Raw genomic sequence first — 57,469 nt, forward strand, 5'->3', positions numbered from 1 at the left:
ACGCCCATTTGTGTATAAGAGACAGGCCCGGCGACGGCCACGGGCCGCCCGCCGGGCGCCGACATTCCGTTTTCTTTGGCTCCAAAAGGAGCAGGACCTACCTGTCGCGTCGATGTGGCACAGGGAGGGTGGTCTCGGTTGACAGGGGTCGAACGGGGCGTGGCGCCGTCCAGGACACGGCGCCCCGCGGCGCGGCGTCCACGGCGAAAGGGGCGGATGGCGTCGGCGCGGCCGGATCCGTCCACCAGCCGGAAATCGACCGTGACCGCGTCCGACGGGGTGCGGCTGTACGTCGAGGAGAGCGGACCGCGTGACGGCGCGGTGACCCTGGTCTTCGTGCACGGGTTCTGCATGACCGCGGACGCGTGGACCTTCCAGCGCCGCGGCCTGGGCGACCTGGGGCGCACGCTCTGCTACGACCAGCGGGCGCACGGCCGGTCCGGGCCGTCGGAGGCCGAGCACTGCACCATCGCGCAGCTCGCCGACGACCTGCGCCGGGTCCTCGACGACCGGGTTCCCACCGGGCAGGTCGTGCTCATCGGCCATTCGATGGGCGGGATGACCATCCTCGGGCTGGCCGAGGCGCATCCGGAACTGTTCGGGGAACGGATCATCGCAGTCGGTCTCCTGTCGACCAGCGCCGGCGAGCTGCCCCGACTGGCGTTCGGGCTGCCCGCGGCGGTCGGCGCCGCGGCGCGCCGGGTCCTGCCCGGGATGGCCGTCGGGATGCGCCACGCCCCGTCGCTGCTGGAGCGGGTCCGGTGGAAGGGCAGCTCGCTGTCCAGGACCCTGACGCGGCGGCTCGGGTTCGGCGCGGCCCGGGTGCCCGAACCGGTGGTCGACTCCCTCGAGACGATGGTCGCGAACACGCCGATCCCGGTGGTCGGAGCCTTCCTGCCAACCCTCCTCGATCATGACCGGCTGGCGGCGGCGGCCGCGCTGCGCGACATCCCGACCCTGCTGCTCGTCGGGGACGCGGACGTCATGACGCCGATCGAGCACAGCCGGATCCTCGCCGAGGCCCTGCCCGAGGCCGAGCTCGCGGTCGAGGAAGGCGCTGGGCACGCCGTGATCCTGGAACGCCCGGACGCGGTCAACGCCCGCCTGCGCGACCTCGTGAACCGCGCGGTGCCCGAAGGGATCCTGGCGGGACGCTGGTCCGCCCCGCCAGGCTCCGTGCGCGTCGGCTGATGGACGATCAGCCGGTGGCGGAGATGCCAGCGCGGTGCTTGGCGGTGTCGGAGTAGTGCCGGAACGCCCGGACCAGGCCGTGCTCGTCGAGGACCCACAGGTGGATCTCCTCGTCCTCGACGGTCCCGCCGCCGGGCATGGTGAACGCCACCCGGATCCGGGCGGCCACGGCGTCGTCGCCGCTGAGCAGGCCGAGGACCGCGAAGTCGTGGAACGTGTAGCCGCCGATCAGCGTGAAGAATTCCGCGACGCCGGCCCGCCCGCGCCGGGGAGCGAGGTGGGGGACGGCGGGCTCGCGGTGCGCGGACTGGTCCTTCCAGTCGGCGTCCCAGCTGACGTCGTCCGTGAGCCGCGCCAGGATCGCCGGGATGTCACCGCGGCCGAAGGCCTCGTAGATGCGGCGGATCGTCGCCTCGTGCGCCGCCCGCCGACCCGTGTCGACCCCGGTGTCCGCGTGGGTGTCGCTGTCCGCCTCGGCGGCGGTGTCCGTCTGGGCCGTCGTGGTGGTCGCTGCCATGGTGATCCTCCCGATGCGGTGCCCGGCCTGCCGCCGGGCTGTGTCCGTCGGCACCGGTGTGGGTGCCGACGGACACGGTCGCCCAGCGCGCCCTTCCCGGGCATCGGTCGATCGGCCTATCCGCGCGCCGGGGGCGTGGCGCGGCCTCGTCCCGCCCAGCCGGGCGGGACGAGAGCCCTGAGCCCTACGGGAGCAGGCGGTGTTCCATCGCGAAGATCGCCACGCCCGCGCGGGTCCGCCGCCCGGTCTTGTCGTAGATGTGCGCGAGATGGTGGCCGACGGTCCGCGCCGAGATGCCGAGCTCCGCGCCGATCTCCCGGTTGCTGAGCCCGCGGGCGGCGTGCCGCAGCACCTCGACCTCCCGTTCGGTGAGGCCGGCGGGCAGCACGGGCCGCGGCCGGGGAAGGCCGGCGGCCTCCAGGACGGCGGCGACAGCCTCCCGGTCCAGGCCGCCGGCGTCGGCCTGTGCCGTGAGCAGGTCCGCGGCCCGCGCCGCGCCGAACGCGGGCCGGTGCGCCCGCGGCTCCGTCAGCGCGGCGAGCATGTCGGCGGCGGCGAGCAGACGGGCCGCCGGCGGGAGGCCGGCGGCCGGGAAGCCGCGGTGGTAGCCACCGCCGTCGGCCCGTTCGTGGTGTGCGGCGGCGACGCCGGCCAGCGGCGCGAGCGCGGGGACCCGCTCGAGGACGCGCTGCGTCCAGTAGGTGTGCATACGGACGCGTTCCAGTTCGGCGACCCCGAGCGGCCCGGGGCGGTCCCACACCGCGCTCGACACGCCAACCCGGCCCAGGTCGTGCAGCAGCGCGGCGCAGCGCAGCTCGACGAGCGCGGCGTCGGCGAGGCCGGCGACCCGTCCGGCCGCCTCGGCCAGCGCGGCCACGTGCTCGCTGTGCCCGAGCAGCCAACGGCTCTTCAGGTCGACGACCCGGGCCAGGACCGCGCACAGCCGCGGCACCGACCCGAACGGCACCGTGGCGTGCGGCGCCGGTTCCAGCGCGAGGACCGTGGCGATCGCGTCCGGCTCGGTGAGCGCGGCGAGCGCGACGTCGGCGCCCGCGACGAACGCGGCGGCGAGCCGTGGGTCGAGGTGCCCGCCGGCGCGGCGGCGGATCTCGGCGACGGCGGCGGTGGATCCGCCGCGCGCGTGGGCGAGGACGGCCTGCTCGGCGACGTGCACGATCCGCCCGGCGAGGGAGAGCTGCTCGCCGCGACGGCCGGCGGGGATGCCAAGACCGTCCCACCGCTCGTAGACGTCGTCGAGCGCGTCGACCGCGGCCGGTTGCAGGCCGAGCCCCGGCCCGAGCGCCCGCGACGTCTCGCAGCCCGTGCTCGCCGCCCGCACCCCGACCGTCGGCATGATCTGGGTGAGTGTCTCGGCGAGCCGCGGCGCCTCCTCGGCGCCGGCCCAGGCGCCGAACACGCGCAGCTGCCCGGCGAACACCTCCGGGTCGCCCGGGTCGAGGGTCTTGAGCGCGGCCTGGAACGCGACGTCGTCCCGGAAGTAGTCGGCGTTCTCCGGCGCGAACGACGTGCAGCCCACGGAGCGCAGCAGCGCCGCCTCGAACACCACCCGGCGGGCCGGCGCGTCCGCGCCGAGCAGCTCGCCGGCGAACGTCGTCGCCACCGCGCAGGTGCGCAGGCCCTTCTCGAACTCCATCCCGGAGGCGAGGTCCGTGGTCAGGGACAGCGCGGCGAGCACCTCGGTCGTCCGGATCACCTGCACGTCCGCAGCGTATGAGCGCGCCAGGCGGAAACGTCCGACATCCGATGAGCTGGGTGTCGCACGGCGGTGCGCGACGGGCCTGGCGGGGCGCGCCCGGCGGTCGGCCATCAGCTGGAGATAACTCGCCAGTTATCCGGCGACTAGTCTCCAGCCATGCCCGCGCCGGTCAAGCATTCCGCCGACGAGATGCTGGACGCCGTCCGCGCCCTCGTGCTGACCGGCGGCCCCGCGGCCGCCTCCGCCCGCGCGGTGTGCCTGGCCACCGGCGCCTCCAGCGGCTCGGTCTACCACCGCTTCCCCCGCCGGGACGATCTCGTGGCCGCGGCGTGGCTGCGCGCCCAGGACCACTTCCTGCGGGTCTTCCTGCGCGTCGTGGACCCGCCGGGCATCGAGGCCGGCATCGAGGCCGCGGTCATGGTGCTCACCTGGAGCCGAGACCACCCCGAGGACGCGACCCTGCTGCTGCGCCACGCGCTGCGCGACCTGCTGCGCGGCGACACCTCACCCGCGCTCGCCGAACGTGCCGCGGCCAACCAGCGCACCGTCGGCGCCACGTTCGACGCCCTGGCGGCCGCCACCGGACACCCGCTCCCCGACCTGCTGCTCGCCGTGGTCGACCTGCCCCACACCGTCGCCCGCCGCACCCTGCGCGACGGCGGCGTCCCCACCGACGACGACATCAGGGCCGTGCGGCGGGCCGCCACCCTGCTGCTCACCCACCATCCGTCCGACGGCTTCCCCGCGGGTCGTCCGGAATCCTGAGCTCGTCCCGACGCGGGTGTCCGACGGAGGCGGGTATCCGACGTCGCCGGCCGAGCTCGACCGCGCTGGGCGTCACGACGTGGCCGTCCGGGGGTGGCTGGCGGCGGTAGCGGCGGTAGTCGTGCTGGCGACGGCGCTGCCGGTCGGCGACCGCGCGCTTTCGGCGTCGCCGCGGGCGGCGGCGACCCGGAACTCGTAGGTGTGGCCGGTGACCACCGAGCTCAGCTTCCAACTGTCGGCGGGTATCACCAGCGGGAGCCGTTCCCAGGCGCTCCCGGCGGTGGCGTCGCGCTGGTAGAGCCAGTAGCCGGCGGCGCCGAAGCTGTGCGGCCAGGCCACGGTCAGCCCGGCGGGGGTCGCCGTGACCGTGACCGAGCCGGGGGCGGCCGGCGCCGGGCCGGGGACATCCCCGGGTATGGCGCCGAACGCTCCGCCGACGCCGAACCGGGTCGACAGGGCCTCGGCGAAGGCCTTCGCGATCTTGTATTCGCCAACGCCGTTGGGATGCACACCGTCGTAGGTGTCGGCGGCCGGGTCGAGGGGGCCTTCGATGTCGACCAGCGAGATCGGCGAGGCCTGGGTGTTCAGGCCGTGCAGCACGGTGGCGAGCCGGTCGTTGTAGTCGTTGGTCATTCCCGGCAGGGTGGCCACGATGTCGAGCGGGGAGCGGTGTGGCACGTTCGCGATCAGAAAGCGGATGTCGGGCCTCGCCGCGCGGGCCTGGGTGACGAAGGTCCGCATGTCGTTCAGCAGGCCCGCCGGATTGTTGATCCCCCAGGCAAGGTCGTTGAAGCCGAGCTCGACCAGGAGGTAGTCCGGCTGCTGGGCCTCGACGACCCCGCGGATCGTGTCCTTGGTCTCGTGCATCGCCCGGCCCCAGCTGGCGTAGTGGGCGCTGTCGAATCTGATCCCGGGCCGGTAGGCGGCGTCGACGGCCGCCGGCGTCCGGGTTCGCGGGTAGTCGTCGGCGACGGCCGAGGGGAGCCTGTTGGTGCCGGTCCACGGGCCGACGAAGTCGACCCCGCCGCTGGCGCCCAGGTGCTGGGCCAGCCGGTAGCGCCAGGTGTAGTCGCCTTCGAGTCCCTGGCTGATCGAGTCGCCGACGACCATCAGCCGGGCGCCGCCCGCGGTCGGGTCGTCGGCGGAGGGGGAGTGGTTCGGGCCGGTGGCCGTCGCGGTGGGCTCGGCGCCGCCGACCCCGACGACGACCTCCCCGCCTGGCAGGACGTCGATGGCCGTCCAGCCGGCGGTCAGGGCCCAGGTGACGGCCGGGAGCGCCGCGGCGGCGGCCAGTGCGGCGGGCCGGAACCACCGGGCGCGTCGCGCGGGAGCGCGTCTTCTGTGTCGTCTTCTGTGTCGGCGCGGGGCAGTAGTCGACAGGTGATCCTCCGGTTGCCTCGCCGAGAAGGCCGTCGATCACCACCTGGCTGTGATCACGGCCTGGGCGCGCAAGAAGAACAGACGGGACGTCGATGAAGTAGAGAGACATCGCTACTTCAATTGGGTGAGAGTCTCGACTTAGAGACGCAACCGGTCAAGCAACCGTTGAGTCAGTGCCCGGCCGAACCGTGGAGACGCCGGACCGTGGAGACGGCGTCGGCGCGGCGGGTAGCCCGCTCGTCACCCTGGCTGGCGACGGATGGGCGCTTGGTGGCCGTTGACCGGCGCCGGTTGGCCGTCGACCCGGTGCCGCCGCGACGTCTCGTCCTGTCGCGGCGGCGACGTTGACAGTAGAACTGCCATATTGGCAGTCTTACTGTCATGACGTCAGAGTCACTGCGGGACGCCCGGTCGGCGCTCGTGCGCGACCGGGTGCTGGAGGGCGTGGCGGCGGTGCTCACCGCCGGCGACGATCTGACCTTCGCCAAGGTCGCGAAGGCCGCCGGCGTTCCGGAACGGACCGTCTACCGGCACTTCCCGACCCGGGAGGCGTTGCTGACCGCGGTGTTCGGCTGGGCGAACCGGCGCATCGGGTTCGACGGGCCGGATCCGGACGGGGCGGGGCCGGGGAGCAGGCCGGCGGCGGAACCGGTCACCGGCGCCGAGGCCGCCGACCTGGTCCGGCGGGTGTTCGCCGGCTTCGACGAGATCGCCCCGGTCGTCCGCGAGCTGCTCAGGGCGCCCGAGGGCCTGTTCGCCCGGCTGTCGGACAACGACCGGCGGCGGCGCGCCGCGCGCGGCGTGGTCGACCGGGAGGCCCCCGGGCTCGACGAGGCCAGCGCCCGGCGGGTGGCCGCCGTCGTCCAGGTGCTCACCGCCGCCGCGACCTGGCAGACGCTGCGCGACTACTGGGACGTCGACGGGGTGGAGGCCGGCGAGGCCGCCGCCCTGGCGATCCAGCTGCTGCTCGACGGGGCGCGGGCCAGGGCACAGGCCGGGCCATGACCCAGTGATCCCGACCCAGCGATCCCCCGACCACCACTTCACCAGGAGGCATGCCGTGTCCCTCGTTCAGGGCGTCAACCACGCCGCCGTCCTCACCGCGGACCTCGACCGGTTCATCGACTTCTACACCGGCGTCTTCGACCTGGAGGTCGTCTTCCGGGAGGAGACGCCGGCGTTCCGGCACGCGATCCTGCGGGCCGGTCCGACCTCGTGGCTGCACCCGGCGGAGGTTCCCGGCAACGCCCACGGCGCCGGGGTGCCCGCCATGTTCGACCGTGGCCACCTCGACCACGTCGCGCTGACCGCGGCATCGCCCGAGACCTTCGCCGTCCTGCGGGCCCGCCTGTCCGAGCGGGACGCCAGCGACGGAACGGTGGAGGACCTGGGGGCCTTCCACAGCCTCTGGTTCACCGACCCGGACGGGATGCGGGGCGAACTCACCCTGATCGTCGACCCGGGCCTGCGCGGCATCCACGCGCCACGGCCGCTGCCCCTGCCGGCCTGAGCGGATCCGCGCTCAGGCCGGCAGGCCGTCGACGGCGCCTACTGGCCGGCGGCGGACCATCGACCTGTCCGTCAGAACGCGGTCTCTGGCTCGCATAACAGCGGACAGGCCCGGAGCGGCGGGGCCGGCGCGCCGGCCGGTCGGCCGGTGCTGTCTCGGGTTTGAGGGCCTGTGTCCTCATACCTCGAGCTGAGCGGGGCTCCTCCGGCGGGCAGGCATGCTGCGCGCCGGCGAACCGCCGAAGGGCTCGTAATAGCAAAAGCGTGCCCCGGCGCGCCGCACGCGGCCTATGCGGAATTCGGGACCTCCGGCCCGGGCCGCGCGACGGGAAAGGTGCAAAAGGAACCAGATACTTCGATTGGCCGGCCGTTCCGCTGAATGTCTTCGCGTGTCGTCGTGGTTCTCGGGTGGGATGTTTGTAGAGTGGCCCAACGTGAGGGCGGCACCTTTTCGGGCGGTTCGAGGTCCGGTGCCGCCACGACTCAGCCCGCGGGGCGCGCGAATTAATCGGAGGGGTTGGCGTTGTCTGGTTCTGACCTGGTTGCGTTGATTCCACCGGGTGTACGGGCGGCTCGGCACCGCATTCGCTGGATTCCGCGCCGGCTCGGTTTCGACGTCGTCCGGTACCGGGAGGTGCCGGTGGACTTCGATGCGCGTGACGCGGCGCTGGTCCGGGCGGTGCGCCCCTACACCCTCACCAGCCCGGAACGGATCGTCGCGCTGGCCGGCGCGGTGCGGTGGATCGTCGAGGAGAAGATTCCGGGCGCGTTCGTCGAGTGCGGGGTCTGGCGCGGCGGCAGCATGATGGCGGTCGCGCGGACCCTGCTGGAGCAGGGCGTGCGCGACCGCGACCTCCACCTGTTCGACACATTCGAAGGCATGACCGAGCCGGAGCCTGAGGATCGCGACCCCGCCGGGCGGCCGGCGGCGCGGACGTTCCGGCGGATGCGCCGCCTGGACGAGACCGCGGACTGGTGCCGGGCCGGCGAGGACGACGTCCGGACCAACATGGCCGGGACCGGATATCCGTCGAAACACGTCCATCTGGTGAAGGGCCGGGTCGAGGACACCCTTCCGGCCGCCGCGCCCGAAGAGGTTGCACTTTTGCGCCTCGACACCGACTGGTACGCGTCGACGCGCCACGAACTCGTCCATCTCTGGCCGAGTCTGGTGTCGGGTGGAATATGCGTTGCCGACGACTACGGGCACTGGGCCGGGCATCGCCGTGCCATCGATGAATACCTGGAAGAGCAGGGCGTCCGCGTTTTGATGCACCGTAGCGACTATCCCGGCCGCCTGTTCGTCAAGCCCTGACATCCTCGAACGAGCCTCACGTGAACGAGCCTCATCGGACCACAAGTCCAGCCCGCCGCGTCGACCCTCCGCCGCAGGAGAAGCGCCGAACGACCGCTAATCCAGCTTCCAGCACCGGTGATCACCTATGCCGCGAGCTAGCTCATTGTGCGTCTTGAGACACATTTCTCTCTGGACCGCGTCCTGACGGACAGGTCCGCGCGGCCGGACCCGCCCTCAGCGGCGCAGGGTGGTCTCCCGCCGCATGCGCGACAGCTTCTCTGGGTTGCGCACGGCGTAGAGCCCGGTGATCAGCCCGTCGTCGATGCGGACGGCCACGACGGTGTCGATCTCGCCGTCCAGCCGGAGGATGAGCGCCGGGTAGCCGTTGACCTGTGCCGACCGCAGCGACATCTCGGCGGTGATCCTGCCCAGGCCGGCCGCCAGCAGTCGGGCCACCCTGTCGGACCCGACCACGGGGCGCAGGATGGCCTGCTTGAGGCCGCCGCCGTCGCCCATGAGGACGACGTCGGGCGCGAGGATGTCGAGCAGGCTCTGCAGGTCGCCCGTCTCGGTCGCCCGCTGGAACGCGTCGAGCGCGTGCTGGGTCTCGGCCGCGGAGACGGCCCCGCGCGGCCGGCGCGCCGCGACGTGCGCCCGTGCCCGGTGCGCGATCTGGCGGACCGCGGCCGGGCTCTTGTCGACGGCCTCGGCGATCTCGTCGTAGCCGACGTCGAACACCTCGCGCAGCACGAACACCGCCCGCTCGGTCGGCGTGAGCGTCTCCAGGACCAACAGCATCGCCATCGAGACGCTGTCGGCGAGCTCGACGTCCTCGGCCACGTCCGGCGCGGTGAGCAGCGGTTCGGGCAGCCATGGGCCGACGTAGGACTCCCGGCGGCGGCCGAGCGTGCGCAGCCGGATGAGCGCCTGGCGGGTGGTGATCCGGACCAGGTATGCGCGCTGGTCCCGCACCGTGCCGAGATCGACGCCGGCCCACCGCAGCCAGGTCTCCTGCAGGACGTCCTCGGCGTCGGCGGCCGAGCTGAGCATCTCGTAGGCGACGGTGAACAGCAGGTTGCGGTGGGCGAGGAACGCCTCGGTGGCGGGGTCCAGGTGGTCGTCGTGGCCGCTGCCCTCGCTGTGGCCGCTGCCCTCGCTGCCGTCGTCGGCCGCGGTCCGCGATGTGCCGGCCATGGGTGGCTCCTCCTCACGCTCGACTGTGCCACCCACCAGATGCCGCGAACCGCGGTCGTGTGACACCGGGACGGCAGCCGCGTCTTCTCGTCGTTACCCGAGCGGCCTGCCACCTGCCACCTGCCACCTGTCACCTGCGGCGACGGCTCGGCGGCACCATCCGCGCCGGCGCCTCGCACAGCGCGGGCGCCTGATGGTGGCGCGCGTCACGTTGCCCGAGCCGTCACAGGAAGCCGGTCGCCGGCATCTCGTGGTCGTCCAGCGCGACACCACGAGTGAGGACGACATCATGGATGCCCGCTTCAACATGTTCGACAACGAGATCGCCCTCCGGTTCGCCAAGCGGTTCGCCAACGCCAGCCTGGTGATCCACCAGTCGCCGCTGCCGGCGGCAACGCAGGAGCTGGTGTCGCTGCGCGCCAGCCAGATCAACGGCTGCGGCTGGTGCGTCGACATGCACACCAAGGAGGCCGCGGCTGCCGGCGAGACCGCGGTCCGGCTCCACCTCGTCGCCACCTGGCGCGAGTCCACCGTGTTCACCGAGGCGGAGCGGGCCGCGCTGGCGCTCGCCGAGGAGGGCACCCGGCTCGCGGACGCCCACCAGGGCGTGTCCGACGAGACCTGGGCACAGGTGCGCAAGCACTACGACGACGACCAGATCGCCGCGCTGGTCTGCCTCGTTGGGCTGATCAACGCGGCCAACCGGCTCGCCGTGATCGTGCACCAGCAGGGCGGGTCCTACGAGGCGGGCATGTTCGCCAGAATGACGAGCTGACCGTCAGGCGCATCGGCCCGGCCAGGGTCAGCTCGATCTGGGCCGGGCCGGCGCACATCTGTGGCTGTGACCAGGGCAGTGGCGGCGACGCCCGAACTGAGGTTCGGAAAGGGCGGATCGAGGATCGCGCCACGATCACGCCCCTCACCTTGCCGGCTGGCCGGGCCATGGCCGTCCTCCGGTGGAAGCGGGAATCCGTCTGAGAAGATCGGAACGTGGACTTCGGGGGACAACGCGCTGCCGACGATGGATGGGACTTCTTCGTCTCGTACACCGCGGAGGATCAGGCCTGGGCCGAGTGGATCTCTTGGCAGCTTGAGGGAGTCAACTTCCGGGTGCTTGTGCAGGCCTGGGACATGGTGGCGGGTTCGAACTGGACGACGACGATTCAGGACGGCATTCGGCGGGCGACCCGGACCGTGGCCCTTGTCTCCAATGCCTACCTGCGATCCGTCTTCGGCCAGCAGGAATGGCAGGCGACCTGGCTCTCCGATCCCGAAGGTGTTGCCAGAAGGCTCCTGCCGGTCCGGATCGAGAACTGTGCGCGGCCGGGAGTCCTCGGCCAGATGGTCGCCGTCGACCTCTTCGGCCTCGCCGCCGACGCGGCCCGCGGCCGGCTCCTGACCTCCATCCAGGGGGCAGTCAGCGGACGCGCGAAGCCCGCCGTCGAGCCGAACTTTCCGGGTTCGCTGGCGCTGCCCACGCCACCGCAGGCGCCGTCACCACGTTCGGCCCCCGCGTTCCCTGGACGTCCGGCCGACCTGCTTATGGGACGTCACCGCGACGGCGGACACGGGTTGCGAACTCGTGGGAAACGCGAGCCCGAGAAGGTTGGCGAACCGGCGCCGGCCGACCCGTCGATGTTTCGCGCGCTGCTGGTCGGCGTGAGCGAGTATGAGGATGAGCGGCTGGCGCCGCTGCCGTGGATACCCACCCTCGTCGACGACCTGGCGCGCGGTTTGGAGAAAGCCGGCTACCGCGCCGAGATTCACGACCGGTCCCGGACCGGCGCGACCGCCATCAGGGCTGCCGCGCACAGCTTCCTCACCAGCGCCACGGCCGGTGAGACGCTGCTGCTGTACTTCGCGGGATACGGCGTTCACCACGCCGGCCGTGACTTCCTGGTGCCCACAGACGCCCCTGTCGACTATCAGCCGTTCTGGGAACTGTGCGTCCCGCTTGACTGGATCAAGGCGATCTCCAGGGGCACGGCTGGCTCCGTGCTGGTCGTCGTCGACGCCGCCGTCGGCTACGACGAGACCATCGCCGAGGCCGTGACCGAGCCAGGGTGGTCGACCGGACGCCTTATCACCGCCCCGGGGACCGCGGTCGCGTATCTGTTCGGCGGATCAGGCGTCCCCGAGCCGTCCGCGACTCTGGCTCAGTCGCTCATGGGCCTGCTGTCGGACGGTCTCGTTCCCGTCGACCTCGACCAGCTTGAGCACCTGCTTCGCCACCGGCTCTCGCGTCCCCCGCGCGGCTCCGACGCGGCTGGGCAATCCGCCTGCTCGTTGCAGGTTGTGCGGCTCTGCGACCCGCGCCGGTTTCGGCCCTTTCCTGTTCCGTCGTCCGCTGACGCGGATGCGCCCGACCATGAGTGGGTTACGGCGGCGCGACGCCACGCGGCCTGGTCACTCGCGCTCGAGAGCCCGGCCGGCGAGCAGTTGCGGGACGCGACCATTGACCTGGTGGCTCGGCTGGGAGCCGAACGCGACCGGCACGGCGCGCTGCTCGCGGAAGACCCCTGGCGTGAGCCCGAGCTGGCGCTGCGGATGACCAAGCGGGTCGAGTTCCTCCTGACGAGACTGCCGCCGGAGCCCGCGCCCCTGACGATGGCCGAGGTAGCGCTCCTGGTCACGGTGCCCTTTCTGTACGAGGCGCTGTGGACCCTGCTGGTCGCGAGGGCAACGGACGTCGAGCCGACCCGGCTGGACTTCCAGGGGGCCAGCGGCGACCGGATGGCGTTCGGAGCGTTCGCCCGGCTGCATCCTCGGCTGCTGCGGCGGGCGGAGCGCGCCCGCCAGGCCGGCGACGAGGATGCCTCGGCCGCGATCGGCTGGTGGCTGCTGCACCGATGGGTCGCCAAGGCGCGGCCCGATTCCTATCTCAGCGGAACCCTGTCCGGGCTCCTGGTCACCACGGCGGTGAACCCGCTGGCCAACGACGTGTTCCGGCCCGGCCGGATCGCCGAAATCCTGAAGGCGCTGCGGTCGGAACCGGCCTTCCTGGGACGGACGGACCGACCCGGCGCGCTAGGCGACTTGGCCTTCGTCGCCGCGGCGACGCCGCAGGAGATGCCGCTGCGGGAACGTGTCGTCGGATACCTGCTCGCGATCAGCCAGCGGATGGCGATCGAGCCGGTGGCGTTGCCGGACGTCGTCGCCGAGCACCTTGGTGTGGCCGATCCACTGGATCTTGACGACCTGCGGAACACCATTCGGCGCGCCGAATGGCAGCAAAGGGGGCGCACGGCGCGGGCGCTGGCCGCCACGTGCCGTCACCAGGCCCTGCAGGTCGCCCTGGAGCGGCACGCCGCGACGCTGGATCTGTTGTTGGCCGAGGCACACCGCACGATCGCTGAGCCCACGATTCTCGCCGTGCTGCCCACCCATGCCACGGCTGACAACGTGACCGCGGAGATGGCCGGCGGCCGGCAGATGTACAGCGTCGCCGGCGCCCAGTTCCGTATGGCCGAGGACAAGGTCCAGGAGCTGCTCATGGGCGAGCAGCTGTACACCAACCGTGGGCTGGCGGTCCGCGAGCTCTACCAGAACGCGTTGGACGCGTGCCGCTATCGGCGCGCGCGGGAAGAATATCGCGAGCGCACGACGGGCGAGCGGTCAACCTGGCAGGGTCGGATTCGTGTACGGCAAGGCTTCGAGTCGGATGGCAGTCCGTACCTCGAATGCGAGGACAATGGCGTCGGGATGGGCATCAGAGAGCTGATCGAGGTCTTCGCCGAGGCCGGGACCCGGTCCGTCGACATGCCCGAGGTCGTCGAGGAGATGGCGCGCTGGAGCGAGTGCAAACCTCCAGTCGAGTTCCATCCGAACAGCCGGTTCGGCGTCGGTGTCCTGAGCTATTTCATGATCGCTGACGAGATCACGATCAACACCTGCCGGGCAGGTATCGACGGTGTGCCGGGCCGCCAGCTCCGGGTCACCATCGCGGGCCCGGGTAACCTCTTCCGAGTCCAGGACCTCGGGCCTGGACGAGCGGCGGGGACGACAGTGCGCCTACACCTGTCCCGCAGGCCCGGAGAAACACCGGTCTCGTCGGTGGATATTCTACGGCGAATTCTCTGGATCGCCGAGTTCGACACATCGGCCACCGAGGGCGCGATTTCGCTTACCTGGATGCCCGGCAAGCTTGCTGACTTCGCGCCGGTCGGGACGGACAATCCGCTGCTGGACTTCGCGATGCGGATTACGGAGCAGATCGTGGGCACCAGCCTGCCGGTGTGGTGGTGTAACGGCCAGGGCGCGATTCTCGTCGACGGGCTGTGGGTTGGCTCTACGGCATTCGGCTTCATCGTCAATCTCACCGGGGGCTTGGCCCCGGACCTCGCAGTGGATCGCAACAAGATTCGAGAATTCCCTGACGAACCCGCCATGGAGGAGCTGGTTGTCTCGGCGGTTCCGGCGCTCCTTGCGTCCGAGGCAGTTGAGATGTCCTTGGAGTGGATGGCCGCGCTCGCCGACGAACGTCCCTTGGTCGCCGACGCGGTACAGGCTGCGCTTCTTGAAGAGGACAAGCATTGGCGTGCAGCCGGAGGCGCGACCGTGCCAGTCTCGGCTGTCGGTTGTTTTTCGCTCGATGGGGAAATTCTGGAACAATCGTTCAGGTCAAGGGTAAGGCGCCGCAGAAGTCCCCGCAATTTCCCGGATTTTGTTGTGGTGGACAGGAATTCTTGCTGGCGTGCCGCCCTTCGGTCGGAAGACCCAGCTGGCGCTGCGGTTACGATGGCCTGGCCGTCGGATATGCGACTTCTTGGTCTCGAGCTCGGTGATCGTCCGCGACGTGATGTTTATCGCGATCTTGCGGATACCTTGTTCAGGTCTGGTCGACTCCGAAGGTCGCCGGCTGAAGTCGTCGAACGGCTGTGTCGGCTTCAAGTGGTGCCACCGAGCCTGAAAGGGGCGCTCATTTCGGAAATTACGGCCGCTGACATGAGGCTGTTGAGTCACGATTTCGAAGGGAAGTCGCCGATTTCAGGTGACGTGGTGTCGCTTGGACACTCGTTCGCGGCATCCCAGCAGACAGGGCGCCCACTGCGCGAGGTGGTCGATAGGTATCGTGAGATGGGTTTCACTATTCATCCGGAACCCGATCCATCGGCGTCCGTCGAGGCGCTGGACGTCGTGCTGCTTAGTCGGAACATGACTGGTGTTGCTCCCTGGCTACGGTCCACCTGGGTGACCTCGATGCATCTACGTCGGGCGGCGCTTCACACTGGTCGTTCGGTGGATGAGGTTCGTGGGAGGTTTGCCGAGCTGGGCTACCCGTCGCAGCCCGTGGGCGTTGAAAATGCGACTCATGGGGACATCGATGCCGTTATTCTTCAGGCTGAGTTCAGTGATGCTCTCCAGGCGCGGCCATTGAGCATTGGGTTCATTTACTTCGTCGCCGACGCTACCGGCCTTCGGATGGAGGAAGTGATCGGCCATTTTCGCTGTCTCGGGTTGCCGGTAGCGCGAAGTATCCGCGCCGGAAGTAGCCCGCTCGCGCAGCGCATGACAAGCGTCGAGAGGTGGGTTGGCGACCGCACATTCTTTCGGGCCGGTATCCCGGTCGGCCGGTCTGATATCGCGTGGATGGCAAAGTCGACAGGGCGAAGCCCGCAGGAGGTCGCTAGCCTCGTTAACGGCTTCGGACTCACTGCTCCGGCGTTCACATCTGGCGCGGACACCGTCTGGCGGACGCTCGACAACAAAGAGGTTCAAGAGTTCCAAAATCTGCTATTCATGGATAGAGTTTCTTTCCACGAGATAATTGGGACCGCGCACGTTCTCAATCGGCCTCCTAGGGAGATCGCGGAGGTCTTGACTCGCTTGGGGATAGCGACGCCGAAAGTTGGTGAAGTTGAACTGACCGCAAACGACGCGACTCTCCTGAGTGTCGACCTCGACGGTATTTTCCCATGGCTAGGCGGGTTGCGCTACCAAGCGAGCGGTGCCGCGCACGTTTTTGCCGCCAGCGTTCTCCTCAAACAGCGGCCAGCAGACCTTGCGGCGCGGCTCGATGCTCTCGGAGTGGCCGTGCCGGAACTGGACGGATGGAACGCCTCACCGGTTTCCCCGCCCAGTTCTCTCCTGCTCGCCAACGAAGGTGACCCAGATCGTGGCTACCTTGCCGATGGAGTGGTTCCAGCGGTGCATGTGCTTCGGGAAGCGGCAGTGAGCGGCCGGCGGCCGGTGGACTTGGCCAACGAGCTGGAGCGGCTGGGATTTGACGTCGCTCCTGTTACCGACGCCGAATTGACGCATGAGGACGATCTAACCCTTCGCATACTCCTGGAGATTCCGGAGGAGGATGACGACGAGGGTACTCGACCGGACGGGGAACTTGGCGTCGCTGCGGTGCTGGCGACGGCTCGCCTTCGAGGTCGTGAGCCGGCCGGGGTCGCCGTGCGGATCGAGGCTCTGGGCCTTCAGCTTCCGGTGAACTGCCATCGGCTCGATGGCGCGCGAGTCGGCGCGGACGACTTGGTGCTTCTCAGCTATGGGCTGGACGGGAGAGGCCCATGGCTACCCGATGGCGCGGTACCCGTAGGCCACGTACTTGCCGCCGCAGGCAGGACCGGTTCGAGTCCAGCGGCCATTGTCGAGCGCCTGACGTTGCTGGGGCTCGGAGACGTCGAACTGCCCAACTCCGCACCCAGGTCCGTAGACGCCGTTGATCTGGTGCTTGTGGCGCGTGATCTCGACGGCAACGCTCCGTGGCTGGCTGAAAGAGTCGTTCCACTCGCGCATGTGCTCCGTGCCGCGTGTGTGCTCGGGTGCGATGTCGCCGAGGTGGTCGAACGTTACGGACGGCTCGGATTCGAGGTCCCAGACGGTGTCTGGGAGATCGATGGCCAGGAGCGCAACGACATCACGGTCGCGTTCCACGGCGCCGACACCAGCCTTCAATCGCTGAACAAGGTGACGATTGCCCAGGTACTGGGCGTCGCCGAGTACTCGGGCCGTGCGCCCGCCGAGGTCGCCCGATCCCTGGCCGGGATAGGACTCCCGGTAGCGTCCCTGGGCGGCCTCGCGGATCTCCCCGCCGGCCGGCTGACACCTGTGGACGCGTTCGTGCTCAGCGCGGACCTCAACGGCCGAGGTCCCTGGCTCGGCGACCCGCCGGTGTCCCTCGCCCACATCGTCGCGGCGGCGGGACATCTGCGCCGCTCGCCTGGCGAGGTGGCGCGACAACTGGCGGGTCTGGGCTGCGTGGTTCCCCAGTTGACGACCACCGCCGAGGTTGCCGTCATCGACGGCTTCGACCGAGCGCTCATGGAACTGGTGCGAACGGAAGGCATCGGATACGCGGATCGGCCGATCTCGCGGGCGGAGGTCCTCATCGGCTCGTTCCGGTTCCGGTGGACTCCCGTCCGGATCGCGGATCGCCTCATCGACCTGGGATTTTCGGTCCCCAGCCGAGACGACCTGGCGGACCTCGCCTCCCGCCCGCCGGCCCATTCGTCCGATGACCACGCTTGAGCGGCCCGTAGAGATCACCATCGAGGCGACGAGTGCCGCCTCAGACAACGTTGGCCCGATCGACAGGCCGGGCGAGCCGCGACCCACCCACACCTCGCCGCGTCCTCGCAGACATCCGGGGGGATCCCGGACGTCCTGTTAGGCACCAGGGTCACGAAACGGTGGCGGACATGCCCCTCACGTCGGACGCGATTCCCCGTGACGTCGCGACAAGACGCACACGCGCGACCGCGCACGCCGCACCACCAGGCGAACAGGGGGCCGGGTACGGCGCGACCCCGGATCTCCGGGGAGGAGTTTCCGCCCGATCGCGCCGTCACTGGGTGGCGGCGACGTAGTCGAGGGTGCCGGAGTAGACGTCGGACGGGACGTACGGCACGTCGATCGCGTAGTCGTTGCTGATCGCGTCGCCGCCCGGGGCGCTCGGCTGGTCCTGGTCATGGACGGTCACCGCCGCGGAGTCGGACAGCGGCTGGAAGGCTCCCGATCCGGTGCCCCGGACGGACAGTCGGTCCACCGGGATCGTGCCGGAGTTCCCAGCGGCGTTCGGTGACAGGACCGGCTCGCCGGCCTGGACCGAGACCGTGTATCCGGTGGCGCTGTTCGTCGTCACCGTCATCGTGACCGCGTCGTCCCTGCTGACCGTGCTGTTCGGCTCGCCGGCGAGGGTGAAAGTGGGAGTGAGGTCCGTCAGGGTGAGGAACTGCTCCTCGACCGCCGTGGTCGCGACGCAGCCGGGTTCGACGCCCTGGCCGGTGCAGGTGCTGCCGGGTGCAGTCGAGCTCACCCGGTTGACCAGGGTCGCGCCGCCCGGCGCGGCCGGGCTGACGGTCGCGGTGAAGGTGATGACGACTCCGGCGCCGATCGGCAGGTCGCCGGTCCAGATGAGCGCCGGCGCGGTGTAGGCAAGCGCGCCGGCGCTGGCGGTGGCGTCGGCGTTGTAGGTCGCGTTCCCGAGCACCGAACTCAGGTCGTCAGTGATGACCACCCCGGTGTACGGGCTCTGCCCGGTGTTCGTCGCCGTGATCGTGTACCGGACCGTGGAGCCGACGACGGCGCTGCTCTGGTCGGCGGTCATCCCGATGGTCAGGCCCGGGACGAGGATCGTGGTGGTCGTCGCGCAGGGGGACGGCGCGCCGCCGGTGGCGCAGTTCGCGCCGGCGGTGGCGGAGGCGATCTGGTTGATCGCCGTGTGGTCGCCGCCGCCCGGCAGCGCGGTGGTCACCGAGTAGGTGACCGTCGCGACCGCCCCGACCGCGAGGTCACCGGTCCAGGTGAGCGCCTGGCCGGCGAACGAGACGGCGCCGACGTCGGCCGCGGCGTCCGCGTTGTAGGCGGCGTCGTCGAGCACGCCGGCCAGATCGTCGGTGAACGACGCCCCGGTGTACGGCGCCTCACCGGTGTTGGCGACGGTCACCGTGTAGGCGATCGGGCCGCCGGCCACCACGGTCTGCCCGTCCGCGCCGCCGGCGCCACCGCCGCCGGTGTCCGCGGTCTTCGTGATGGTCAGCGCCGGCAGGAGCACGGTGACGACGGCCGCGCAGCCGGCCGGATCGGCCGGCCCGCCGGCGCAGGAGCCTCCGAACGCGCTCGAGCGCACCACGTTGCGCAGTGTCCGGTCACCCTGGTACGGGGCGTCCACGGTCACCGAGAAGGTGATCGTCGCGCTCGCGCCGGGGGCCAGGTCACCGGTCCAGGTCAGCAACGGCTCGGCGTAGCCGACGGCGCCGCTGGAGGCCACCGCGTCGTTGTTGAACGTGGCGTCGTTGACCACCTGGGCGAGGTCGTCCTGGACGACCAGCCCGGTGTACGGCGTCTCACCGGTGTTGGTCACGACGACGGTGAAGCCGACGGTGCCGCCCGGCGTGATCGTGCTGACGTTCGCCGTGGTGGTGATGGTCAGCCCGGGCGTGAGGACGGTGACCGTGGCCGAGCAGGCGGGGTTGGTGGTGCCGTCCGGGCAGCTGCTGCCGGGCGTCGGCGATACGACCGAGATCCGGATGATCCGGTCGCCGGTGTCGGGTTGGTTCACCGTGAGCGAGGCGGAGATGACGGCGGACTGGCCGACTGGGAGATCGCCCGTCCAGGTCAGGCTGTCGACGTCGAACTGCAGGGCGCCGGAGGTCGTGACGGCGTCGCCGTTGTACGTCGCGTCGTCGAGGCCGCCCGCCAGCGTGGCGGTCACCGTGGCGCCCTGGTAGGGCACCGCCCCGGTGTTGGTGATGGTGGTGACGAACTGGAGCACGTCGCCGGGGGCCACGGCCGACGCGCTGGGTGTGGTGACGATGGTCAGCTCGGCGACCGGCACGGTCACCGAGCAGCGTGGGTCGGTGCCGCCGGCGGCGCAGTTGCTGCCGGCGACGGCAGAGCTGGCGGTGGCCGTCAGCAGGTGGTCGCCGCTGTCGGGGGTGTCGACGGTCGCCGAGTAGGTGATCGTGACCGTCGCGCCGACCGCGAGGTCGCCGGTCCAGGTCAGGGCCGGCCCCGTGACCCCGACGGTGCCGGCGGTGGCCGCGGCGTCGCCGTTGTAGGTGGCGTCGTCGAGCACGCCGGCCAGCGAGTCCGCCACGACGGCGCCCGGGAACGGGAGCTGCCCGGTGTTGGCGAGCTCGAGGGTGAACGTCACCGTGGCGCCGGGTACCGCGCTCGGCGCGCTCGTGGCGCGGGTGATCGTGAGCGCCGGGGTGAGGATCAGGACGCTCGCGGTGCAGGCGGGGTTGCCGCTGGCGGGCGGGCAGGTGCTGCCGGCGTCGGTCGAGCTGACGCTGTTGACCAGCAGCTTGTCACCGACGCTGGGGCTGTGCACCGTCAGGGTGTAGGTGATCACCGCCGCGGCGCCGACCGCGAGGTCGCCCGTCCAGGTCAGTGCCTGGTTCGCGAAGCTCAGCGTGCCGGCGGTGGCGATCGCGTCGCCGTTGTAGTCGGCGTCGTCCAGCCGCCCGCCGAACGGGTCGGTGACGACCGCACCGGTGTACGGGGTCTGGCCGGTGTTCGTGACGGTGATCGTGTATCCGACCGTGCCGCCCGGGGTGGTGAACGTCCGGTCCGCGGTCTTGACGATGGTCAGCCCCGGGACGAGGACCGGGACCGAGGCCGAGCAGGCGGGGTCGGCGGAGCCCGGCGGGCAGTTGGAGCCCGGCGCGTCGGTGAACAGTGCCATGGCCAGCAGCCCGTCACCGCTGACCGGGTCGCTGATCCGGGCGCTGCCGGTGACCGTGACGGTCTCGCCGACGCCGATGTTGCCGGTCCAGACCAGGCCGGTGGGCCCGAACGCGAACGTGCCGCTGGACGCGGTCTGGCCGCCGAAGCTGGCCGCGTCGTCGATCAGCCCACCGACCTGGACCCCGACGTCTACACCGATGTAGGGAGCGGTGCCGGTATTGGTCATGGTCCCGGTGAACTGGACGACCTGACCGGGGGTGGCGGTCGCCGTGTCGGCGGTCAGCGCGAGGGTCAGCTCCGACGTGGTGACGGTCGTCGTGCAGCGGCTGTCGGTGCCGCCCGGCGGGCAGTTGCTGCCGGCGGAGGGCGACGCCACCGTGGTGACCAGGATCCTGTCGCCAGCGCCGATGCCGCCGAACTCGGTCACCGAGTACGTGATGGTGGCCGTGCCACCCGCCGGCACGGTTCCGCTCCAGGACAGCGTCGGCGCGGTGTAGCCGACCGTTCCGAGGTCCGCGGTGGCGTCTCCGTTGTAGGTGGCGTCGCCCAGCACGTCGGTCAGGTCCGCGGTGAACGCGGCGCCGGAGTACGGGGTGAGACCGCCGTTGGTGACCGTGACCGTGTAGGTGACCGTGCCGCCGGGGATGGTCGTCGGCGCCGAGGACTCCGTCCTGATCGTCAGCAGCGCGGACGACTCGACCGTGACCGTGCTGGCGCAGCGCGGATCGGTGCCGCCGGATGGGCAGTTCGAGCCGGCGGTCGGCGAGTTCAGGACGCTCGACAGCGACCGGTCACCGGTGTCGGGGTTGTTCACGGTCACCGAGAAGGTGACCGTCGCGGTGTCGCCAGGGGCCAGGCCGCCCGTCCAGGTCAGGTCCTGGCCGCTGATGGACACCGAGCCGGACGAGGCGGCCGCGTCGGCGTTGTAGACCGCGTCATCGAGCAGGCCGGCCAGCGACTGGGTGAAGGTGGCGGCCGGATACTGCGTCTGCCCGCTGTTGGTCGCCGTGACCGTGTAGGCGATGACCTGGCCCGGGACGGCGACCGTCGGGTCGGGCGTCTGGACCAGAGTGAGGGCCGGCGTCAGGACCGCGACGGTCCCCGCGCAGGCCGCGTCGAGGCTGGCCGGCGGGCAGTTGCCGCCGACGGCGGTGGAGACCAGGCTGTCCGTCATCAGCTTGTCCCCCGGGTCCGGGTCCCGCGCCGTGACCGAGAAGGTGATCGTCACTGTCGCGCCCACGGCCACGTCGCCGGTCCAGGTCAGGGCCGACCCGGCGACCCCGACGGTGCCGGCGGTCGCCGCGGCGTCGGCGTTGTAGACCGCGTCGTCGAGCACGCCGCCGAGCTGGTCGACGACCGTCACCTCGGTGTACGGGGTCTGTCCCGTGTTGCTGATCGTGACCGTGTAGCCGACGGTCCCGCCGGGCACCGTCGTCGCGACGTCGGTCGACCTGCTCAGCGTGAGGCCGGGCAGCAGCACGTTCATGAGGGAGGTGCAGCGCGGGTCGGTGCCGCCGGCCGGGCAGTTGTTGCCGGGGGCGGTGGAGACGAGGGTGCCGGTGAGGGTCCGGTCGCCCGGGTCGGGGTTGCGGATGGTGAGCGTGCCGGTGATCGTGACGACGCCGCCGACCGGGATGTCCCCGGTCCAGGTGATCTCTGACGGGCCCAGGATCAGCGTCCCGGACGAGGCCACCTGGTCACCGTTCGGGATGGCGTCGTCGATGGTCCGCAGCGTGCTGCTGCGGACGGTGATGCCGGTGTAGGGCGTCTTCCCGACGTTGGTGAACGTGGCGTTGAGGCGGACGACCGCGCCGGGGGTGGTGGTGCTGCCGGTGTAGTGCTGTTCCAGCACCAGCGCCGAGATCGGCACCTCGGTCGAGCACCGGGGGTCGGCCGAGCCGGCCGGGCAGTTGGTGCCGGTCGCGGTCGACGCGGTCGTCGTCGTCGCCACGGCGTCGCCGGCGACCGGGTTCGCGGCGGTCGCCGAGAAGGTGATCGTCGCGGCCGCGCCGACGGCGAGGTCGCCGGTCCAGGTCAGGTTCGGCGCCGTGTAGGTCACCGTCCCGCTGGTCGCGGCCGCGTCGGCGTTGTAGACCGCGTCGTCGAGCAGCCCGGCGAGCGAGGTGACCGTGGACGTGCCGGTGTACGGGGTGTCGCCCGCGTTGGTCACCGTGACCGTGTAGGTGACGGTGCCGCCGGGGGCCACGGTCGCGGGGCTGGCGGCGGCGGTCACGGTCAGCGCGGGCAGCAGCACGGGGACGGTCGTCGAGCAGGCCGGCGCGTTGCCGCCGGTGGGGCAGGTGCTGCCGGCGACCGGCGAGCTGACCGTGTTGATCAGGACGCGGTCGCCGTTGTCAGGGTCGTTCACCGTGACCGAGAACATGATCGTCGCGGACGCCCCGACCGCGAGGTCGCCCGTCCAGGTGAGGTTCGGCGCCGTGTAGCTCAGCGCCCCGGTGCTGGCAATCGCGTCGCCGTTGTACACCGCGTCGGTCAGCACCCGGGCTAGCGAGTCGACGACCGTCGCGCCGGTGTACGGCGTCTGCCCGGTGTTGGTGATCGTGACGGTGAAGCCGACGGTGCCGCCGGGCGTCGTCGACGACACGTCCGACGTCGACGTGATCGACAGGCCGGGGGTCAGCACCGGTACGACCGTCGCGCAGGCGGGAACCGTCCCGCCGGCCGGGCAGGTGCTGCCCTGGGTGGCTGAGACGAGGGTGGCGCGCAGCGCCCCGTCACCGCCGGCCGGCGAGCGGACCGTGAAGGAGGCCGTGACGGTGGCGGACGCCCCCGGGGCCAGCGCGCCGGTCCACACCAGGCTGTCCCCGGTGAAGCTGAGCCCGCCGGCGCTCGCCTGGCCGTTGAAGGCGTAGGCGGCGTCGTCGAGGACGTCGGCCAGTGGCACGGTGAACGTGGCGTCCTGGAACGGCGTCTGGCCGTCGTTGGTGGCCGTGTAGGTGTAGGTGACCGTGCCGCCGGGCACCGTCGACGCGACGTCGCTCGCCGAGGTGAGGGTCAGCGTCGACACGGTCACCGTGCTCGCGCAGCGCGGGTCGGTGCCGCCGGCCGGGCAGGTCGTGCCCAGGGTCGGCGAGGTGACCGCGCTGGCCAGGACCTTGTCGCCGGTGGCCGGGGAGCGCGCGGTGACCGAGAACGAGATGACCGCGCTCGCGCCGGCCGCGAGGTCGCCGGTCCAGGTGAGGTCGGTACCGGTGACGGCGACGGCGCCGGCGGTCGCGCTCGCGTTCCCGTCGTAGGTGGCGTCGTCCAGGACGCCGGCGAGCGACTCGGTGAGCGCCACCCCGGCGAACGGTGTCCCGCTGGTGTTGGTGGCGGTCAGCGTGTAGGCCACCGTGCCGCCCGGCGCGACCGACGAGCGGTCCACCGCCGACACCACGGTGATCGGCCCGGTGGCGATCGTCACGGTGACCGTCCGGGTCGCCGTCTGACCGAACGCGTCGGTGACCTGGATGGTGAACGGTGAGCCGCCGGGCGCGCTCGGGGTGCCGGACAGCACGCCGGTGGTGGGGTTCAGGGTGAGGCCGGCCGGCGGGCTGCCGGCGGTCACCGCCCAGGTGTACGGCCCGGTTCCGCCGGTCACCGGGAAGCTGGTGCTGTAGGCGACGCCGACCTGGCCGGTGGGCGGCGGCGGGCCGTCCAGGCTGGGCACCGCGGCGATGGTGATGCTGGTGCTCTTCTGCGCGGACTGCCCGAACGCGTCGACGACGCGCACGACGAACGACGCCGTGCCGGCCGCCGTCGGCGTGCCGGAGATCAGCCCGGTCGCGGCGTCCAGGGACAGGCCGGCCGGCAGCGAGCCGGCGCTCACCGACCAGGTGTAGGGCGCGGTCCCGCCGGAGAGGGTGAGCTGGTTGCTGTAGGCCACGCCGACCTCGCCGGCCGGCGGCGCCGGGAAGGTGAGGACCGGCGCGGCGGCGATCGTGACGGTGCGGCTCTGGGCGGCCGCCTGGCCGCTCGCGTCCACGACGCGGACCGTGAACGTGAAGGCGCCGGCGCTGGTCGGGGTGCCGGAGATCAGCCCGGTCGAGGGGTTCAGGGTCAGCCCGGCCGGCAGGCTGCCGGAGCTGACCGACCAGGTGAACGGCGCCGTGCCGCCGGTGACGGTGAGCTGGTCGGAGTAGGCGGCCCCGACCTCGCCGGGCGGCGGCGCCGGCAGGTTCAGGCTGGGGGAGACGTTGACGGTCACCGGCGCGGAGGCGGCCGACGCCGGCCCGGTCCCGGCGGCGTTGATCGCCGCGACCTGGAACGTGTAGGTGGTGCCGCCCTGCAGGCCGGTGAGGGTCTGGGTGGTGGCGGTGGCGCTGAAGGTCTGCGGTGTCTGCGCGACGCCGCCGATGAACGGGGTCACCACGTAGCCGGTGATCGGGCTGCCGTTCGCCGCGGGCGCCGTCCAGGACAGGGTGGCGGACGTGCTGCCGGCGGACACGGCGGTGATCGTGGGCGCGGCCGGCAGCGCGTAGGGCACGACGGCGTTCGAGACCGGGCTCGGCGCGCCGGTGCCGACGGCGTTCACGGCGGTGACCGTGAACGTGTACGAGCCGCCAGGGGTCAGCCCGGTCAGGATCCGGCTGGTCGCGGTCGCGTCGAAGGACCGCGGGGCCTGCGCCACCCCGTTCAGGTAGGGCGTGACGACGTAGCCGGTGATCGGGCTGCCGTTCGCGGGCGGGGCCGTCCAGCTCACCGTCGCGCTGGAGACGCCCGCGGTGGCGGTCGGCGCCGCCGGGGTGCCCGGGACGGAGGTGTAGGTGTAGGACGTGGTGCCGGCGACGCCGGCCGTGACGACGGCGACGGTGACGGCGGTCGCCGTCGCCCTGGCCGGCATCGACGAGATCGACAGCGATCCGTTGGCGTTGACCGTGAAGCAGCCGGCGGCTGGCCCGGACTGGCAGGGCAGCAGGACGACGGCGGTCCCGGCGCGCTGTTCCGCGGTGGTGCCGATCAGGATCGCCGTGGCGCCGCCGAGGTTCGTGCCGGTGATGGTCGCCGCGTTGCCGCCGGAGATCGTCCCGGAGGTGGGTGAGATCGCGAGCCCTGTCGGTGCCGCCGGGACGGTGCCGGGGGTCGTCGTGGTGGCGAGCCCGGGATTGGCGTCGGTCGACGACGAGGTCGTCGTGGTGGCCGTCTGGATCAGCGTGGGCGTGACGCCGCTGCCGGTGACGACCGCGACGACGGTCAGCGGCGGAAGTGTCGTGCCGGCGGCGAACGGCCCGTTGCTGTTCGTACAGGTGATCGATTGGCCGGACGGTGGCTGGCAGACCCAGCCGGTGCCGAACGCCCCGACGGGGACGACGCCGGCGGGCAGCGTCTGGGTGACCGAGACAGGCACCGCCTCGGCCGCGCCGCTGGCCGAGACGCCCGCCGACACCGTGTAGGTCACCGGGTCGCCCGGCTGCGGCGCCGACCCGTTGTAGCTGGTCGCGGCGACGGTCAGCTGCGGCACCGGGTTGAAGGTCACGACCCTGGCGTTGTCGATCTCGTGGAAGTCGGTGACCGCGCCGGTCGACCCGACCCAGCCGAAGGCGAGCTGGCGGGGGATGCCGCCCGAACTCAGCCAACTCGACGGGAAGAGGCTGGTGGAGACCGTCGGCAGGCTGCCCCGCAGGGTGCGCGCCGTACCGCCGACCGGCGTGAACGAGAACGCGTAGGTGCCGGCGGCCGCGCTGAGGCCGGAGTCGCTGACGAGGGTCTGGCTGGTGGGGTTGATGACGACCTCGACGGGCACCACGGACGCCGCGCGGGTGCTGGCCCGCAGCGCGAGCGCGGACGACGACGTGCTCGTCGCCGTGCTGTTGATCGCGCAGTAGCCGACCGTGCCGTTGCCCGGGCCGCGCACGACCACCTGGCCGGGTACCCGGGACACGGTGGAGATGTAGGCCGGATTCGTGCAGCCGGACCCCTGGTAGAAGCTGCTGCTGAAGTTTCCGTAGACGTCCATGCCGAACCCGAGATAGCCATAGGCCAGGCCGGCGCTCGACGACGTCCCGGAATATCCGAGCGACCCGCCGGCCTGCCCGATGCTCGTCGGCGCGGTCGGCGAGGCCGGGTTCACCGCGGCCACGACGAAGGTGAGGCCGTCCGCGCCGCCGCCGCCGTACTGGTAGGAGTTGAACGTCACGCCGAGGCCCTGCGAGGTCGGGACGCTCGTCGCCCCGAAGACGCCGCCCTCCTTGGAGGTCGTGGCATTTGTCAGCCGAAGGTTGCCGGAGCCGGCGCTGTCCGTGTTCGTGGTGCAGCTGAGCAGCGGGCCGCTGGTGGTGTTCCCCGCGGCGGAAAGGCAGGCGAAGTTCGAGCCGGAAGCCGAGGCCGGCAGGGCGGGCAGCGAGACGGCTCCCGTGCCGTTCGCCGTCGAGTTCTTGAACGGCTGGTTGAACAGCACGGTCCCGGCGGCGCGGGCGGTTTCCGGCGCGATGACCGAGAAGGAGCCGGAGAGCAGCACGGCGAGCACCACCACCGCGGTGCCGTTCGTGAACCAGGGGCGGCGGATGCCGCGGCCGCGCATTCCGGAGTGAAGGATTCCGGCGCCACGGATTCCGGCGTCGCGCATTCCGATTTCACGGACACCGCGACGCCTCATCGTGGCACGCGCCCGCGCGCGTTCTCTACCGTCCACAGCCTCGCCCGTTCCTACGACCGGAGATCCCAGTTGCCGGAGATCGCCGGGGTGCCGGCGACGATTCGCCTCGCGGATGGCGACTCGACCCGCCGTCCGCGTTCATCCCGCGCCTCCGCCTCCATCCCCCGGTTCACGATCCGTCCCGCGTGTCGCGAACCATCCGACCGTCGGAGATGTCGCGCACGCCGGGCCGCCCGAACGGAATCCCGGGCGGAACGTCGTCGATCGGGCAGCGGGAAGTGGCGGTGGAAGAGGTGGCGGAGCGGCGGAGGAGATGCGGGGGCCGGGGGGCGGTCGAATCGTCAGCGCTTGCGGTCATATCGCGGCCGGACGTGCCGACCGGTGGCCGTCCCGAGGTATTCCACTCCTTGTCTTCATTCGCTCGGGGATGGCGACGGAAAGTGTTACGACTGCGACCACGGCGGGTCAAGGATGTGGCGCCCCGGTGTTCGACGGCTTCGCCGCGACGGCGGCGAGCGCGGGGCGGCGTCGGCTATGCCCGGCCGGTGGTCGCTGAAGAACATCAGCGGACAGCCCGCCGGCCGGGCGGCGGAAAACTTGGCAGACATTGCCGGCCAGACAGTGCCCAGCAGACACGCGGGGAGTGTCGGAAGGTGGGCACAACAAAGCAGTGGAACCGGGAAAGGCGGGAAACCGGGAAAGCGGCGGGAACCGCCGGAGCCCCGCCGCGCTGCCCGGCTCCGTCAGCCGCGGTCCGGGTATGTCACCACGGCCCGCGGTTCGGCCTCCGGGTCGGCCTCGGCGTCCGGTTCGGCCCGTGGCCTGGCCTCCGGGCCGGTCAGGGGAGCGGACCGTGGGGCCGATCGGGGACCGGCCGTCGTGCTCGGCGTCGCGCTCGGTGGCTCCACCGGGGCGGTTTCCGAGATCGGTACCCGCGAGGTGGCGGCGCGCGCCTGGCGGTGGGCCAGCCGGGCACGGCGGCGGGCCATCCGGAGGTACAGGACGAGGCCGCCCGCGCCGAGCGGCAGGATCGCGGCGGCGGCGATCAGCGGCACCAGCCAGCCAGGGACTCCGCCGGCACCCTCGGTCGACCCGGGCGTCCGCGCGTCCGCCGCCGCGGCGGGCAGCGCATCCGAGTCGGTCGCGCAGACCACCGGCCGCCGGTCGGACGCCGTCGTCACGCACACGACCGTGGCGAGCCGGAGCAGCCCGGGCGGGACGCGGCCCACCCGCGCGCGCACGGTGAACGTCTCCTCCTGGCCGGGCGCCAGCTCGACCGGCCACTCGACCACGCCCCCGCCGGCGCCTTCCTCCGCGCCCGGGCCGCCATCACCCGTGCCGCCCTTGATCGTGCCGTCGCGGTCCGCGCCGGTGACGCGGGCGACGGCCGGCAGGGTCTGCGTCACGACGAGGTCGCGGGCGTCGGTGCCTCCGGCGTTGCGGACCCTGGCCGTGTAGGTGATCTCGTCGCCCTCCCTGGCGTCGGCGCGGCCGTCGTCGACCGCGACCGCGAGGTTCAGGGCCGGGCCATCCGGCGTCGGCCCGGTGGCTGGCTCGGCCCGGGCGGGCGACGCCAGGGCGGTGGACCACGGGATGGGCGCCGTCAGCGGCCCGCCGCCGACGGCGAGAAAGGCCGCGGTGAGTGCCAGGCCGGTCATCACCAGGACGAGCGGGCGGATGGCGCGCCCGATGCCGGACCCGGTCATCGCGCTCCTTTCTGGCCGGACGACGGATATCTCCGGCTGCCTTGACGGGTGCGACGTAAAACGGGGAAGGTCGCGTGTCCAGTCCGTTCCGTTGCCGCTGGGCGGGTCGCAGTATAGGTGGCCGGGACGCTGAATGACGGCCAGTGGCGGCCGAAACGGGGTGCGTCATCATTCGGGGTGGGGGTTCTCCGGCGGAATACGGGCGACGAGGGCCGGCCACCGGACAGTCCCGCGCGAACGAGTGCCGCCTTGGCCAAGGTTCACCGGTCTGGGGCATATGCCGTGGGCCAAGAATGGCGAAGTGTCCGTCGCGACGCGGTCCATGGACCGCCTATTGACGGACAAGTTCGGGGCGTGCCGGTGGCCTGAGACGTCAAGGGCGGCGGTGCGGGCCGGACCGCGGACTTGTCCGCCGAAACGCGAGTCATGACACGCGATTCGGCTGAAACGTCGGGCGCCACCCACGGGACGGATGGGCGCGGGACGACGTCGCCGGGTGTGGCGCGGGGCGCCGGCCGGTGCCGCGGTGCCGGGCAAAGCCCGTGAGCGACGCCGACTGGTCGGAGCCACTCCGAGAGGTGCCTCACGGAAAATGACGGAGGGTGGGCGCGATCGGCGCCGCCGCGCTTCTTGCGGACCCGTCGTCGGCATTGGGCACGGGCGGGCCATGTCGCCGCCGCCGGAGGAGTGCTCTGTCCCGCTCGCCCGGGTTGGCTGCCGCCGCCAACCCGCCGGAAGCGCGGCCGGAATATCTGCTTTGGATTTCTCCGGGCCCCACGGAGATCGACCACGGGCCTTCCCGGCACCTTCCTTGACTCCTGGCGGGGCGCTGGAAAAAAAACTCCGCCCGATCTGCCGAGCGAGCGGAGTAGGTAATGTTGATGAGATGTCGATCGCGGCCCGTCCTGTGGCGCGGTCTGATTCTGGCCGCCGGGGTCGGGATGGTGGTGGGCGGTCTGGGGACCAGTGCCCAGGCCATCCCGGGACAGACCTCGACCCTAAGTACGACGGCAAATGTCGTGGTCGGATCCTCGATCACCCTGACCGCGCTCGTGCCGTCCTTCGTACTGGCCGGTAACCCGGGCGAGACCGACGTGACCACGGACCCGGCGGTCACCATGCTGGTGACCACCAACAACAACGAGGGATATTCCGTCACGGTCCAGTCCACCACGCCCACCCTGAATCCGACGTTGCCCGGAAACTCCGACACGATCCCGATCGGGAGCTTGGAGGTCCGGGAGGCGGGAACCACCACCTACAACCCGCCCAGTAACACCGCGCCGGTGTTGGTGCGTTCCCAGGCGGGCCCTTCCCTGCCAGCCGGCGACATCATCACCAACGAGTTCCGGATCACGATTCCGTTCGTCATCCCGGACACGTATACGGCGGTGCTCGACTACGTCGTCACCACCCTGTAGTACTCGTTCTCGCAATGCTGGGCGGGCGGCTGGGGACCAGCCGCCCGCCCAGGGGAGGAGGAAGATCCACACGGCCGCGGAACGCGCCGGCGACGAGGGGAGTCCGGTGGTCGAAGACCGTTCCGCGGCCAAGATGGATCCGTGGGCTGAGATGCGGACGGCCGCGGGAGGGGTTCCGCGGCCGAAGCCGGTGCCGCGTCCGGGGATCCTGCCGTGAGCCGTCGTGCCCGACTCGCGCGGTGTGCCGCCGCCGGCGCGATCGGCCTGCTCTCGCTGTCGGTGCCGCTCGGCCCGGCGTCCGCGGATACCGCCCAGCCGGCAGGCACCGCGCCGGCCCAGGGGACCCAGCCGGCTCAAGGAACCCAGCCGGCCCCGGCTGGCGAGAAGTCGCCGGCCTTCTCCTTGTCGGTGAGTCCCACCCGGATGACGATCTCGCCGGAGCACATCGACGATGACCAGAAGTTCGTGGTCACCAACCGTGGGTCGGCACCGCTCGACGTGGTCGTGCAGCGAGCCGACTTCACGGCGGGCAAGGACGGCGCGGTGAAGCTGACCACCGACGGGGCGTCCTACTCGGCCATCGACTGGATCACGGTCAGCCCGGCCAGGTTCCGGCTGGACGCGGGCGCGCGCCAGCTCGTGACCAGCCGCATCACGATGCCCCCGAACCCGGAGCCGGGCGACCACCACGTGGCGGTCGTGTTCATGGTGCCGGCGACCGGCGACGCCAAGGCGTTCAAGCTCAACCGGGGCATCGCGGCCCCGCTGTACATCACGGTGCCCGGCCCGGTCGACGACTCGATCCGGCTGAACAGCCTGACCGGGCCACGGTTCGCGCTCGGCGGCCCGATCGACCTGACCGCCACCTTCCGGTCCACCGGCACGGTGCACCGCGACTTTCGCGGCACCGGCCGGCTGAACGCCCGGATCGACGGCCAGGACGTCGCCTTTCCCGACTTCACGATCGGCCGCGGCGCGGAACGTGAAGTGACCACGCGGTGGGCACGTCCGCCGCTGATGTGCGTGTGCACGGCGACGGTGACCGTGCCCGGCCCGAACGGCGCGACGCAACAGCGCCAGGTCACGATCGTCGTCTTCCCGGTGCATCTCGCGCTGCTGACGCTCGCCGGCGTCGCCGTGCTCGTCCTGCTCGGCATCCTGACGCGGCGCCGCTACCGCGCCCGCGTGCACGCCGCGGCTCGCGCCCTGCGCGACCGCGAGGACCGTGAACAGGCGGACCGTGAGCAGGCGGGCTGGTGGAAGGACTACACGGACCGCGACCAGGCCGAGGGGCCCCAGGACCCGACGGACGGCCACGCCCGCGACGCCCGCGACTGACCGTTCCCGAGCCGAGCGCGGTGGGTGTGGGCGATCCCCGTTTCAGAACGATCGGGCTGGCTGGGAGGACCACGATCGCGACGCCGATCGGTGGCGGATTCGGCGGTCCGCGTGGGCGTCGGCCCGGGCCGCGGCGAACTCGTCTCCGGTGCCGGCGGAGGGTGGGGAGCCCACCGGGGCGTCCGGCGTGAGCCAGCGTTCGCGGTATTCCGACGGGCTCTCCCCGGTCCACGTCCGGAAGGCGCGGGCCAGCGCGCTGCCGCTGCCGAAGCCCACCTCGACGGCGATCTCGCCGACCGACATCGTCGACGTGCTGAGCATGGCCATGGCCCGGAACAGCCGGGCCTGGCGCAGGTGGTCGCGCCAGGTCTGGCCGAGTGCCGCGGCGAACCGGCGGCGCAGCGCGCGCTCGGAGATGCCGACGGCCCGGCACACCGAGGCGGCGTCGGCGTCGACCAGGTGCGCCGCCGTGTAAGCGATCACGTCCCGGACGACGGGGTCGTCGGAGACCGGCAGCGACAGCGGTGCCTCGTGGGCGAGCTGCCGGCGGACCACCCCGGCCAGCGCGTGGAAGAAGGCGTTCGCCTCGGCGCCGTCGCCGGTGCCCTCGCCGGCGGCGTCGGACTCGTCGGCGTTCCGCCAGATCGGCCACCGTGCCGCGTACCGCATCATCTCCCGCAGCACTGGCGGGACGGAGATGATGGTCGTCCGCGTCCGCGGGAACGCGAACTCCGCGGGATCGAAGAACACCGCGATCGTGGTCACGTCCCTGAGCAGCGGCGAATGCTCGACGCCCGCCGGAATCCACGCCGCGTGCCGGGGCGGCAACAGGTAATGCGTCGTCGGGGTGTAGATCTCGGCGAGGCCGTCGACGGCGTACTCGATCTCGTGCAGGTCATGCCGGTGCCAGTAGGAAATCGGCTCGGTCGCGCGATGTTCCACCGTTCCGGCGCTGACCCCCACGCTCCGGCGCATCACGAGCAGCGGCGCGTCGGGCACGTCCGGATCGTAGCGGGCGGGGCCGTCGGCCACCCGAGGACAATCTGGCCGCCGCGGTGGGAGACCGGGCCGCTCGGGTCGCGCTCCAGCGTCGAGGTGTCCCTACAGTCAGGCCCGCCGACGGATCGGTCCGCCGGCCCTTCACCGCCCACGATCCATGACCCGCCGGTTCCCGGCCGCCGAGGAGGCGACGAAAACGTTGGACGAAAAGGACTTCCGGTCCGCGGCGATGGCGCTGGCCGCGCTGGACCACCTGGGGGTGCCCGAACTGGAGATCCTCTACAAGCTGGAGCGGACCGCCGCCCAGCTCTATGAGCGGATGGCGGACCGGATTGGCGACGACGAGGCCGCCGAGCTGGTCCGCCGCAACGCCCGGGAGGAACTGGGCCACGCCAGCCGGGTGCGCCGTGCGCTCACCCTCAAGACCGGCGGCCCGTTCCAGCCCACCCTGGACATGGACGAGGGCTACCCGGTCGAGGCCCCCGCCGTGGTCGACGCGGCGCTGCTGGCCGCGGTCGTCGAGGGGGAACGCGCGGGCGACGCGGACTACCAGCGGTGGGCGGACGCGGAGCCGGACCCGGAGGTCGCCCGGCTTCTGCGGATCAGCGGGCGCGAGGAGTCCGGCCACGCCGACCGGTTCACCCGGGCGATCGCCCGGCTCGGCGCGGGCCGCTGACGGCGCGGGGCGGCGTCGGCGCGGGGCGGCGTCGGACACGGCCGCCGAGGTGCCCGCCGCGGGGCATGCGCCGCGGGACGGCCAAGCCGACACTTCTCAATCTCCTTCCGTTTCTGTTTCTCTTCTGTCGTCGCATTCCTCGGAGGAACGCATGGCCCTCACCGGCGTGTCACACCTGAGCCTGACCGTGACGGACCTGGACCGAAGCGCCGCCTGGTACGGCGAGGTCCTCGACTGGAAGGAGCTGGTCCGCGACCGCGGCGACACGACCACCTTCGCGCACGGAGTCCTTCCCGGCGGGCTGAGCGTCGTCCTGCGTCAGCATGATCAGGGAATCGCGGACGCGTTCGACGAGACCCGGCCCGGCCTGGACCATCTGTCGTTCTCCGTGGAGGAGCCGGCGGACCTCGAGCGTCTGGAGGCGAGGCTGACCGAGGCCGGCGCCGTGTTCACCCCGACGCGGGAGCTGCCGTTCGGGCGGGTGCTCGCCTTCCGCGACCCGGACAACATCGCGCTCGAGGCGTTCCTCGGCGCGTGACGGCGCGGGACCGGCGGCGTCGGTGAGCCTCGCGGCCGGCGCCCAGCCGATCATCCTTTGTGCTGGCCGGTCCGCGCCGGCCCAGCCGCGGGCCGCGCTCGTCATGGCGCGTCGGGAGCCTCGACGGTGGCCAGCTCGGTCAGGCCACTGATCCGCAGGGCGGGCAGCAGAACCCGGTTGCAGATCAGGTGCAGGTGCTCGGCGTGCACGAACAGGGCGTTGATCGCGCCGCTGTCCAGGTAGTCCACCGCGGTGAGGTCGACCACGATCGGGCCGCTTCCGGTCACGGCCGCGGCGAGGGCGGCGCGGAACTCGGGCAGGTTGCTCATGTCGATCTCACCGCGGGCGGACAGGACCGGCCGGCCGTCGGGGTGATGGATGGTGCGCAAGGTCAGCGGGGTGCTCACGTGGCGATCCTCGTGGACATCTCGACGATGGTCCCTGACTCGGTGGCGTCGATGGTGACGTGGTGCATCAGGCCCCGCATCAGCGCGATCCCGCGGCCGCGGTTCCCCCGGGCGGTGGCTTCGGGGTCGAGGGGCTTCCACCGGCCGCTGTCGATGACGGACACCCACAGCTGGTCAGCCAGCGCGGCGGCGCGCAGCCGGACCATGCCCGCCGGGTGTTCGCGGTGGCCGTGTTCGACCGCGTTGTTGCACGCTTCGCCGACGGCGATCAGCACGTCGTTGATCATCTGGGCGTTCAGGTCGCAGCGGCTCAGCCAGTCCCGCAAGGTGTGCCGGACCGGGGCCAGTTCGCTCGGCGCGGCCACGAACTCGATCTCCAGCGGCCTCGGCGGACGGTAGAGGAGCAGCGCCACGTCGTCCTCGTACCCGCCTTCGGGAGTGAGGACGGCCATGAGGTGGCTCGCCAGCTCCTCCACCGGCATGCCGCGGCCGTCGTGGACGGCGGCCGCGGCGCGGGCGATGCCGTCGTCCAGCGAGCGGCGGCGGCGTTCGATCAGCCCGTCGGTGTAGAGCAGCAGGGTCGCCCGCGCCGGGATGACCAGACGGTCCTGGTCCCGGTGCCGGTCGATGCGCACACCCAGGGGAATTCCACGGCCGCCGTCCAGGGTGGCGGCGGTGCCGTCGGCGCGCACGAGGATGGGCGGGGGATGCCCGGCGCTGCTGTACACCAGCTCACCACTGGCCGGATCGAGGATCGCGCAGAACACCGTGGTGCATTCCGCTCCGGGCAGCAGCGCGGCGAACCGGTCCAGGCCCGCCAGAGCCCGCGCGGGGCTCGAGTGCTCCAGCAGCAGCGCGCGGCAGGCACTGCGCAGCTGGCCCATCACGGCGGCCGCGTTCAGCCCGTGGCCGACGCAGTCGCCGACCACGATGCCGATCCGGCCCTCGGCCAGGGGCACGGTGTCGTACCAGTCGCCGCCGACCTGCAACGGGCGGATGGCCGGCTGGTAGCGCACCGCGAACCCGCCGGGCAGGCTCGCCGGCCCCAGGATGGCGTGTTGCAGGGCCACCGCGGCCTCGCGCTGCTGGTCGATCTCGTGCACCCGGTGCACGCCCTGCCCCAGCCGGCCGGCCAGGACCGAGAGCAGGGCCTGGTCCTCCGCGCCGAACGGGCGCCGGTCGCCAAGGTCGATCCACACCACCAGCACCCCGCCGGGATAGCCCACGGTGACGCCGGCGCAGCCGGGCTGATCGACCTGGGGAGCCAGCGGCGGTGCCTCACGCAGCGCGGACAGCAGCGTCCGCAGCTCCGGCGCCAGATCGGACCACCGGCTGTGCTCGCTGGTACGGACCAGGTCCGGCTCCCGGTGGCTCCCGGCGGACGCGGGGGGAAAGACGGCGATGGTCACATGGTGGGCCGACCAGGTACGGCGCAGCTCGGTCGCCGCCGCGGCCAGCGCCTCGGGCACGGTGTCGGCCTGGGCCAGCTGCTCGGCCAGCGCGGCCAGGGCGGTGTCGCGTTGGACGGTGTAGTGCTCGCCGGTGATGTCGCGGACGGTGCCGACGATCACGTGCCGGCCGGCCACCGGGTCCTCGACGCGGTTGAAGGTGGCGCGCAGCCAGACCCGGTGCCCGTCGCGGTGGACCAGCGGCAGGTCACCCTCGCCGCTGGTGTCCTCGACCAGGCGGGAGAACTCCTGGCGGACCCGCTGGTAGGCATGCGGGTCGGTGTCCGGATCGGGCCACCAGGCCAGCGGCGGCCGGTAGGGCAGCCCGTCGGGTCCGTAGCCGAGGATCTCGGCGAACGTGGCGTTGATCTCGGCCACCGTGCCGTCGGCGTCGCAGACGAAGAACCCCTCCTGCAGCGAGTCCACCAGCGCGGTGCGCCACCGCGCGTGCTGGCTGCGCAGCCGGGCCAGCTCCACGTTCGCCCGCACCCGGGCCAGCAGTTCGGCCGCGGAGAACGGCTTGACCAGGTAGTCGTCGGCGCCCGCCTCCAGGCCCTGGATGGAGGCCTCCTGGCCGGCGCGCGCGGACAGCAGCAGCACGGGAACGCTCGCGGTGCGCCTGTCCGCGCGCAGGGCGGCCACCAGACCGAGCCCGTCCAGCCGGGGCATCATGACATCGCTGACGACCAGATCAGGCAGCTCGCCGCGCACCGTCTCCAGCGCGGCCTGCCCGTCGGTGACCGCCCTGACCTCGTGCCCGGCGCCCCGCAGCAGGCGGGTCAGGTACTCGCGCATGTCGGCGTTGTCATCGGCGACCAGCACCCGGGCGGGCAGGCCACGGACGGCGTCGGTCAGGGCCGGTGAGCCGACCCGTGGGGGGAGCGCGGCGTCGCCCGGCGCGGCGGGCTGGAGGTCCGGGACCGCGGTGTCGGGCAGCCAGCGCATCGCCTCCTCCACGAACGGTTCGACGCTGGCCGAGGCCGTCACCATCGCGGGGCCTTCCGTCACGGCGTCGGCCGGCAGGTGGGCGTACCCGAAGGGCAGGCGAATCGTGAAGGTCGTGCCCCGGTCCTGCGCGGAGTCCGCGGTGATGGTGCCGCCGTGCAGGCCGACGAGCTCCTTGACCAGCGCCAGCCCGATGCCGCTGCCCTCGCTGGAACGGGACCGGGCGTTCTCGACCCGGTGGAACCGCTCGAACAGCCGTGGCATCTCCGCCTCGGCGATTCCGATGCCGGTGTCCGCGACGGTGACCACCGCATGATCGTCCTGGGTTCGCACGCGGACGGCGACAGCACCGTCGAAGGTGAACTTCACCGCGTTCGACAACAGGTTGAGGATCACCTTCTCCCACATGCCGCGGTCGACATGGACCGGCTCGGCCAGCGGGAGACAGTCCACCTCGAACCTGAGCCCGGCCTTCTCGATCGCCGACCGGAACACGCTGGCCAGCTCCCCGGTCACCGCCGCCAGATCGACCGGCTCGTAGCTGGCCCGCATCCGGCCGGCCTCGATGCGGGAGAAGTCCAGAAGGGCGTTGACCAGCTTGCCCAGCCGCAGCCCGTTGCGGTGGATGACCTCCACCTCCGCCCGCACGACGGGCTCCGCGTCGGCCAGGCGTGTCCGCAGTTCCTGCACCGGGCCGGTGATCAGGGTGAGCGGGGTGCGGAACTCATGACTGATGTTGGAGAAGAAGGCGGTCTTGGCGCGGTCCAGCTCGGCCAGTTCCTCGGCCCGCCGCAGCTGGGCACGGTAGCTGCGGGCGCTGAGGATGCCGCCCGCGACATGGCCCGCGATCAGGTCCACGAATCCGCGGTAGCCCTCGTCCAGCGGGCGATACCGGTTCAGCGCCGCCACCACGAACCCCACTGGCACGCTGCCCTGGTGCAGCAGCGGCACGACCAGCGCCTGGGCGGGGGGCGTCGGCCAGGCCCCGGTCGGCAGTGAACCCAGCGCCGGGTCGCCGAGGTCGACGAGCACCGACCTGCCCTGGGCGGCGGCCGCGGCCGGCCACAGCCCGGAATCGGACGGCACGTGCCCCGGGGCGGCCGGATGACCGCTCACGATCCCGGTCGTCGCCGCCAGCCGCGCGCCACCGTCGTCGTCGAACAGATAGGTCAGGGTGAAAGGCAGGTCCCGCTGGTTGCGGCCCAGCTGGCTCGCGGCGAACTCCAGCATCTCCTGCTCGGTGCGGGCCACGCTGGGATCCGAGCCAAGATCGCGAAGCGTGGCCATGCGCCGCTCGCCGATCACGCGCTCGGTGTCCTCGCTGACCACACACAGCATTCCGACCACCGTGCCCCAGTCGTCGCGCAGCGGGCTGTAGGAGAACGTGTGGTAGGTCTCCTCCGGGTACCCGGAGCGTTCCAGGAACAGCAACAGCCCCTGATCCCAGGTCGCCCGGCCCGTGGCCAGCACGTGTTCGATCCGAGGGCCGATGTCGTCCCAGATCTCCTCCCACACCTGGTCGGCCGGGCGGCCCAGTGCCCACGGGTACTTCTGCCCCAGGGTGTCGCGGCGGTAGGCGGCGTTGCAGAAGAACGTCAGCCGCGGACCCCACGCCATCCACATCGGGAACCGTGACGACAGCAGGATGCTCACCGCGGTCCGCAGGCTCTGCGGCCATCCGGACGGCTCGCCGATCGGAGTCGCCGACCAGTCCACGACCGCCAGATCCTCGCCGACCTCCTGGTCGGCGGCGAACACCCCGGCCCCCGTGGCGTCGGCGATCCCCGCGGCCTCCATGGCCTCAGCGATCTCGGTGGTCTCAGCGATTTCGGTGGTCTCAGCGATCTCGGCCGCGCGCAGCCGGCCATCGGCTCCACTGGTCACGCGGCCGTCCTCTCGCCCCCGCGGCGGTAGGCATCACCCGACGACACGGCGGAACCTGACGACACGGCGGAAACGATGTCCTCGGGCCGCACAACACCGACCCGCCCACGAACCGGCTCGGTCGGCCAGGTCGGCCGCACCACCACGCACCACATCCGCGCCGCGCAACCTACCAGACAAGTGTCTACTACCCGGAATTTCCCGATCAATTCCGGCAGCCGCGAACCGGCGGGACCGGGCCCGGCGGGCTGGCCGAGGGAGCCGCCGCTCTCGACGCGAGTCCCGGCGCCCGCCTACTGACTCGGGCGGGCGCCGGGCCGAGCGGAGGCCGCGATGGCGCGGCTGGCGAGGTTCCTGCTGGCGAGGTTCCTGCTGGCGACGAGGGGCACGTCGGTCGCGCCAAGCAGTCCGGGTCCGGCCGCGCAGACGGCGGGGATCGCGTTGACGGCGCGCATCGCGGTCGCGGTCAGGCCGCCTTCGGACTCCGGCGGGTCGAAGACGAGCTCGCACCGCATGGTCGGGCTGCCGACGATCTCTACCCGGTAGGTGAGCGTGTCGCCGGCGGTGCCGTGCGGCCAGGCCGGCGCGACGTCGCCGGCCATGCGGTTGACGTGCTCGAGGATGACGAGCGGCTGGCCGTCGAGCACGCCGCGCACCTCGAACCGGACGCCGGCCGTGCTGCCGGCGGGAAGGCGACCCATCGCGGTGTCCAGGTCCCGGTCGAGTGTGGCGCGCTCGTAGTCGGTCTCGATCGCGTCGAGCGGCGTCTGGAGCAGGTCGGCGATCGCGTCGACCACGCCTCGCCAGGCGCCGGTGAGGATCGCCGGGTCGGCCAGGAAGCAGCCGAAGTCCGGCGCCTCGCCGAAGCCGAACGCGTACCGCAGGGTGTCGGCGGCGGGGTAGCCGGAGTAGTCCGCGATCTCCTGGATCCTGATGGACCTGATCTCGTCGCAGGACGACAGCAGGGCCATCGGGAGGAGGTCGCTGGCGAATCCGGGCTCGATGCCGGTCGCGAAGAACGACGCGCCGCCGGCCACCGCGGCGGCCTCCAGCGGGTCCCGCAGGGCGGCCTCGGCGGTCGGCGGATGGGTCAGCCCGGCGAAGGACGTGGTCACCACGTTCGTCCCGGCGGACAGGAAGGGCGCCACGTCGGCGACGCCGGCGCCGTCGTGGGCCGCGGGGCCGAAGTAGGCGAGGCAGTCCGCGCCCCCAGCGGCGAGCGCGGCGGCGTCATCGGTCGCGGCCACGCCCGTGTTCGCCGCAACGCCGCACAGCGCGGCGGCGTCCTGGCCGACCTTGTCGGGCGAGTGGACGTAGAGACCCACTAACTCGAGGTCGGGGTGGTTGATGATGCCTCGAAGACCGAGGCGGCCGGTCGGACCGGTACCCCAGTGCACGACCTTGATCGCCACTTATCGCAACCCTTCGCTGGCTGGAATATTAGATACATTATTTCTCTGGCCGGGCGCCGGGCAACGCTGGGCCAGCGGGCCCCGAGCGGGAAGCGGCCACGCCGGGCGATCTCGACGAGATGACGCGGATCGTCGCCCAGGCGGTGGCCGGCGACCGGCGCCCCCGAACAGCGGCCACGCGAGAGGACCGTCGCGCGACGGTTCGGACCGTGCTCACGGCGCCGCCGTGCTTGCCGCTGTGCTTACGGCGCCGCAGTGACCTGACCGTCGACGGTTCGCGCGGGATGTACCTGGCAGGGCACCCCGTTCAGGACGATGGTGCCGCTGGGGATGTCGAGGACGTCGCCCGGGTTGAGCAGGTTGGAGTTGATGCCGGGGCGGGTGGCGGCGACGGTCAGCCGGGTGCCGGCCTGGCCGTGGCCCCAGCCGTGCGGCAGGCTGACGACGCCGGGCATCATCTCGTCGCTGACCTCGACGGGCACGCTCAGCCGCCCCTGGGCCGTCGACACCTCCGCCGGCTGGCCGTCGGCCAGCCCGGCCCGCGCGGCGTCGAGCGGGTGGATGAGCAGGGTGCAGCGGTTCGTGCCCCTGTTCAGCGCCGGCACGTTGTGCAGCCACGAGTTGTTCGAGCGCAGGTGGCGCCGGCTGGTCAGCACGAGCTCGGGCTCGGCGCGCTCGAGGCGCGCGGTCAGGCGCCCGACGTCGCGAACGAGCAGGTCGTGTACCAGCTCGACCGTGCCGGAGGGCGTCTGGAGCACCTCGGCGAGCCGGCCCGCGCGCAGCGGCCCGAAGGCGATCCCGTCGGGGTGGCGCCGCGCCTTCTCCAGCGTCCAGCCGTCCGGCCGCTCGCCGCAGCGGTCGCCGAACGGCCCGGCGCGCACGCCCAGGTCGACCAGCCTCGCCGGCCCGCGGCCGTGCAGCATCGGCAGGATCTCGGCCGGGTCGCGGCCGGCCAGCGGCTGCCCCGGCCGGGTGGCGACCGTGATGATGCCGGTGGTGTACAGGTCGTCCAGCGCGGCGAGGTCGACGTCGGGCGCCGGCATGCCGAGCACCGTGCCGGCGAGGCGCAGCAGGATCTCCCACTCGGCCGGGCGGCCGGCGGGGGCCGGGAGGACCGGGCCGTTCCACTTGAAGGCGGACTCGACCGCGTACATCCAGTACAGGTCGTCGGCGTGGCCGCGCTCCAGCGGCGAGAGCCCGGGCAGGATCACGTGGGCGTGCCGCGTCGTCTCGTTGAGCCAGTTGTCCACCGCGATGAACGCGTCCAGCCTCGGCAGCGCCGCGTCGAGGCGGGCCGAGCCCGGGGCGGAGATGACGGGGTTGCCGGCGACGCTGATCAGTGCCCGCAGGCGCCCCGCGCCGGGGGTGTCGATCTCCTCGGCGAGACAGCTGACGGGGAACTGGCCGAACACCTCGGGCGCTTTTCGGACGCGGCTGGTGTAGCGGTGGAACTCCCATCGCTCGCCTGTCTGGTCCGGTGCGCGGGTGGACCCGGGCATCCACGCCGCCGCCCGGGGGAAGCAGACGCCGCCGGGGGCGTCCAGCGACCCGAGCGCGACGTTCAGCACGAAGATCAGCCAGGTGGCGAGCGTGCCGAACTCCTGCGTGCAGGTGCCGATCCGGCCGTAGAGCGCGGGCGCTCGCGCGGCGGCGAGGTCCCGTGCCAGGCCGCGGATCTGCTCGGCGGGGATGCCGCAGGCGGCGGCGACCCGCTCCGGGGTGAAGGGGGCGGCGAGCGCGAGCACCTCGTCGAGACCGCTGACCAGGCCGTCGAGGTGCGCCGGCCGGCGCACCAGGCCCTCGTCCGCCAGCGTCCGCAGCACGGCGAACAGCAGCAGCGCGTCGGTGCCCGGGCGGATCGGCAGCCATTCGCCGGCAGCCTCGGCGGTCCTGGTGCGCCGCGGGTCGACGACGAGGACCCGGCCACCGCGGGCGCGGATCGCCTTCAGCCGGCCGAGCATGTCGGGCGCGGACAGCATCGAGCCCTGCGAGGCCGACGGGTTCGCGCCCAGGATGACGAGGTGGTCGGTCCTGGCCAGGTCCGGCACCGGCCCGGCCCACATGCCGCCGAACAGCAGGGCGCTGACCAGGTTGAGGGGCCACTGGTCGACGGTGCCCGGCGTGTAGATCGCCTTCATGCCCGCCGCGCTCGCCATGCCGACCAGCGCGCCGATGTACTTGACGAGGTCGAGGTTGTGCGCGACGGGGTTGCCGACGTAGACGGTCAGCGCGCCCGCGCCGTCCTCCTGTAATACCGGGCGCAGCACCCGCTCGACCTCGGCCCACGCCTCGTCCCAGCCGACGGGCCGGTGGATGCCGTCGGCCCCCCTGACCATCGGCTGACGCAGCCGGTCCGGGTCGGAGTGCAGGTGTCCCAGCGCGGTGCCCTTGGGACAGATGTAGCCGCGTGACCAGACGTCGTCCGCGTTGCCCCTGATGGATCTGACCTGGTCATCGACGGTCGTGATCCGTAACCCGCACATCGCCTCGCACAGCGGGCAGGTGGCACGGTGCTCCACCTCGGCAGCCATGTCGCTCCTCTTCCGGTCGCGGCGTCGACCAGCGCGGCCGCCGGCTAATGGATAATGGATACTCTATCGATCAAGCTCCCGCGGGACGTCTCCGTCGTGGGTGTTCAGAGGCGGCCGGGGGTCCGCAGGTCCTCGGGGACCCAGCCGGGGTTGCGGCGCTGGGAGAACGCGAGCCAGCCCTCGCGGGCCTCGGCGCCGTAGACGCTCTTGTCCATGGTCATGCGGTCGTAGGTGCCGTAGTGCGCGGCGATGACGCGCTTGACGTCGGCGCGAGCCTCCGGCGCCCCGCGACAGCACGCGCGCAACGCCTCGAGCGCGACGTCCCGTACCTCCTCATGCGGGACGACGCGGGCGACCAGGCCCCAGTCGAGTGCTTCCGCGGCGGTGACCACCCGGCCGGTGTAGAGCATGTCCTTGGCCCGCGCGGGGCCGATCTGGGCGGGCAGATACTGCGCGTAGCCGGTGTCGGCGATGCCGCGGTAGACCTCCGGCGCGCGGAACGTGGCCCGGTCGCTGGCGACCGTCACGTCGGACATCATCGCGATGAGCAGGCCGCCGCCCTGGGCGATGCCGTTGACGGCGGTCACGACCGGCTTGCGGGAGTGCCGGATCGCGTCGAACGGCGTGTTGTCCATGCCGAACAGCATCGGGCCGCCCCAGTCGTCCGGGGCGCCGTGGCCCAGGTCGCCGCCCGGGATGAACACGTCGCCAGTGCCCGTGATCAGCAGACCCGCCAGCTGGGGATCCTGGTTGACGCGGTCGACGGCGTAGCGGACGCCGAAGTACATCGCGGCTGTCATCGCGTTGCGCGCGTTCGGCCGGTCGACGGTGCAGACCGCGACGCTGCCCAGCCGTTCGAACCGCAGGAACGGCGTGCCCAGCCAGTCGCCGTCCGGCGGGCGCGCCGTGCCCGCTCGCTCGGGCCTCGCATCGTCGGTGTTGCCGCCCATCCGGCCGCCTCCCGCGCAAGATTAGATATTGAAAACAATATTCACCCGTACGCTCGGGTGCTACTGATGGCTTTGCCCGCTGGTGGGATCCAGGCGGGTGAACGCTGGTGCTCGCGTCGACCGAGGGAGGGCGGATGGAACCGGCGCTCGGCTTGCGGCAGGTTTCGGGTACGAGGCCGCTGACGATGCTGGTGCACGGCCTGCGGGACGAAGGCGCCAGCTTCGACCCGGTGGCGCGGCTCCTGCCTGATCTCGAGATCGTCAGCTACGACCGCCGCGGCTGGGGTGCCGACCCGGACTGGGACGGGGTGCCGGCGGATCTCGACGGGCACGTCGACGACCTGCTCGCGGCTCTGGACGGCCGGACGGCGTCCGTCGTCGGGCACAGCTGGGGCGGCAACGTGGCGTTGGCCGCGGCGATCCGCCGGCCCGACCTGATCGAGTCCGTCGGAGTCTGGGAGACCGCCATGCCCTGGGCCGACTGGTGGCCGGCGGAGCACGCCGACCTGATCCGGCAGACCATCGCCCGATCCGCCCGGCAACGGCCGGGCAGCCCGCGCCAGGTCCGGGAACGGGCCCTGGCGGCGGCCGAGATGTCGCTGGCGCTGCGCCCGCCGTTCGACCCGGACCGGCTCATGGTGCCGTGCGTCGTGGGCTACGGGACGGCGTCGTACCCGTTCTTCGCCGACGGGATCCGGGCCTTCGGCGCGAAGGTCGGCGCCGAGGCCTTCGGCCTGGCCGGCGCCTCGCACATGGTGCACCGGGAGAACCCGGCCGGCTTCGCCTCGTTCGCCCGGCGGGTGGCGGACCTGCGGACCGCCTCCGGGGCGGCGCTCGGCCGCGGCGGGCTGTGACCCGCGGGGCCGTGACCCTGTGGGCGGTGACCCGCGTGGGCCGTGACCTGCCCCGGCTGTGACCTGTGAGGCAGCCCGCCGCCCCGATGCCGCTTCGTCGATAACTTGTCCTGTTGCACGGGGCCGCCGAGGGCGGCGGCCCACCGGCGTCGACCGCGAAGGTGGGCGATCCTCTCGTGAGTTCCGCCCAGCCTGCCGCCGTGCCCGCGACGGGCCGGCCCGTCTCCGACACGCGGGTGCGGGGGATCGTCGTCACGCTGGCCGGCGCCGGCGTCGTCATGACGATCATGGGCACGGTCGTCGTGCCACTGATCCCGACCCTGCCGGCGCTGCTGCACACCTCCTCGGCGGCGGACGCCTCCTGGGCGATCACCGCGACCCTGCTGGCCGCCGCCGTCGCCATGCCGGTGGCGGGCCGGCTCGGTGATCTCTACGGCAAGCGGCGGCTCCTCGTCGCGAGCACCTGCGTCATGGTCGTCGGCTCGGTGCTGTGCGCGCTGACCAGCTCGCTGGCCCCCGTCACCGCCGGGCGGGCGTTGCAGGGCGTGGGGCTCGCGGCGGTCCCGCTCGGGATCAGCATCATGCGTGACGTGCTGCCGCCGGCCCGGCTGCCGGCCGCGATCGCGGTCATGAGCTCGTCCTTCGGGGTCGGCGGCGCGCTCGGCCTGCCGATCTCGTCGCTGATCGCCCAGAGTGCCAGCTGGCACGCCCTGTTCTGGATGTGCGCCGGCGCCGGCGCGGTGTTCGCCGTCCTGGTGCGGATGGTGGTGCCGGAGTCGCCGGTGCGCGCGAGCGGGCGGTTCGACGTCGTCGGCGCGCTGGGCCTGACCGCGGGGCTGGTCGCGCTGCTACTGGTGATCACCAAGGGCACCGACTGGGGCTGGGGGAGCGCGACGACGCTGGCCCTGCTCGCCGCCGCCGTCATCGTCCTCGGCCTCTGGGGCATGTTCGAGGTCCGCGTGGCCGCCCCGCTCGTCGACCTGCGCGCGACCGTGCGCCGCCAGGTCCTGCTGACCAACCTGGCCGCGCTCGTCGTCGGCTTCGCGATGTACGCGATCGGCCTGATCGCGCCCCAGGTGCTGCAGCTACCGGCGGCGACCGGCTACGGCCTCGGCCAGTCGATGCTGGCCGCCGGCCTGTGGATGGCGCCGGGCGGGCTGGCGATGATGGCCATCGCGCCGCTGACCGCGCGGCTGACCGCCGCGCGCGGGCCGAAGGTCACGCTGCTGGTCGGCACGGCGGTGATAGCCGTCGCCTACGTCGCCGGCCTGGGGCTGGTCGGCTCGCCCGCCGGGGTGATGATCTTCGGGTTGCTGAACAGCTGCGGCGTCGCGTTCGCCTACGCCTCCATGCCGGCGCTCATCATGGGCGCCGTGCCGCCCTCGCAGAGCGCGGCGGCCAACGCGCTCAACAGCCTGGCGCGCTCGGTCGGCATGTCCACGGCGAGCGCCGTCATCGCGGTCATCCTCGCGCACCTGACGGTCTCCCTCGGCCCCGTCGACGTGCCTTCGCTGACCGGCGTCCGGGTGAGCCTGATCCTCGGCGCCGCCGTCTCGATCGGCGCCGGCCTGATCGCGCTCGCGCTCCCCGACCATCCTCGCCCCGCCGCGGTGAGCGCCGTCGAACCGCTCGCCGCCGGCGACCCCGAACCCTCCGCCGCCCCGGCCAGCTGACGCCGGCGCGCGGCGCGCCCACCCGCGAGCAGGTGTGAGGAGCCGGTGACCCGGCCGGCGACGCCCCGGGCCGCGCGTTGCCCGCGCGGCCCGGACGAGAACCGACGGCTTCGTCGATGGCGGCGCTGACGCCCGATCTGCCTGCCATGCTTGTGAATACGCGTCTCGCCGGGCTACGGGAGACTCTCTCGATCCGCGGTCCCGGTCGTCAGCTGGCGCCGCGCGGCCGGACGCTGGCGGCCAGATCCCCGTGCAGGTCCGCCAGCAGCCGGACGAATTCGTCCGGGGCGTCGAGGACCAGGTGATGGTGGGCGTCGGGCAGCGTGACGAAGGTCGACCCGGCCGGCAGCGCGGAGCGCGCGTACGCGGCGACCTCGTCAGTGACGACGAGGCTGCGCCCGGCGCGCACGTACCACGCCGGTATCCGCAGCCGCGCGAGGCTGTCCACCACCCGGTCGTTGTCGATCGGCGGAAGCCCGGCCTGGTCGAACTTCCAGGTCCAGCCGCCCTCGGCACCCGTGCTCGGGCGCACGGCGTACTCGGCGACCGGGCGGACCAGCTCGGCCGACGGTTCCGGCTGCGGCGGCCGCAGCCGGAACCGCGCGGCGGCGACCGCCCGCGACTCGTAGACGATCTCGCGCCCGGCCGGGAGCGACGCCACCCGCGGCGGCGGCGAGCCGGCCGGCCGGAGCATCGAGTCGAGCAGGACCACCCCGCCGAACCGGTCCGGGTGGCTGGCCCCGGCGACCGCCGCGATCCGGCCGCCCATGCTGTGGCCGACCAGCAGCGCGTGCCGGGACCCGGCCGCGTCGAGCACCGCGATCAGTTCGGCGGTCCACGTGTCCACGCCGTAGTGGTCTCGGTGCCCGCTGTCGCCGTGGCCGCTGATGTCCAGCCTGATCACCCGCCAGCGCTTCTCCAGCGCCGGCAGCACCCGGTACCACCACCCGTGATGCGCGCGGTAGCCGTGCACGAGCAGCAGGTCGCGGCTGCCCGACCCGGACACGGCGTAACGGATCGGCACCCCGTCCACCAGAACCTCGTGCGGCAGCGCGAACTCGGACGCCGGCGGCTCTGCCTGCGCTGGCGACTCTGCCTGCGCCGGCGGCCCTGCCTGCGCTGGTACCGCCGTCCCACCGGTCACGCCGGCCTCGACCGGGCTCATCCCGCCTCCGACCCGTTCATCTCGTGCGGCAGCCAGATCCAGTGCCGGCCCCGCCAAGGTTTCGTCCTGTCTCGGCGCCGGACATGATCGCCGTTTCTGCCCTCTGGAGGTTGTGATCTGGCCCTGTCCACGACCCCTGGAGGGCACTACCGGCGATCATGTGTAGCAGGCCAACGTTGGCAGCCGTGGCATGAGCCGATTCTTGACCCGTCCGGGCAGCCCGTGCGCACAGATGTGGCCAGCGCGGCAGTCCGCCGGGCGGCTCTGCCTGGCGGACAGCGGGTTGGCGCACGGCGCGGACGGCCCGCGTGGCGGGGCCCGGGCGCGGTGGGGTCGCGTTCCCCGGGAGCGGCGCGTGCCCGGTGGCGTCGATGGCCGGCGGGTGGACGACGCGCCCAGCAAGAGCATCAGGCGGGCCTCAATGATCGTCCCAGGATCGCGGACCGCGGCTTCTGGCGCGGTGATTACTTATCCTTCTCGTCGGCTGGCGGGCCGGCGGCCGCGGCGGGCCGGCATCGCGGCCCACGCGGGGCGCGGCGGGCGGCCTGGCCGTGGCGAGGACTCCCGGCGACGGGCGTCAGGTCCCGTGGCCATACATATCCATGCCCAGGCCCATGACGGGCCGGGCTGATCCAGAGGAGCCGGGACGCATGGGACGCTTCGACGGGCGGGTTGTCCTGATCACGGGCGGGGCTCGCGGGCAGGGGCGGTCCCACGCCTTACGGTTCGCGTCCGAGGGCGCGGACGTGGCGGTCCTGGACGCGCCCGCGCAGCCAGCGTCGGTCGTGTACCCGGTGGGCACCGAGGAGGAGCTCGCCCAGACGGCCAAGGCCGTGGAGGAGCTCGGCCGGCGCTGCGTCGCGATCAGCGCGGACGTGCGGGAGCCGGCCGCGCTCGCCGGCGCGGTCGAGACGACCGTCGGCGAGCTGGGCCGGCTCGACTTCTGCCTGGCCAACGCGGGGGTGCTCAGCCATGGGCGGATCGCCGAGATGGATGACCAGACCTGGCGCGACGTCATCGACGTCAACCTCACCGGCGTCTTCAACACCCTGCGCGCCGTGCTGCCCGGGATGATCGAGCAGGGGTTCGGCCGGATCGTCGCGACCGCGTCGCTCGCCGGCCGGTCCGGGTTCCCGTATCTGGGGCACTACTCGGCGGCGAAGTGGGGGGTCATCGGCCTGGTGAAGACGGTCGCGCTCGAGGTCGCGACGATGGGAATCACCGTGAACGCGGTGCTCCCGACCTCGGTCGACACCCCGATGATCACGAGCCCGGAGATCCTGCGGCAGATGATCCCGGGCGTGGAGGACCCAGGGCGCGAGCATGCCGCCGCGGCCTTCGGCGGCATGAACGCAATCCCCGTGCCGTGGGTCGAGCCGGCCGACGTGTCCGGCGCGATGGCCTTCCTGTGCTCGGACGACGCCCGGTACATCACGGGGGAGACCCTGACGGTGACCGCGGGCGCGATAGCCCGCAACTCCGCCTGACCCTCCCGCTTGCTGGCGGTGGTCCGGGCGAGCCGTCCTGGCCGGCCGGGTCAGCCCACCCAGACGGACTTCTGGTTGCAGAACTCCCGGATTCCGACAGCGCCGAGCTCGCGGCCGTAGCCGGATCGCCTGACGCCGCCGAAGGGGAGTTCCGGGTAGGAGGTGGTCATGCCGTTGATGAAGACGGCACCGGCGACGAGCTCGTTCGCGAACCGCTCCTGCTCGGCCGGGTCGGTGGTCCAGGCGTTCGAGCCGAGCCCGAAGGAGGTGGCGTTGGCGATCTCGAGGGCCGCGTCGAGGTCCGGCACCCGGTAGAGGGTGGCGAGCGGGCCGAACGCCTCCTCCAGGTGCAGCCGCATGGCCGGGGTGACGTCGGCGACGACGGTCGGGGGGAAGAACCAGCCAGGGCCGGCTGGCGACTTCCCGCCGCAGAGCACGGTCGCGCCCTGGGCGACGGCGTCGGCCAGCAGTTCCTCCAGGTCGACGCGGCCCTGCTCGGTCGCTATCGGTCCGATGTCGGTGCCCTCGACCATGGGGTCGCCGACCGTGAGCGCCGCCATCTTCTCGGTGAACAGCCGGGAGAACTCGGCGTAGACGGCGTCGTGAACGATGAACCGCTTGGCTGCGATGCAGGACTGGCCGTTGTTCTGGCACCGGGCCGTCACGGCGACCGTGGCGGCCCGGTCCAGGTCGGCCGACGGCATGACGACGAAGGGATCGCTGCCACCGAGTTCGAGCACCGTCTTCTTGATCTCATCGCCACAGATCGACGCGACCGACTGGCCGGCGGGCTCGCTGCCGGTGACCGCGGCGGCGGCGACCCGCGGGTCGCGCAGCACCGCCTCGACCTGGCGCGCGCCGATCAGCAGGGTCTGGAAGGCGCCGGGTGGGAAGCCGGCCCTGGCGAACAGGTCCCCCAGGTAGAGCGCGCACTGGGGAACGTTGGACGCGTGCTTGAGCAGGCCCACGTTGCCGGCCATCAGCGCGGGCGCGGCGAACCGGGTGACCTGCCACAGCGGGAAGTTCCACGGCATCACGGCGAGCACCACGCCGAGTGGCTGGTAGCGGGCGAACGCCCGGCTCGCGCCGACGGCCGACGGGTCGTCGAGCGGCTCGTCGGCGAGGAACGTCTCGGCGTGCTCGGCGTAGAAGCGCATGGCCTTGGCGCATTTCGCGGCCTCTGCCTTCGCGGAGGCGAGCGTCTTGCCCATCTCGGTCGTCATCGTGACGGCGATGTCGTGCCGTTCGGCGTCGAGCAGGTCCGCCGCCGCGCGCAGCAGGCCGGCGCGTTCGGCGAACGTCGTGCGCCGGTAGCTCGCGAACGTCGTCGCCGCCAGGGCGAGCTTGGCCTCGATCTCGCCGGCGTCGAGGGGGTCGAAGGTCTTCAGGACGGCGCCGGTCGCGGGGTTGATGCTTTGGATCGCCATGCCGCTCACTCCTCGAAGGCCCGGGTGGGGCTCCACCGCTCGGCGCTGGTCCAGACAGGATTGACGTTCAGGCGGCGCCGGCGTTTTCGACCGGACCAGTCCGGGGCTAATGCCCATCGTGGAACGTCGCGCGGGCCGCGGCCACCGCGCGGCCTCTGCCGGGCCTCGCGGCGAGCGGAGCCTCGCCGGCGGGCTGCTCGGCCGACGGCGAGACGCCCGCGAACCGCTTGGCGCCCGGCTGCTCGGCCCGTGCGCCGGCGCTGTGGAGCACCCGCTGGTACAGCGGCCGGTCCACGACGCCACCCACCTGAGTCGTCCGCCTCCTGAGTCGCGTTTCCGGTCGAAGGTAGCATCATGAGTGAGCGCTCGCTACCAGAGAGGCCTGCCCTCGGTCCGGTTCCCTCCGGGCCCGGCCGGCCGGGCGTCGCCCTGGCCGGCGGGGAAGGTTGGGCGGGCGGACGCGAGCCGCCCCGACCGACCGATATATCTAAACTTTTTAGAACTTCCCGGCTAGAGTCGGGCGCCATGAGGATTGATGGCGGACTGCCGTCCGTGCTCGCGCGGGTGCCGGCGGCGGCGGGCGCGCTGGAGCGGCAGGGCTACGACGGCGCGTGGTGCGGCGAGCTGAACCACGACCCCTTCCTGCCGCTCGTGCTCGCCGCCGAGCACACCTCGCGCCTCGAGATCGGGACCTGCATCGCGGTGGCGTTCGCCCGCAACCCGATGTCCGTCGCCCAGCTCGGCTGGGACCTGCAGACGTATTCCGGGGGCAGGTTCGTGCTCGGTCTCGGCTCGCAGGTGCGCCCGCACATCGAGAAGCGGTTCAGTATGCCGTGGGGACAGCCGGTCGGCCGGATGCGGGAGTTCATCGTTGCCCTGCGGGCGATCTGGTCGTCGTGGCGGGACGGGACCCCGTTGCGCTTCGAAGGCGAGTTCTACACGCACAAGCTGATGACGCCGGCCTTCGTCCCGGAACCGCATCCCCACGGCGACCCGAGGATCTTCGTGGCGGCGGTGGGCGCCACGATGACCCGGATGTGCGGCGAGGTGGCGGACGGCGTGCACACCCATGCCTTCACGACCCGCCGCTACCTCCAGGAGGCGACCCTGCCGGCGCTGGCCGACGGTCTCGCGCGCGCCGGCCGTGACCGCGGCGACGTCCAGCTCTGCTGCCCGGCCTTCGTGGCCACCGGCCGGGGGGACGCCGAGGTCGAGGCCGCCGCCGACGCGATGCGCCAGCGGATCGCGTTCTACGGGTCGACCCCGGCCTACCGGGCGGTGCTCGACCTGCACGGGTGGGGTGAGCTGCAGCCCGAGCTGCGCGCCCTGTCTCTGCGGGGGGAATGGGCGGCGATGGGCAAGCTGATCGACGACGAGATCCTCGACGCGTTCGTCGTCGTCGCGCCGCTGGACACGCTCGCCGACCGGGTCCGGGACCGCTTCGAGGGCGTGGTCGACCGGCTCATGCTGAGCCTTCCAGCGGAGACGCCCGCCGAGACGGTCGGGGAGGTGCTGGAAGCGGTGCGTGGGCACGGTGCCGCCCGCCCGGGTTAGGGGCGGGCTCGAGCGCGAGCCGGCGGGCCAGCTTCAGAGGGGCGGGCCAGCTTCAGAGGGGCGGGCCAGCTTCAGAGGGGCGGGCCGGGTTCAGGTGGGTGGGAGCACGTCGAGGCGGTCGAACCTCGGGTCGCGGCGCTCCAGGAACGACACCGCCCCCTCGATGGGGTCGGCGCGGGTGAGGGCGTCGCGCATGAGGGCGTCCGTCTGGTCGACGGCGTCCCCGAGCGCCCGCTGAAGGTGCTGGTAGACGAGCTGTTTCGACACCATCATCGAGTGCGGTGACGCGACCCGGGCCAGCTCGGCGATGTACGCGCGGCACTCGTCGAGCAGGCGGTCCGGCGGGACGACCCGTTGGGCGAGCCCGATGGCCAGCGCCTCCTGGGCGGGGACGGCCCGGGACGACCACAGCAGGTCGAGGGCGTGGGCCGGCCCGACGAGCCGGGGGAGCAGCCAGCTGACGCCCTGCTCCGCGATCAGGCCGCGGCGGGAGTACACCGTCGTGAAGCGGGCGGTGTCGGCGGCGAACCGCAGGTCGCAGGCCGCGGCGAGCAGGAACGCCCCGCCGGCGCACACGCCGTTCACGGCGGCGATCACCGGCTTGCGGATCGCCAGCGGCCAGGTGAGCATCCGCTGCATGTCGGCCATGGCCGGGGAGCCGGGGAAGGGGCCACCGAAGCCGTCGTCAGCCGGCTTCGCGGCGCCGTCCCCGCTGACCTGGGCGTGCAGCACGGCGACGTCGAGGCCGGCGGAGAAGGCCCGGTCACCCGCGCCCGTGAGCACGATTCCGACCACCCGCTGGTCGCGTTCCGCGAGCGAGAACGCCTCTCGAAGCTCGCGCAGCGTCTGCCCCCGGAAGGCGTTCATGCTTGCGGGCCGGTCGATCGTGACGACCGCGACCGGGTCGTCGATGTCGAGCCGGACGTCCTCGAACGCGCGAGCCTCCGCCATGTCGACTGCCCGGCCTCCCTGCTCGTGCGCGCCGCGGGCGCGCCGTACCGCGTTCCGGTCCTCCTGAAGTATCTATATGAATCTAGCCTCCCGCCGGCGCCCTGGCGCGGGCGCCGGCGCATGCCGGCCCGGAGCGGGTCTCCGCGGCGTCGTCCTGGGTCCGGCGGACCGAGTCGCCGGGTTCTGCCGCCGCTGCACGGATGCTCGCCGCTCCCCGGTCTGGTGGCCGGGGAGCGGCGAGTTCGTGGCACCGACGGGTCAGCCGGTGGCCCGCCCTGGCCGGCGCGAGGCGTGGCTCACGTAAGCGGCTCAGCGCAGCGCGTAGCCGGCCTCGAAGCCGGCGGCGATGGCGGCGATGTGGTTCAGGCCGCTGACCTGGACCGGGGTCAGGCGGTTGACGGTGGTGCCGTCGCCGAGCTGGCCGGCGTAGTTGGCGCCCCAGGCCCAGACGGTGCCGTCGCGGCGCAGCGCGTACGCGTTCTCGAAGCCGGCGGCGAGGGCGGTGACCCGGTTCAGGCCGCTGACCTGGACGGGGGTCAGGCGGGTGGTGGTGGTGCCGTCGCCGAGCTCGCCGAGGTCGTTGGTGCCCCAGGACCAGACGGTGCCGTCGCGGCGTACCGCGTACCCGCTGACGAAGCCGGCGGCGATGGCGGTGACCTGGCTCAGGCCGCTGACCTGGACGGGGGCCGAGCTGTTGTCGGTGGTGCCGTCGCCGAGCCCGCCGAAGAAGTTGTCACCCCAGGCCCAGACGGTGCCGTCGCGGCGCAGCGCGTACCCGCTGCCGCCACGGCCGGCGATCGCGGTGACCCGGGTCAGGCCGCTGACCTGGACAGGGGTCAGGCTGTTGGTCGTGGTGCCGTCGCCGAGCTGCCCCTGGAAGTTGCCGCCCCACGCCCAGACCGTGCCGTCGCGGCGCAGGGCATACGCGCCGTAGCTGTGGACGGCGACGGCCGTGACGCGGTCCAGGCCGGTGACCTGGACCGGGATGAGGCTGGTGGTGGTGGTGCCGTCGCCGAGCTGGCCGGTGGAGTTGTTGCCCCAGGCCCAGACGGTGCCGTCGCGGCGTACCGCGTACCCACTGCTGCCGCCGCCGGCGATGGCGGTGACCCGGTTCAGGCCGCTGACCTGGACCGGGGTCAGGCGGTCGGAGGTGGTGCCGTCGCCGAGCTGGCCGACGTTGTTGGTGCCCCAGGCCCAGACGGTGCCGTCGCGGCGCAGCGCGTACCCGCCACCGCCGCCGCCGGCGATCGCGGTGACCCGGTCGAGGCCGGTGACCGGCACCGGGGCGAGGCGGTTGGTGGTGGTGCCGTCGCCGAGCTGGCCGCCGGAGTTGGCGCCCCAGGCCTGTACCGTTCCGGGCTTGAGCGACCCGTGCTGGCCGGAATGCCCCGAGGACGCGGGCATGGCCTTGTCCACGGTGGGGGCCGCCGACCCGTTCGCGGTGGCTGTCGCCGCCGCGGGCAGGACCAACACCCCGGCGGTGGCCAACGCCGCCGAGCACACCCCTATCCGCCATCGTCGCTGAGACATGCCTGTTCCTCCTGGTCTGGTGGACTGGCCACCTTCCCTGTCACTACTCGGAGTGAGGAGGATATTTCGCAGAGCATTCGCGATGGATGGATGTGCTGGCTGAAAGCGCCCGTGTTGCCGCCATGCGCAATCAGTCAGCCGATGGCGGGCGCGGTGTCGCCCTGACCGGTGTCGCCGTGACCGGCGACGAGCTGGTGGACGAGGCGCATCTTGTCCAGCGCGGGGGGCGGGAGGACGAACGGATAGAGGTCCGGGTGCCCCATGGACCTGTTGATCATGTTGAGTGACCAGGCCAGTGGCAGCCACAGTTCGACGATGCGTCGGAAGCCGGCCTCGCCGGCGAGCGGAGTCGCCAGGGTGGCGCCGGCGGGAGCGAAGCCGAACGCGGCGGCGGTGTCGAGAGTGTCGCGAATATGAAGGTAGTGCGCGAAGGTCTCGGCCCAGTCCTCGGCCGGGTGCATGGTGGCGTAGGCGGAGACGTAGGTCTCCTGCCAGCCGCGGGGCGGTCCCTCCTGGTAATGCCTGTCCAGGGCGGCCTGGTAGTCGGCGTCGGGGTCACCGAACAGCGTGTGGAACCGTGCCCGGGCGTCCCCGCTTTCAGTGAGGACGGTGAAGTAGTAATGGCCGATCTCGTGCCGGAAATGGCCCAGCAGGGTGCGGTAGGGCTCGGCCATCGACACCCGCAACTGCTCGCGGTGCACATCGTCGCCTTCCGCCAGATCCAGGGTGATCACCCCGTCGGCGTGGCCGGTGACGACCCGCTCCTGGCTGCTGGACAGCAGGTCGAAGCACAGGCCGGTCGCGGGGTTGACGTCGCGCCCGCGAACCGGCAGGCCCAGCTCGATCAGCTCGAACACCAGCCGCCGTTTGGCCGCCTCGGCCTCGGCGAAGGCCGGCAGCGCGTCCAGGTCGGTGTCCGCGGGCCGGGTGCGCGTGAGCGCGCACGACCCGCACAGTCCGGAAGGGCTCCCAGCCGGCGCGAGCCAGTTACAGGCGGCCACGTCGAGGTTCGCGCACCTGGACGTTTCAGCGCCCGCGGCACGGATGCCCTCGGCGGTCAGGACGGCGAACGAGCGCGCGTCGGGGTCGAAGCCGATGCTGCTGTGGCAGCCCAGGCAACGCGAGTTCTCGAACGTCAGCCGCTGCCCGCACCTCGGGCAGGCGAAGTCACGCATCGCCGCATTCCCCTGTCCGCTGTCTCCGTGTCCGCTGTTCCCGAGCGCCGCGGAGGACGGTCACACCAGTATACTGATCATGGTGGGGCGGCCTTCGTCGTGCGCGGGCGCCGGGACCCCAATGTGGCCGGTGACCTGGGCGTATCCGTCCTGGCAGGGCCCCTGTCGGGCTTGCTGGCATGGTCTGGTCCCTGCTCCACGGTGCGGACATCTGGGCCGATGGCGCTCCGAACGGGGTGAAGCCCGCGAACGGCCACAATGGCCATGCCCCTGTCCTGTCGCGGGAAACCGGGCCTGACACAGCTGGAACCGATGGTGAATCGGCGCCGTCGAAACCGCCATGACGACGAAGCTCATACGCATCGCGACGAGCGTGGCGGCCGCGGGCCTGGCGCTTGCCCTCACCGCCTGCGGCGACGACATCGTCGGCGCCGCCGAAGCCTCCGGGCCCGGCTCCACCGCGGCGCCGGCCGGCAACGCGACCGCCGAGCCCGGGTCGTACCCGGAGTTCCCCGAGCCGGACTACACCTACGAGCTCGAGTTGATGTGCTTCTGCCCGCTGACCGGCCCGGTGAAGGTGACGGTCGAGGGCGGGCGGGTCGTCAGCGCCGTGACCACACAGGACGCGCCCGGCACGCCCGCGGGCAGTGCCGCGCCATCCTTCACGCGCAAGACCATCAACGATCTCATCGCGATCGCCAACGACCCCGAGGTCGACGAGGTGTCCGTCGACTGGCCGGAGAGCGCCGCCTACCCGACGAGGATCGTCACCGACCCGATCAGGAACGCCATCGACGACGAGGTCACCTACGTCGTCTCGGACGTCACCGTCCACTGACGCTCGTTGCGCCAGGTGACCAGGATGACCAGGAACACCAATCCGACGAAGGCCGCCGCCACGGTGAAGGCGCTCGCCATGCCGCGCGTCAGCGCGTGGTCGGCCAGTTCCGCCCGGCCGAGCCCGGCCGGCGGGTGCTCGGCGGCGTCGCGGCTGGCCGCGCCGTAGACGGTGACCAGCACGGCGAGGCCGAGTGAGGCGCCGATCTGCTGGGTCGCGACCATCATGCTGGAGGCGGCGCCGGACTCGCGCGCGCCGACGCCGGCCACCGCGGCCAGGCTGAGCGGCACCATCAGCATTCCGAGGCCGAGGCCGAACAGCAGCATCGGGCCGAGGACCCCGCGGGCGTAGCCGGTGGTCGCCGAGAGTTGGCTCAGCCAGACCATCCCGCCGGTGCACAGCGCGGCACCGAGCAGCATCAGCGGCTTCGGGCCAAGCCGGGGCAGCAGCCTCGACGTCCGCTGCGCCGAGACCAGGATGCCGACCGACAACGGCAGGAAGGCGAAGCCCGCCCGCAGCGCGCTGAAGTCACGCACCTCCTGCAGGAACTGGGTCGTGAAGAAGAACATGCTGATCATGCTGCCGACGATCAGCAGCAACAGCGCGTAGGCGCGGGCCCGGGAGAGGTCGGCGACCAGGCCCAGCGGGACGACCGGCTGGCTCGCCCGGCGCTCGGTGACGACGAACGACGCCAGCACAGCGGCCGAGATCACGAACGAGGCCAGTGCCAGGGTGTCCCCCCAGCCGTCGGCGGACGCCCGGATGAAGCCGTACACCAGCGTGGACAGGCCCACCGTCGCGGTCACCGCGCCGGTGGCGTCGAACCGCCCGGGGTTGCGCGGCGGGCCGCTGATGAAGCGGGGCGCCAGGATGGCGATCCCGACCGCGATCGGCACGTTGATGAACATCACCCAGCGCCACGACACCCAGGTCGTGAGCATCCCGCCGAGGATCAGGCCGATCGATCCGCCGACGCCGTTCGCGGCGGCCCACGCGGCGAGCGCCTTCGTCCGCCCCGGCCCTTCGGCGAAGGCCGCCGTCAGCAGCGCGAGCGCGTTCGGCGACGCGGCGGCGGCGCCGAGGCCCTGGCCGACCCGGGAGGCGACCAGCATCCACGACTCGGTCGCGAGCCCGCCGGCCAGCGAGGCGAGGCAGAACAGCAGGACACCGATCTGGAAGACCCGCCGTCGGCCGAGGATGTCACCGGCCCGGCCGCCCAGCAGCAGGAACCCGCCGAAGGAGATCGTGTACGCGTTCAGCACCCAGGCCAGGTCGGTGGGCGAGAAGTCCAACGCTCTTTGGATGTCCGGAAGCGCGACGTTCACGATCGTGGCGTCGAGGACGAGCATCAGCTGGCAGGCGACGATGACGATCAGGGTCATGGTGCCTCGCCGCGTGGCTGGCGGCGAGCCGGCGCCGTCCACCCCCTGGCGGGCCCTCGCTGTCGTCGACACCGCTGCCTCCTTGATGGGCCAGTTAAGGTCCGATCTCGTATCTTGTGCGGGATGCTAGCAGCGCGAGCGAGGCTTTGGATACGGGGTAGTACCTTAAGGTCGCGCGTACGATCAGGGGCATGTCGCGAAGGCGGAGGTCCCGGCCGCGGCGATTCGCCCCGCGGTACGCCGCGGCCCGGTGTGGGGCGGCGGACCGGTGACCACGGCTGGCTCGGCCACCGCGGGCTCGGCCACCGCGGGCTCGGCCACCGCGGGCTCGGCCACCGCGGGCTCGGCCACCGCGGGCTCGGCCACCGCGGG

General features: G+C 72.3%; 36 protein-coding genes. 16 read left to right on the forward strand and 20 right to left on the reverse strand.

Annotated features, from left to right (window positions below):
• The first annotated feature begins 261 nt into the window (after positions 1 to 261).
• Positions 262 to 1,191: an alpha/beta fold hydrolase gene (locus tag I6A81_RS14140; protein ID WP_407661299.1), complete on the forward strand. Its 930-nt coding sequence runs from the start codon at positions 262 to 264 to the stop codon at positions 1,189 to 1,191.
• Between the two features lie 7 nt (positions 1,192 to 1,198).
• On the opposite strand, the gene I6A81_RS14145 is transcribed toward I6A81_RS14140, so the two are convergent.
• Together I6A81_RS14145 and I6A81_RS14150 are read right to left on the reverse strand one after the other, a co-directional pair.
• Positions 1,199 to 1,708: a nuclear transport factor 2 family protein gene (locus tag I6A81_RS14145; RefSeq protein ID WP_203004440.1), complete on the reverse strand. Its 510-nt coding sequence runs from the start codon at positions 1,706 to 1,708 to the stop codon at positions 1,199 to 1,201.
• Between the two features lie 184 nt (positions 1,709 to 1,892).
• Positions 1,893 to 3,428 carry an HD domain-containing phosphohydrolase gene (locus I6A81_RS14150; RefSeq protein ID WP_203004441.1) on the reverse strand — a complete coding sequence of 512 codons (1,536 nt, stop codon included), beginning with the start codon at positions 3,426 to 3,428 and terminating at the stop codon, positions 1,893 to 1,895.
• Positions 3,429 to 3,581: 153 nt separating this feature from the next.
• Here I6A81_RS14150 and I6A81_RS14155 point away from each other — a divergent pair, with 153 nt between their 5' ends.
• Positions 3,582 to 4,190, forward strand: a complete 609-nt coding sequence (locus tag I6A81_RS14155; RefSeq protein WP_203004442.1) for a TetR/AcrR family transcriptional regulator — start codon at positions 3,582 to 3,584, stop codon at positions 4,188 to 4,190.
• Positions 4,191 to 4,262: 72 nt separating this feature from the next.
• Here the strand turns inward: I6A81_RS14155 and I6A81_RS14160 are convergent, their stop codons facing one another.
• Positions 4,263 to 5,300 carry an SGNH/GDSL hydrolase family protein gene (locus tag I6A81_RS14160; RefSeq protein ID WP_203004443.1) on the reverse strand — a complete coding sequence of 346 codons (1,038 nt, stop codon included), beginning with the start codon at positions 5,298 to 5,300 and terminating at the stop codon, positions 4,263 to 4,265.
• A gap of 651 nt (positions 5,301 to 5,951) precedes the next feature.
• On the opposite strand from I6A81_RS14160, the gene I6A81_RS14165 reads away from it, so the two are divergent.
• From I6A81_RS14165 to I6A81_RS14175, 3 genes are all read left to right on the forward strand, one after another.
• Positions 5,952 to 6,575, forward strand: a complete 624-nt coding sequence (locus I6A81_RS14165; protein WP_203004444.1) for a TetR/AcrR family transcriptional regulator — start codon at positions 5,952 to 5,954, stop codon at positions 6,573 to 6,575.
• A gap of 55 nt (positions 6,576 to 6,630) precedes the next feature.
• Positions 6,631 to 7,080, forward strand: a complete 450-nt coding sequence (locus I6A81_RS14170; protein WP_203004445.1) for a VOC family protein — start codon at positions 6,631 to 6,633, stop codon at positions 7,078 to 7,080.
• Between the two features lie 639 nt (positions 7,081 to 7,719).
• On the forward strand, positions 7,720 to 8,394 hold the full coding sequence (locus I6A81_RS14175) for a TylF/MycF/NovP-related O-methyltransferase (RefSeq protein WP_203004446.1): 675 nt from the start codon (positions 7,720 to 7,722) through the stop codon (positions 8,392 to 8,394).
• Positions 8,395 to 8,610: 216 nt separating this feature from the next.
• Here I6A81_RS14175 and I6A81_RS14180 read toward each other — a convergent pair whose 3' ends face one another.
• A complete protein-coding gene (locus tag I6A81_RS14180) occupies positions 8,611 to 9,570 on the reverse strand; it encodes an RNA polymerase sigma-70 factor (protein WP_203004447.1) in 960 nt (319 codons plus the stop codon).
• Positions 9,571 to 9,859: 289 nt separating this feature from the next.
• On the opposite strand from I6A81_RS14180, the gene I6A81_RS14185 reads away from it, so the two are divergent.
• Both I6A81_RS14185 and I6A81_RS14190 read left to right on the forward strand, forming a co-directional pair.
• Positions 9,860 to 10,345, forward strand: coding sequence for a carboxymuconolactone decarboxylase family protein (locus tag I6A81_RS14185; protein ID WP_203004452.1), 486 nt, complete (start codon positions 9,860 to 9,862; stop codon positions 10,343 to 10,345).
• A 215-nt stretch (positions 10,346 to 10,560) separates the two neighbouring features.
• Positions 10,561 to 17,049: a wHTH domain-containing protein gene (locus I6A81_RS14190; protein WP_203004448.1), complete on the forward strand. Its 6,489-nt coding sequence runs from the start codon at positions 10,561 to 10,563 to the stop codon at positions 17,047 to 17,049.
• 316 nt (positions 17,050 to 17,365) lie between these two features.
• Here the strand turns inward: I6A81_RS14190 and I6A81_RS14195 are convergent, their stop codons facing one another.
• Together I6A81_RS14195 and I6A81_RS14200 are read right to left on the reverse strand one after the other, a co-directional pair.
• Positions 17,366 to 26,776 (reverse strand): DUF7927 domain-containing protein, encoded by a 9,411-nt coding sequence (locus tag I6A81_RS14195; RefSeq protein ID WP_203004449.1) that lies wholly within the window; start codon positions 26,774 to 26,776, stop codon positions 17,366 to 17,368.
• Positions 26,777 to 27,549: 773 nt separating this feature from the next.
• Positions 27,550 to 28,512 (reverse strand): DUF11 domain-containing protein, encoded by a 963-nt coding sequence (locus tag I6A81_RS14200; RefSeq protein WP_203004450.1) that lies wholly within the window; start codon positions 28,510 to 28,512, stop codon positions 27,550 to 27,552.
• A gap of 1,019 nt (positions 28,513 to 29,531) precedes the next feature.
• Between I6A81_RS14200 and I6A81_RS14205 the strand changes: the two genes are divergently transcribed.
• The gene (locus I6A81_RS14205) at positions 29,532 to 29,933 is read left to right on the forward strand and encodes a hypothetical protein (RefSeq protein ID WP_203004451.1); all 402 of its coding nucleotides are present in this window, start codon (positions 29,532 to 29,534) and stop codon (positions 29,931 to 29,933) included.
• A gap of 213 nt (positions 29,934 to 30,146) precedes the next feature.
• Positions 30,147 to 31,271, forward strand: coding sequence for a fimbrial biogenesis chaperone (locus tag I6A81_RS14210; RefSeq protein ID WP_203003729.1), 1,125 nt, complete (start codon positions 30,147 to 30,149; stop codon positions 31,269 to 31,271).
• Positions 31,272 to 31,313: 42 nt separating this feature from the next.
• On the opposite strand, the gene I6A81_RS14215 is transcribed toward I6A81_RS14210, so the two are convergent.
• A complete protein-coding gene (locus tag I6A81_RS14215) occupies positions 31,314 to 32,303 on the reverse strand; it encodes an AraC family transcriptional regulator (protein ID WP_307874656.1) in 990 nt (329 codons plus the stop codon).
• Positions 32,304 to 32,469: 166 nt separating this feature from the next.
• Here I6A81_RS14215 and I6A81_RS14220 point away from each other — a divergent pair, with 166 nt between their 5' ends.
• Positions 32,470 to 32,946 (forward strand): ferritin family protein, encoded by a 477-nt coding sequence (locus I6A81_RS14220; protein WP_203003730.1) that lies wholly within the window; start codon positions 32,470 to 32,472, stop codon positions 32,944 to 32,946.
• A 151-nt stretch (positions 32,947 to 33,097) separates the two neighbouring features.
• A complete protein-coding gene (locus I6A81_RS14225) occupies positions 33,098 to 33,484 on the forward strand; it encodes a VOC family protein (protein WP_203003731.1) in 387 nt (128 codons plus the stop codon).
• Between the two features lie 101 nt (positions 33,485 to 33,585).
• Here the strand turns inward: I6A81_RS14225 and I6A81_RS14230 are convergent, their stop codons facing one another.
• The 5 genes from I6A81_RS14230 to I6A81_RS14250 form a co-directional block, all read right to left on the reverse strand.
• On the reverse strand, positions 33,586 to 33,891 hold the full coding sequence (locus tag I6A81_RS14230) for an STAS domain-containing protein (RefSeq protein WP_203003732.1): 306 nt from the start codon (positions 33,889 to 33,891) through the stop codon (positions 33,586 to 33,588).
• Positions 33,888 to 38,081, reverse strand: coding sequence for a SpoIIE family protein phosphatase (locus I6A81_RS14235; protein WP_203003752.1), 4,194 nt, complete (start codon positions 38,079 to 38,081; stop codon positions 33,888 to 33,890). Before I6A81_RS14235 ends, I6A81_RS14230 begins: the two co-directional genes overlap by 4 nt.
• 380 nt (positions 38,082 to 38,461) lie before the next feature.
• Positions 38,462 to 39,580, reverse strand: a complete 1,119-nt coding sequence (locus tag I6A81_RS43355; RefSeq protein ID WP_203003733.1) for an NAD(P)H-dependent amine dehydrogenase family protein — start codon at positions 39,578 to 39,580, stop codon at positions 38,462 to 38,464.
• 242 nt (positions 39,581 to 39,822) lie between these two features.
• Entirely contained in the window at positions 39,823 to 42,111 is a 2,289-nt protein-coding gene (locus tag I6A81_RS14245) for a molybdopterin-dependent oxidoreductase (RefSeq protein WP_203003734.1), read from the reverse strand.
• A 104-nt stretch (positions 42,112 to 42,215) separates the two neighbouring features.
• Positions 42,216 to 43,061 carry an enoyl-CoA hydratase/isomerase family protein gene (locus tag I6A81_RS14250; RefSeq protein WP_203003735.1) on the reverse strand — a complete coding sequence of 282 codons (846 nt, stop codon included), beginning with the start codon at positions 43,059 to 43,061 and terminating at the stop codon, positions 42,216 to 42,218.
• 134 nt (positions 43,062 to 43,195) lie between these two features.
• Between I6A81_RS14250 and I6A81_RS14255 the strand changes: the two genes are divergently transcribed.
• Entirely contained in the window at positions 43,196 to 43,915 is a 720-nt protein-coding gene (locus I6A81_RS14255) for an alpha/beta fold hydrolase (protein ID WP_203003736.1), read from the forward strand.
• Positions 43,916 to 44,091: 176 nt separating this feature from the next.
• Positions 44,092 to 45,588: an MFS transporter gene (locus I6A81_RS14260; protein WP_307874658.1), complete on the forward strand. Its 1,497-nt coding sequence runs from the start codon at positions 44,092 to 44,094 to the stop codon at positions 45,586 to 45,588.
• 208 nt (positions 45,589 to 45,796) lie between these two features.
• Here I6A81_RS14260 and I6A81_RS14265 read toward each other — a convergent pair whose 3' ends face one another.
• On the reverse strand, positions 45,797 to 46,753 hold the full coding sequence (locus I6A81_RS14265) for an alpha/beta fold hydrolase (protein ID WP_203003737.1): 957 nt from the start codon (positions 46,751 to 46,753) through the stop codon (positions 45,797 to 45,799).
• A gap of 650 nt (positions 46,754 to 47,403) precedes the next feature.
• On the opposite strand from I6A81_RS14265, the gene I6A81_RS14270 reads away from it, so the two are divergent.
• Positions 47,404 to 48,240 carry a mycofactocin-coupled SDR family oxidoreductase gene (locus I6A81_RS14270; RefSeq protein ID WP_203003738.1) on the forward strand — a complete coding sequence of 279 codons (837 nt, stop codon included), beginning with the start codon at positions 47,404 to 47,406 and terminating at the stop codon, positions 48,238 to 48,240.
• A 50-nt stretch (positions 48,241 to 48,290) separates the two neighbouring features.
• Here I6A81_RS14270 and I6A81_RS14275 read toward each other — a convergent pair whose 3' ends face one another.
• Together I6A81_RS14275 and I6A81_RS14280 are read right to left on the reverse strand one after the other, a co-directional pair.
• Positions 48,291 to 49,667 (reverse strand): NADP-dependent succinic semialdehyde dehydrogenase, encoded by a 1,377-nt coding sequence (locus I6A81_RS14275; protein ID WP_203003739.1) that lies wholly within the window; start codon positions 49,665 to 49,667, stop codon positions 48,291 to 48,293.
• Between the two features lie 106 nt (positions 49,668 to 49,773).
• The gene (locus tag I6A81_RS14280) at positions 49,774 to 49,974 is read right to left on the reverse strand and encodes a hypothetical protein (RefSeq protein WP_203003740.1); all 201 of its coding nucleotides are present in this window, start codon (positions 49,972 to 49,974) and stop codon (positions 49,774 to 49,776) included.
• A gap of 218 nt (positions 49,975 to 50,192) precedes the next feature.
• Between I6A81_RS14280 and I6A81_RS14285 the strand changes: the two genes are divergently transcribed.
• Positions 50,193 to 51,221, forward strand: a complete 1,029-nt coding sequence (locus I6A81_RS14285) for an LLM class F420-dependent oxidoreductase (RefSeq protein WP_203003741.1) — start codon at positions 50,193 to 50,195, stop codon at positions 51,219 to 51,221.
• Between the two features lie 90 nt (positions 51,222 to 51,311).
• Here the strand turns inward: I6A81_RS14285 and I6A81_RS14290 are convergent, their stop codons facing one another.
• The 3 genes from I6A81_RS14290 to I6A81_RS14300 form a co-directional block, all read right to left on the reverse strand.
• A complete protein-coding gene (locus I6A81_RS14290; protein WP_203003742.1) occupies positions 51,312 to 52,172 on the reverse strand; it encodes an enoyl-CoA hydratase-related protein in 861 nt (286 codons plus the stop codon).
• A gap of 309 nt (positions 52,173 to 52,481) precedes the next feature.
• Complete coding sequence (locus tag I6A81_RS14295; protein WP_203003743.1) at positions 52,482 to 53,702, reverse strand: RCC1 domain-containing protein; 1,221 nt, start codon at positions 53,700 to 53,702, stop codon at positions 52,482 to 52,484.
• Positions 53,703 to 53,836: 134 nt separating this feature from the next.
• Complete coding sequence (locus I6A81_RS14300) at positions 53,837 to 54,877, reverse strand: zinc-binding metallopeptidase family protein (RefSeq protein ID WP_203003744.1); 1,041 nt, start codon at positions 54,875 to 54,877, stop codon at positions 53,837 to 53,839.
• Between the two features lie 340 nt (positions 54,878 to 55,217).
• Here I6A81_RS14300 and I6A81_RS14305 point away from each other — a divergent pair, with 340 nt between their 5' ends.
• Positions 55,218 to 55,715, forward strand: a complete 498-nt coding sequence (locus I6A81_RS14305; protein ID WP_203003745.1) for a DUF6174 domain-containing protein — start codon at positions 55,218 to 55,220, stop codon at positions 55,713 to 55,715.
• On the opposite strand, the gene I6A81_RS14310 is transcribed toward I6A81_RS14305, so the two are convergent.
• Together I6A81_RS14310 and I6A81_RS43360 are read right to left on the reverse strand one after the other, a co-directional pair.
• Complete coding sequence (locus I6A81_RS14310) at positions 55,685 to 57,169, reverse strand: MFS transporter (protein WP_307874659.1); 1,485 nt, start codon at positions 57,167 to 57,169, stop codon at positions 55,685 to 55,687. The two genes, I6A81_RS14305 and I6A81_RS14310, sit on opposite strands and share 31 nt — an antisense overlap.
• Positions 57,170 to 57,280: 111 nt before the next feature.
• Positions 57,281 to 57,469 (reverse strand): hypothetical protein (locus tag I6A81_RS43360; RefSeq protein ID WP_238429333.1); only part of this gene is annotated, 189 nt, incomplete at its 5' end.

The organism is Frankia nepalensis (genome assembly GCF_016786325.1).
GTDB classification, from domain to species: Bacteria; Actinomycetota; Actinomycetes; order Frankiales; family Frankiaceae; genus Pseudofrankia; species Pseudofrankia nepalensis.

Excerpts from the sequence above, each read along its gene's own strand:
- I6A81_RS14165 (WP_203004444.1), top strand. The coding sequence starts at position 5,952 with ATGACGTCAGAGTCACTGCGGGACGCCCGGTCGGCGCTCGTGCGCGAC.
- I6A81_RS14285 (WP_203003741.1), top strand. The coding sequence starts at position 50,193 with ATGAGGATTGATGGCGGACTGCCGTCCGTGCTCGCGCGGGTGCCGGCG.
- I6A81_RS14160 (WP_203004443.1), bottom strand. The coding sequence starts at position 5,300 with ATGGTCGTCGGCGACTCGATCAGCCAGGGACTCGAAGGCGACTACACC.
- I6A81_RS14295 (WP_203003743.1), bottom strand. The coding sequence starts at position 53,702 with ATGTCTCAGCGACGATGGCGGATAGGGGTGTGCTCGGCGGCGTTGGCC.
- I6A81_RS14265 (WP_203003737.1), bottom strand. The coding sequence starts at position 46,753 with ATGAGCCCGGTCGAGGCCGGCGTGACCGGTGGGACGGCGGTACCAGCG.
- I6A81_RS14155 (WP_203004442.1), top strand. The coding sequence starts at position 3,582 with ATGCCCGCGCCGGTCAAGCATTCCGCCGACGAGATGCTGGACGCCGTC.
- I6A81_RS14235 (WP_203003752.1), bottom strand. The coding sequence starts at position 38,081 with ATGGAGGCCGCGGGGATCGCCGACGCCACGGGGGCCGGGGTGTTCGCC.
- I6A81_RS14255 (WP_203003736.1), top strand. The coding sequence starts at position 43,196 with ATGGAACCGGCGCTCGGCTTGCGGCAGGTTTCGGGTACGAGGCCGCTG.
- I6A81_RS14185 (WP_203004452.1), top strand. The coding sequence starts at position 9,860 with ATGGATGCCCGCTTCAACATGTTCGACAACGAGATCGCCCTCCGGTTC.
- I6A81_RS14180 (WP_203004447.1), bottom strand. The coding sequence starts at position 9,570 with ATGGCCGGCACATCGCGGACCGCGGCCGACGACGGCAGCGAGGGCAGC.
- I6A81_RS14270 (WP_203003738.1), top strand. The coding sequence starts at position 47,404 with ATGGGACGCTTCGACGGGCGGGTTGTCCTGATCACGGGCGGGGCTCGC.
- I6A81_RS14145 (WP_203004440.1), bottom strand. The coding sequence starts at position 1,708 with ATGGCAGCGACCACCACGACGGCCCAGACGGACACCGCCGCCGAGGCG.
- I6A81_RS14250 (WP_203003735.1), bottom strand. The coding sequence starts at position 43,061 with ATGGGCGGCAACACCGACGATGCGAGGCCCGAGCGAGCGGGCACGGCG.
- I6A81_RS14305 (WP_203003745.1), top strand. The coding sequence starts at position 55,218 with ATGACGACGAAGCTCATACGCATCGCGACGAGCGTGGCGGCCGCGGGC.
- I6A81_RS14200 (WP_203004450.1), bottom strand. The coding sequence starts at position 28,512 with ATGACCGGGTCCGGCATCGGGCGCGCCATCCGCCCGCTCGTCCTGGTG.
- I6A81_RS14195 (WP_203004449.1), bottom strand. The coding sequence starts at position 26,776 with ATGCGCGACGCCGGAATCCGTGGCGCCGGAATCCTTCACTCCGGAATG.
- I6A81_RS14245 (WP_203003734.1), bottom strand. The coding sequence starts at position 42,111 with ATGGCTGCCGAGGTGGAGCACCGTGCCACCTGCCCGCTGTGCGAGGCG.
- I6A81_RS14290 (WP_203003742.1), bottom strand. The coding sequence starts at position 52,172 with ATGGCGGAGGCTCGCGCGTTCGAGGACGTCCGGCTCGACATCGACGAC.
- I6A81_RS14300 (WP_203003744.1), bottom strand. The coding sequence starts at position 54,877 with ATGCGTGACTTCGCCTGCCCGAGGTGCGGGCAGCGGCTGACGTTCGAG.
- I6A81_RS14225 (WP_203003731.1), top strand. The coding sequence starts at position 33,098 with ATGGCCCTCACCGGCGTGTCACACCTGAGCCTGACCGTGACGGACCTG.
- I6A81_RS14275 (WP_203003739.1), bottom strand. The coding sequence starts at position 49,667 with ATGGCGATCCAAAGCATCAACCCCGCGACCGGCGCCGTCCTGAAGACC.